The organism is Pannonibacter sp. CBAS1226 (genome assembly GCF_055685825.1).
The window spans coordinates 1-54,448 of sequence record NZ_JBVOUO010000004.1 but is presented as its reverse complement, the minus strand read 5'-3'; the positions used below and the strand labels follow the sequence as shown (position 1 = coordinate 54,448).

The 54,448-nt window shown below is 64.3% G+C and carries 59 protein-coding genes and 3 pseudogenes; 8 read left to right on the top strand and 54 right to left on the bottom strand.

Going from position 1 to position 54,448, the window contains the following annotated elements:
* Window positions 1-195 precede the first annotated feature (195 nt).
* The 3 genes from AC0CMF_RS12890 to istA form a co-directional block, all read right to left on the bottom strand.
* Window positions 196-1,407, bottom strand: coding sequence for a glutathione-independent formaldehyde dehydrogenase (locus AC0CMF_RS12890; protein WP_472481875.1), 1,212 nt, complete (start codon window positions 1,405-1,407; stop codon window positions 196-198).
* Between the two features lie 507 nt (window positions 1,408-1,914).
* Window positions 1,915-2,643, bottom strand: coding sequence for an IS21-like element helper ATPase IstB (istB, locus tag AC0CMF_RS12885; RefSeq protein WP_066110604.1), 729 nt, complete (start codon window positions 2,641-2,643; stop codon window positions 1,915-1,917).
* Entirely contained in the window at window positions 2,630-4,144 is a 1,515-nt protein-coding gene (istA, locus tag AC0CMF_RS12880) for an IS21 family transposase (protein WP_066110602.1), read from the bottom strand. The genes istB and istA overlap by 14 nt, the downstream gene beginning before the upstream one ends.
* A gap of 177 nt (window positions 4,145-4,321) precedes the next feature.
* Here istA and AC0CMF_RS12875 point away from each other — a divergent pair, with 177 nt between their 5' ends.
* Window positions 4,322-4,996, top strand: a complete 675-nt coding sequence (locus AC0CMF_RS12875) for an SDR family NAD(P)-dependent oxidoreductase (protein ID WP_472481873.1) — start codon at window positions 4,322-4,324, stop codon at window positions 4,994-4,996.
* Window positions 4,997-5,044: 48 nt separating this feature from the next.
* Here the strand turns inward: AC0CMF_RS12875 and AC0CMF_RS12870 are convergent, their stop codons facing one another.
* From AC0CMF_RS12870 to AC0CMF_RS12860, 3 genes are all read right to left on the bottom strand, one after another.
* Window positions 5,045-5,965 (bottom strand): LysR family transcriptional regulator, encoded by a 921-nt coding sequence (locus AC0CMF_RS12870; protein WP_472481872.1) that lies wholly within the window; start codon window positions 5,963-5,965, stop codon window positions 5,045-5,047.
* A gap of 167 nt (window positions 5,966-6,132) precedes the next feature.
* On the bottom strand, window positions 6,133-6,423 hold the full coding sequence (locus tag AC0CMF_RS12865; protein ID WP_472481871.1) for a metal/formaldehyde-sensitive transcriptional repressor: 291 nt from the start codon (window positions 6,421-6,423) through the stop codon (window positions 6,133-6,135).
* 263 nt (window positions 6,424-6,686) lie between these two features.
* Window positions 6,687-6,950, bottom strand: coding sequence for a DksA/TraR family C4-type zinc finger protein (locus AC0CMF_RS12860; protein ID WP_472481869.1), 264 nt, complete (start codon window positions 6,948-6,950; stop codon window positions 6,687-6,689).
* 334 nt (window positions 6,951-7,284) lie between these two features.
* Between AC0CMF_RS12860 and AC0CMF_RS12855 the strand changes: the two genes are divergently transcribed.
* Window positions 7,285-8,619 (top strand): replication-associated recombination protein A, encoded by a 1,335-nt coding sequence (locus AC0CMF_RS12855; protein ID WP_472481868.1) that lies wholly within the window; start codon window positions 7,285-7,287, stop codon window positions 8,617-8,619.
* A 4-nt stretch (window positions 8,620-8,623) separates the two neighbouring features.
* A complete protein-coding gene (locus AC0CMF_RS12850; RefSeq protein WP_472481866.1) occupies window positions 8,624-11,275 on the top strand; it encodes an excinuclease ABC subunit UvrA in 2,652 nt (883 codons plus the stop codon).
* Between the two features lie 72 nt (window positions 11,276-11,347).
* On the opposite strand, the pseudogene AC0CMF_RS12845 reads toward AC0CMF_RS12850, so the two are convergent.
* From AC0CMF_RS12845 to coxB, 5 genes and pseudogenes are all read right to left on the bottom strand, one after another.
* A pseudogene (locus AC0CMF_RS12845) lies at window positions 11,348-11,470 on the bottom strand (DUF2274 domain-containing protein); the annotation flags it as partial.
* A 12-nt stretch (window positions 11,471-11,482) separates the two neighbouring features.
* On the bottom strand, window positions 11,483-11,725 hold the full coding sequence (locus tag AC0CMF_RS12840) for a DUF2274 domain-containing protein (protein WP_472481865.1): 243 nt from the start codon (window positions 11,723-11,725) through the stop codon (window positions 11,483-11,485).
* Between the two features lie 99 nt (window positions 11,726-11,824).
* A complete protein-coding gene (locus AC0CMF_RS12835) occupies window positions 11,825-12,142 on the bottom strand; it encodes a hypothetical protein (protein ID WP_472481863.1) in 318 nt (105 codons plus the stop codon).
* Window positions 12,142-14,661 (bottom strand): cytochrome c oxidase subunit I, encoded by a 2,520-nt coding sequence (gene ctaD / locus AC0CMF_RS12830; RefSeq protein WP_472481861.1) that lies wholly within the window; start codon window positions 14,659-14,661, stop codon window positions 12,142-12,144. Before ctaD ends, AC0CMF_RS12835 begins: the two co-directional genes overlap by 1 nt.
* Window positions 14,658-15,284: a cytochrome c oxidase subunit II gene (gene coxB / locus AC0CMF_RS12825; protein ID WP_472481859.1), complete on the bottom strand. Its 627-nt coding sequence runs from the start codon at window positions 15,282-15,284 to the stop codon at window positions 14,658-14,660. The genes ctaD and coxB overlap by 4 nt, the downstream gene beginning before the upstream one ends.
* A 102-nt stretch (window positions 15,285-15,386) precedes the next feature.
* Here coxB and AC0CMF_RS12820 point away from each other — a divergent pair, with 102 nt between their 5' ends.
* Entirely contained in the window at window positions 15,387-15,887 is a 501-nt protein-coding gene (locus tag AC0CMF_RS12820) for a DUF2231 domain-containing protein (protein WP_472481857.1), read from the top strand.
* Here AC0CMF_RS12820 and AC0CMF_RS12815 read toward each other — a convergent pair.
* Both AC0CMF_RS12815 and AC0CMF_RS12810 read right to left on the bottom strand, forming a co-directional pair.
* A complete protein-coding gene (locus AC0CMF_RS12815) occupies window positions 15,865-16,362 on the bottom strand; it encodes a CopD family protein (RefSeq protein WP_472481855.1) in 498 nt (165 codons plus the stop codon). The two genes, AC0CMF_RS12820 and AC0CMF_RS12815, sit on opposite strands and share 23 nt — an antisense overlap.
* Window positions 16,362-17,078 carry a cytochrome c oxidase assembly protein gene (locus tag AC0CMF_RS12810; RefSeq protein ID WP_472481853.1) on the bottom strand — a complete coding sequence of 239 codons (717 nt, stop codon included), beginning with the start codon at window positions 17,076-17,078 and terminating at the stop codon, window positions 16,362-16,364. The genes AC0CMF_RS12815 and AC0CMF_RS12810 overlap by 1 nt, the downstream gene beginning before the upstream one ends.
* Window positions 17,079-17,233: 155 nt before the next feature.
* Here AC0CMF_RS12810 and AC0CMF_RS12805 point away from each other — a divergent pair, with 155 nt between their 5' ends.
* The 4 genes and pseudogenes from AC0CMF_RS12805 (at window position 17,234) to AC0CMF_RS12790 (ending at window position 18,222) form a co-directional block, all read left to right on the top strand.
* Entirely contained in the window at window positions 17,234-17,386 is a 153-nt protein-coding gene (locus AC0CMF_RS12805) for a hypothetical protein (RefSeq protein WP_472481851.1), read from the top strand.
* A gap of 302 nt (window positions 17,387-17,688) precedes the next feature.
* Window positions 17,689-17,811: pseudogene (locus AC0CMF_RS12800) on the top strand (class I SAM-dependent methyltransferase); the annotation flags it as partial.
* Between the two features lie 73 nt (window positions 17,812-17,884).
* Entirely contained in the window at window positions 17,885-18,067 is a 183-nt protein-coding gene (locus AC0CMF_RS12795) for a hypothetical protein (protein ID WP_472481849.1), read from the top strand.
* An 8-nt stretch (window positions 18,068-18,075) separates the two neighbouring features.
* Window positions 18,076-18,222 (top strand): hypothetical protein, encoded by a 147-nt coding sequence (locus AC0CMF_RS12790; protein ID WP_472481848.1) that lies wholly within the window; start codon window positions 18,076-18,078, stop codon window positions 18,220-18,222.
* Window positions 18,223-18,264: 42 nt separating this feature from the next.
* Here the strand turns inward: AC0CMF_RS12790 and AC0CMF_RS12785 are convergent, their stop codons facing one another.
* The 41 genes and pseudogenes from AC0CMF_RS12785 to AC0CMF_RS12585 all read right to left on the bottom strand — a co-directional run.
* Window positions 18,265-18,492, bottom strand: coding sequence for a DUF2274 domain-containing protein (locus AC0CMF_RS12785; RefSeq protein WP_472481846.1), 228 nt, complete (start codon window positions 18,490-18,492; stop codon window positions 18,265-18,267).
* A 2-nt stretch (window positions 18,493-18,494) separates the two neighbouring features.
* On the bottom strand, window positions 18,495-19,631 hold the full coding sequence (locus tag AC0CMF_RS12780; protein ID WP_472481845.1) for a TraB/TrbI/VirB10 family type IV secretion system protein: 1,137 nt from the start codon (window positions 19,629-19,631) through the stop codon (window positions 18,495-18,497).
* Window positions 19,628-20,623 carry a P-type conjugative transfer protein TrbG gene (trbG, locus tag AC0CMF_RS12775; RefSeq protein ID WP_472481844.1) on the bottom strand — a complete coding sequence of 332 codons (996 nt, stop codon included), beginning with the start codon at window positions 20,621-20,623 and terminating at the stop codon, window positions 19,628-19,630. Before trbG ends, AC0CMF_RS12780 begins: the two co-directional genes overlap by 4 nt.
* Complete coding sequence (trbF, locus tag AC0CMF_RS12770; RefSeq protein ID WP_472481842.1) at window positions 20,620-21,309, bottom strand: conjugal transfer protein TrbF; 690 nt, start codon at window positions 21,307-21,309, stop codon at window positions 20,620-20,622. Before trbF ends, trbG begins: the two co-directional genes overlap by 4 nt.
* On the bottom strand, window positions 21,306-22,679 hold the full coding sequence (trbL, locus tag AC0CMF_RS12765; RefSeq protein ID WP_472481841.1) for a P-type conjugative transfer protein TrbL: 1,374 nt from the start codon (window positions 22,677-22,679) through the stop codon (window positions 21,306-21,308). Before trbL ends, trbF begins: the two co-directional genes overlap by 4 nt.
* A 4-nt stretch (window positions 22,680-22,683) precedes the next feature.
* Window positions 22,684-22,971 (bottom strand): putative entry exclusion protein TrbK-alt, encoded by a 288-nt coding sequence (trbK-alt, locus tag AC0CMF_RS12760; RefSeq protein ID WP_472481840.1) that lies wholly within the window; start codon window positions 22,969-22,971, stop codon window positions 22,684-22,686.
* Between the two features lie 14 nt (window positions 22,972-22,985).
* The gene (gene trbJ, locus AC0CMF_RS12755; RefSeq protein WP_472481839.1) at window positions 22,986-23,765 is read right to left on the bottom strand and encodes a P-type conjugative transfer protein TrbJ; all 780 of its coding nucleotides are present in this window, start codon (window positions 23,763-23,765) and stop codon (window positions 22,986-22,988) included.
* On the bottom strand, window positions 23,762-26,245 hold the full coding sequence (trbE, locus tag AC0CMF_RS12750; protein ID WP_472481837.1) for a conjugal transfer protein TrbE: 2,484 nt from the start codon (window positions 26,243-26,245) through the stop codon (window positions 23,762-23,764). The genes trbJ and trbE overlap by 4 nt, the downstream gene beginning before the upstream one ends.
* 10 nt (window positions 26,246-26,255) lie before the next feature.
* The gene (locus AC0CMF_RS12745) at window positions 26,256-26,537 is read right to left on the bottom strand and encodes a VirB3 family type IV secretion system protein (RefSeq protein ID WP_472481835.1); all 282 of its coding nucleotides are present in this window, start codon (window positions 26,535-26,537) and stop codon (window positions 26,256-26,258) included.
* Window positions 26,537-26,869 (bottom strand): TrbC/VirB2 family type IV secretion system protein, encoded by a 333-nt coding sequence (locus tag AC0CMF_RS12740; protein ID WP_472481833.1) that lies wholly within the window; start codon window positions 26,867-26,869, stop codon window positions 26,537-26,539. The genes AC0CMF_RS12745 and AC0CMF_RS12740 overlap by 1 nt, the downstream gene beginning before the upstream one ends.
* Window positions 26,866-27,846, bottom strand: coding sequence for a P-type conjugative transfer ATPase TrbB (gene trbB / locus AC0CMF_RS12735; protein WP_472481832.1), 981 nt, complete (start codon window positions 27,844-27,846; stop codon window positions 26,866-26,868). The genes AC0CMF_RS12740 and trbB overlap by 4 nt, the downstream gene beginning before the upstream one ends.
* Before the next feature lie 146 nt (window positions 27,847-27,992).
* Entirely contained in the window at window positions 27,993-28,454 is a 462-nt protein-coding gene (locus tag AC0CMF_RS12730) for a ribbon-helix-helix domain-containing protein (RefSeq protein ID WP_472481831.1), read from the bottom strand.
* A 10-nt stretch (window positions 28,455-28,464) separates the two neighbouring features.
* Entirely contained in the window at window positions 28,465-30,450 is a 1,986-nt protein-coding gene (locus tag AC0CMF_RS12725; RefSeq protein WP_472481829.1) for a conjugal transfer protein TraG, read from the bottom strand.
* Window positions 30,451-30,682: 232 nt separating this feature from the next.
* Window positions 30,683-31,915, bottom strand: coding sequence for a DUF3363 domain-containing protein (locus AC0CMF_RS12720; RefSeq protein WP_472482037.1), 1,233 nt, complete (start codon window positions 31,913-31,915; stop codon window positions 30,683-30,685).
* Window positions 31,916-33,067: 1,152 nt separating this feature from the next.
* Window positions 33,068-33,988 carry a lytic transglycosylase domain-containing protein gene (locus tag AC0CMF_RS12715; protein WP_472481828.1) on the bottom strand — a complete coding sequence of 307 codons (921 nt, stop codon included), beginning with the start codon at window positions 33,986-33,988 and terminating at the stop codon, window positions 33,068-33,070.
* A 5-nt stretch (window positions 33,989-33,993) separates the two neighbouring features.
* Window positions 33,994-34,329 carry a DUF736 domain-containing protein gene (locus AC0CMF_RS12710; RefSeq protein ID WP_472481826.1) on the bottom strand — a complete coding sequence of 112 codons (336 nt, stop codon included), beginning with the start codon at window positions 34,327-34,329 and terminating at the stop codon, window positions 33,994-33,996.
* Window positions 34,330-34,364: 35 nt separating this feature from the next.
* Window positions 34,365-34,910, bottom strand: a complete 546-nt coding sequence (locus tag AC0CMF_RS12705; RefSeq protein WP_472481824.1) for a S26 family signal peptidase — start codon at window positions 34,908-34,910, stop codon at window positions 34,365-34,367.
* A complete protein-coding gene (locus AC0CMF_RS12700; protein WP_472481822.1) occupies window positions 34,907-35,425 on the bottom strand; it encodes a DUF2840 domain-containing protein in 519 nt (172 codons plus the stop codon). Before AC0CMF_RS12700 ends, AC0CMF_RS12705 begins: the two co-directional genes overlap by 4 nt.
* Window positions 35,422-35,676, bottom strand: a complete 255-nt coding sequence (locus tag AC0CMF_RS12695; RefSeq protein WP_472481820.1) for a hypothetical protein — start codon at window positions 35,674-35,676, stop codon at window positions 35,422-35,424. The genes AC0CMF_RS12700 and AC0CMF_RS12695 overlap by 4 nt, the downstream gene beginning before the upstream one ends.
* Window positions 35,673-36,326, bottom strand: coding sequence for a ParA family partition ATPase (parA, locus tag AC0CMF_RS12690; protein ID WP_472481818.1), 654 nt, complete (start codon window positions 36,324-36,326; stop codon window positions 35,673-35,675). Before parA ends, AC0CMF_RS12695 begins: the two co-directional genes overlap by 4 nt.
* A complete protein-coding gene (locus AC0CMF_RS12685; protein WP_472481816.1) occupies window positions 36,323-37,483 on the bottom strand; it encodes a replication initiator protein A in 1,161 nt (386 codons plus the stop codon). Before AC0CMF_RS12685 ends, parA begins: the two co-directional genes overlap by 4 nt.
* Window positions 37,484-37,501: 18 nt before the next feature.
* Window positions 37,502-37,774: a helix-turn-helix transcriptional regulator gene (locus AC0CMF_RS12680; protein ID WP_030540746.1), complete on the bottom strand. Its 273-nt coding sequence runs from the start codon at window positions 37,772-37,774 to the stop codon at window positions 37,502-37,504.
* A gap of 140 nt (window positions 37,775-37,914) precedes the next feature.
* A complete protein-coding gene (locus AC0CMF_RS12675) occupies window positions 37,915-38,241 on the bottom strand; it encodes a DUF2285 domain-containing protein (protein WP_199797745.1) in 327 nt (108 codons plus the stop codon).
* 223 nt (window positions 38,242-38,464) lie between these two features.
* Window positions 38,465-38,689, bottom strand: a complete 225-nt coding sequence (locus tag AC0CMF_RS12670; protein ID WP_183754805.1) for a transcriptional regulator domain-containing protein — start codon at window positions 38,687-38,689, stop codon at window positions 38,465-38,467.
* Window positions 38,690-38,806: 117 nt separating this feature from the next.
* Window positions 38,807-39,073, bottom strand: coding sequence for a DNA -binding domain-containing protein (locus tag AC0CMF_RS12665; protein WP_472481813.1), 267 nt, complete (start codon window positions 39,071-39,073; stop codon window positions 38,807-38,809).
* A 102-nt stretch (window positions 39,074-39,175) separates the two neighbouring features.
* Entirely contained in the window at window positions 39,176-39,433 is a 258-nt protein-coding gene (locus AC0CMF_RS12660; RefSeq protein WP_472481811.1) for a helix-turn-helix domain-containing protein, read from the bottom strand.
* 193 nt (window positions 39,434-39,626) lie between these two features.
* Window positions 39,627-39,953: a DUF736 domain-containing protein gene (locus tag AC0CMF_RS12655; protein WP_472481809.1), complete on the bottom strand. Its 327-nt coding sequence runs from the start codon at window positions 39,951-39,953 to the stop codon at window positions 39,627-39,629.
* Between the two features lie 566 nt (window positions 39,954-40,519).
* Window positions 40,520-40,960 (bottom strand): hypothetical protein, encoded by a 441-nt coding sequence (locus tag AC0CMF_RS12650; RefSeq protein ID WP_472481807.1) that lies wholly within the window; start codon window positions 40,958-40,960, stop codon window positions 40,520-40,522.
* Between the two features lie 152 nt (window positions 40,961-41,112).
* Window positions 41,113-42,039: a DUF2493 domain-containing protein gene (locus AC0CMF_RS12645; protein ID WP_472481805.1), complete on the bottom strand. Its 927-nt coding sequence runs from the start codon at window positions 42,037-42,039 to the stop codon at window positions 41,113-41,115.
* Window positions 42,040-42,344: 305 nt separating this feature from the next.
* Window positions 42,345-43,382 (bottom strand): DUF7146 domain-containing protein, encoded by a 1,038-nt coding sequence (locus AC0CMF_RS12640; protein WP_472481803.1) that lies wholly within the window; start codon window positions 43,380-43,382, stop codon window positions 42,345-42,347.
* Window positions 43,382-47,704, bottom strand: coding sequence for a strawberry notch-like NTP hydrolase domain-containing protein (locus AC0CMF_RS12635; protein ID WP_472481801.1), 4,323 nt, complete (start codon window positions 47,702-47,704; stop codon window positions 43,382-43,384). The genes AC0CMF_RS12640 and AC0CMF_RS12635 overlap by 1 nt, the downstream gene beginning before the upstream one ends.
* A 150-nt stretch (window positions 47,705-47,854) precedes the next feature.
* Window positions 47,855-48,499: an antitoxin of toxin-antitoxin stability system gene (locus AC0CMF_RS12630; RefSeq protein WP_472481799.1), complete on the bottom strand. Its 645-nt coding sequence runs from the start codon at window positions 48,497-48,499 to the stop codon at window positions 47,855-47,857.
* The gene (locus AC0CMF_RS12625) at window positions 48,492-48,908 is read right to left on the bottom strand and encodes a hypothetical protein (RefSeq protein ID WP_472481797.1); all 417 of its coding nucleotides are present in this window, start codon (window positions 48,906-48,908) and stop codon (window positions 48,492-48,494) included. Before AC0CMF_RS12625 ends, AC0CMF_RS12630 begins: the two co-directional genes overlap by 8 nt.
* Window positions 48,909-48,972: 64 nt before the next feature.
* Window positions 48,973-49,392 (bottom strand): DUF6915 family protein, encoded by a 420-nt coding sequence (locus AC0CMF_RS12620; RefSeq protein WP_472481795.1) that lies wholly within the window; start codon window positions 49,390-49,392, stop codon window positions 48,973-48,975.
* A gap of 11 nt (window positions 49,393-49,403) precedes the next feature.
* Window positions 49,404-49,883: a DUF6878 family protein gene (locus AC0CMF_RS12615; RefSeq protein ID WP_472481793.1), complete on the bottom strand. Its 480-nt coding sequence runs from the start codon at window positions 49,881-49,883 to the stop codon at window positions 49,404-49,406.
* A gap of 67 nt (window positions 49,884-49,950) precedes the next feature.
* On the bottom strand, window positions 49,951-50,499 hold the full coding sequence (locus AC0CMF_RS12610; RefSeq protein WP_472481791.1) for a hypothetical protein: 549 nt from the start codon (window positions 50,497-50,499) through the stop codon (window positions 49,951-49,953).
* A gap of 200 nt (window positions 50,500-50,699) precedes the next feature.
* Complete coding sequence (locus AC0CMF_RS12605; protein ID WP_472481789.1) at window positions 50,700-50,864, bottom strand: hypothetical protein; 165 nt, start codon at window positions 50,862-50,864, stop codon at window positions 50,700-50,702.
* A gap of 392 nt (window positions 50,865-51,256) precedes the next feature.
* Window positions 51,257-51,562 carry a hypothetical protein gene (locus AC0CMF_RS12600; protein WP_472481787.1) on the bottom strand — a complete coding sequence of 102 codons (306 nt, stop codon included), beginning with the start codon at window positions 51,560-51,562 and terminating at the stop codon, window positions 51,257-51,259.
* A gap of 97 nt (window positions 51,563-51,659) precedes the next feature.
* On the bottom strand, window positions 51,660-53,789 hold the full coding sequence (locus AC0CMF_RS12595; protein ID WP_472481785.1) for a ParB/RepB/Spo0J family partition protein: 2,130 nt from the start codon (window positions 53,787-53,789) through the stop codon (window positions 51,660-51,662).
* Between the two features lie 126 nt (window positions 53,790-53,915).
* A complete protein-coding gene (locus AC0CMF_RS12590) occupies window positions 53,916-54,311 on the bottom strand; it encodes a DUF2958 domain-containing protein (RefSeq protein ID WP_472481783.1) in 396 nt (131 codons plus the stop codon).
* Window positions 54,308-54,448 (bottom strand): annotated as a pseudogene (locus AC0CMF_RS12585) (antirestriction protein ArdC); the annotation flags it as partial. The pseudogene AC0CMF_RS12585 and the gene AC0CMF_RS12590, both read right to left, overlap by 4 nt.

The following is a 54,448-nucleotide window of genomic DNA, read 5'->3' as shown; positions in this document are numbered from 1 at the left end:
CGACGGGGCGCGACGGGACTCGGAAAACCGCAGCATTTGACCGATGCTGCGGTCCGGAACGGTTTGGCTTGTCGATCTGGCGGGGGAGCTATCGGAAAGCCGAGATTGCCATTCTTGTATCAAGCCGTCCTGTCGGCCTGCGAATCCCGAATGTCTCCCGATCATGATCGGGAGACATTCGGGTTGTTCTGAGGATCAGTGTTTCACCGAGCCATGGGGATCGATGACGTACTTGAATGCGGATCCGTCATCGAACTCCTTGTAGGCCGCCGGGGCATCCTCCAGGGTGATGAACTTGATGTTCATCATGGGGGTCAGATAGGGCATCCGATCATTCAAGATCGCACGCATGAGGGCATGGTTGTAATTTGCCGTTGGCGACTGCCCCGCCGACATCCGCGGCGACTTGATCCAGCCACTGGCCCAATCGACTTCCATGGTGCCCTTTTTGGCGAGCGGATCCTTGGAGACCGGATTGGGGCAGTAAACGCCGACGGTGCTGGTCATCCCCCCGAAGCGGACATATTTCAGGAGCGCGTTTGTGACGGCGTTCTCCACGATCTTGTCGGAATCCGGCCCAAACCCGCGACAGTCGAGCCCCACATAGTCGATCACGCGATCGACCTCGCGGTTACCCGTGATACGTTCGAGATGATCCTCGATCGGCACCCCGTCTGAAAGATTGATGGTTTCGATGCCGTGGGGCTTGAGCAGGTCGAGCCGCTCCTGAATGAAGTCAGCAACGATGATGGCGCCGGCGCCGAGGAGTCTCGCGCAGGCGGCGCCCGCACGGCCAACAGGCCCGGCCCCGAAGATCAGAACATTTTCGCCAACGATATAGGCCGGTTGCGCCGGCCAGTCGGGCGCGGCGAAGCCGTGGAATGCGGTCGGCAGTACGTCGGAAAGAAGCGTCAGATCGCGAATCTTTTCCATGGCCGCATCCTTGTCGGGGAAAGCCAGCAGATTGAAGTCCGCATAGGGAACGAAGAGATAGTCCCCTTGCCCACCGGTCCAGCCACCAAGATTGAAGCCGTATGCGCCGCAATCGATCTCAGGATTGGTATTTTCACATACATCAGAGCGCATGTGCTTGCAGTTGTAGCAGCGCCCGCAGCCCACGTTGAAGGGGACGGACACGATGTCGCCGACCTTGATATACTCGACGTCGGGACCGACCTCGATCACCTCGCCGGTCATCTCATGGCCCATCGTCATCCCCTTGGGGACTTCGAACGTACCGCGGTAGATGTGAAGGTCGCTGCCGCAGATGTTGGTGGTGACGATCTTGAGAATGGCGCCGTGCGGGGCCTTCTTGCCCTGCGGGGTAATCAGCTCCGGGAATTTGAAGGTGTTGACCTTCATTTCCATCGGCTTCTCGAAGGTTACGATCCGGTTGCCGGTAGCCATCAGATATCTCCTACGTTTCTTTCACCGCCCCTCAGCATTGATGAGAATAAAAGTTGACGCGTCACGATCTGCCGAGTCGCGCAACTTCGACACCGCACAATAACGACGTTGAGGGGCTCATCACTAACGTAGAGGGAGGATGCCCTCGCATCTTCATCGCGGCAAACTCGAAGATTCTATCCCAGGATCAGAAATTTCTATGAACACGCCGCGGGATGATGACGGCCACGACATAATATAATGATATAACATCTCTCATACGCAGCGGCATAACGCCTGTCGAAGAGAAGGGGCAGTTAAGGTTCATCGGGCGCCTTCCACGCACATTCGTCCGGCATTAGTGTCAATCGGCGTTCAATCGGGACCCCCTATCGGCGCGCAAAAGGGACCCCCTTGCTGAGATGTTGGGTGGTTGATGCTGGGCGCGGTTTTCGCGCTGCTGGCGGCGTAGGGAGGGCGTAGCCCGACCGGAGGCGTCAGCAGCGCGAAGGCGGTTTTCTGGCTGGGTCAGCTGCGGTTTTTGAAGCGCCAGCTGTCGTTGCCTGTCTCGACGATATCGCAATGGTGGGTGATGCGGTCGAGCAGCGCGGTGGTCATCTTGGGATCGCCGAACACGGTGGGCCACTCGCCGAAGGCGAGGTTGGTGGTGATGATGACCGAGGTCTGCTCGTAGAGCTTGCTGATCAGGTGGAACAAGAGCTGCCCGCCGGATCGGGCGAACGGCAGATAGCCCAGTTCATCGAGCACCACGAGATCAAGCCGGCTGAGCTGCGCGGCGATGGCGCCGGCCTTGCCGATGCGGGCTTCTTCCTCGAGCCTGGTGACGAGATCGACCGTGTTGAAGTAGCGCCCGCGGGCCCCGGCACGCACGACGCTGGCGGTGATCGCAGTGGCCAGATGGGTCTTGCCGGTCCCTGTGCCGCCGATGAGCACGATGTTGCGGCGACCGGGTAGGAACGAACCTGCGTGCAGGGAGCGCACCAGCTCTTCGTTGATCGGGGTGCCCTCGAACGCGAAGGCGTCGAGGTCCTTGATTACCGGCAGCTTGGCTGCGGTCATGCGGTAGCGGATCGAGGCGGCATGACGATGCGCGGCTTCGGCGCGCAGCAGGTCGGTCAGGATCTCGTGGGTCGTGCGCTTGCGCTGCAACCCGGTGGTGACCGCCTCGTCGAAGGCTCCTGCCATGCCCTTGAGGCCGAGTGAGCGCATCGCCTCGATCATCTCATGCCGCTGCATGGAGGCCTCGCACCGTATCGTAGCGCGCGCAGTCCGCGATCGGCGGGTGGCTGAGCTTGAGATCGGCGACCACATCCAGGGGGCGCTCGGATGGCGGGTCCCGGTATCGGGCCAGGATGTTGAGGATCACCTCGTCGCTGACGGCACCGCTATCAAGCGCCTCCCGGATCGCGGCCTCGACCGCTTCCAGGCCATCGGTCATTACCGATGCCAGCACGCGCACGAAGCGGCGGTCGGCGTCATCACCGCCGCCCAGCTTGCGCCGCAACCGCGTCAGTGCCGGTGGCAGGTCCCACCCCTGGAAGGGTGCGCCGTTCCGCAAGGCCCCAGGCTTGTGCGCCAGCACTGGCAGGTAATGCCAGGGATTATAGATCGTCCGGTCGCGGCCGAAGTGCCGGGCATGCTCGGCGATTACCTCGTCGCCTAGGCGCACGACGATGCGGTCGGCATAGGCGCGGACCTGAACGGCCCGCCGCGCCGCCTTGGCCATGACCGAGTAGCGGTTGCGGTCGAAGCTGATCAGGCACGTGCCGGTCACGGCATGGGTGGTCTCGTGGAAGCCGTCGAAGGGCGCCAGCATCGGCTGCAGGGCTGGCCGCTCGAGCTCCAGCGCCTCGGCGACGGTCAGCTCCTTCTGCTCGGGATGGGCGTGCGTTGCGGCCCAGCGCAGGCACTCAGCTTCCAGCCACCCGTTGAGCTCCTCGATGCTGGCAAAGCGCAGGCGAGGCTGGAAGAAGCGGCCTCGGATGGTCTGCACCTGGTGTTCAACCTGACCCTTCTCCCACCCCGCCGCCGGCGAGCAGGCCGTGGGCTCGACCATGTAATGATCGGCCATGACCAGAAAGCGGCGGTTGAACACCCGCTCCTTGCCGACGAACACGGTGGTGACCGCGGTCTTCATGTTATCGTAGATGCCGCGCAGGGGAACGCCGCCGAAGAAGGCAAAGCCGCGCGCATGGGCGTCGAACACCATCTCCTGCGTCTCGCGCGGATAGGCCCTGACGTAGACCGCGCGCGACGCGCACAACCGCATCTGCGCCACCTTCACCCGCATCGGCTTGCCCGCGATCTCCACATCCTCGTGGCTCCAGTCGAACTGGTAGGCCTCGCCTGGCTTGAACATGAGCGGGATGAACGCGGGCGCCCCATCACCCGCATCCTTGCGCCTCGCTTCCGTCCAGCGCCGGGCGTAGCGCCGGACCGCGTCGTAGGATCCCTCGAACCCCTCACGGCAAAGCAGGTCATGGATCCGCGTCATCCGCAGTCGATCGCGTCTGTGCCGGGCCTCGTTCTCCGTCAGCAGCACGTCGAGCCGCTCCTGGAACGGCCCAAGCCGGGGCAGGGGTTGAACCGTGCGGCGATAATCGAACGCGCCTTCCGGCGCCCGGATCGCCTTGCGAACCACCTTGCGCGACAGCCGCAGATCGCGCGCAATCGCCTTGATCGCCTTCCCGCTCGCGTGCTCCCGCCGTATCCGAACAACCGTCTCCACCACCAACATCCCGATCTCACCACCTGGAAAACCAGGCAGCCTGCTACACCATCAGAATGAGGGGTCCCTTTTAGACGCCGATCACCCCGCTAACGGGGTCCCTTTTGCACGCCGGTCCACAGGCATTAGTTGTGTTGGCGGAATGCGGTCAGTCTAGTTATCATTCCCCAACAGAAAGGAGTCCCTATGAGGCGCGCGATTGTAACAGGAGGGTCTGGACTGATCGGTCAGGAGATATGTTCCGCCTTGTTGAGTGATGGATGGGAGGTCGCTTCCTTCGATCTGAAGGAAGGGGCGGTCGGCCAGCAGATTCATTGCGACCTTTCGAGCGAAAAATCCGTAACCGAGGCTTTTCGTACCCTTGGCTGGGATCAACTGGACTTGCTCGTCAACAATGGCGGGCTTGTCTACGACACATTCATGCAGTTCGGGGACACCTCACTCGAACAGTGGAACAACACTATCGGTAGCCATCTGACAGGGGCCTTTTTGATGTCGCGAGCGGCATGGCCCCTACTCACCGACGGCGGTTCGATTGTCATGATGGCTTCCACGCGCGCGCTGATGTCGGAAGGCGTCGACTTTGCCTATGCCGCGGCAAAGGGTGGCATGGTGGCACTCGCGCAGGCGCTAGCTGTGCAACTTGGCCCGAAAATCCGGGTCAATACAATCGCACCTGGTTGGATCACGAACGACACAAATCTGCGCGCCGAGGACGAGGCGCAGCATCCGGTCGGCCGCGTTGGCCGCCCCCGGGACATTGCCGAGGCCGTGCTTTATCTGGCGTCTGCCGGCTTTGTTACAGGGCAAACGCTTGTCGTCGATGGCGGGATGACCAAGAAAATGATCTACGTGGAATAGTGGACCGCACGACCGTTCATGCCACGTTGCGACGGCATGAACGGTCGGTCAGTTCCCTTCGGGTTGAAGCCGGCGATACAGATCCAGAGCGTCCTGTATCGAAGCCATTGTTTCGGGAGAGCGGACTATCTCCAAAAGTGCGGTCGAAGGCGTCGATTTCAGCTCATTTCTGAGCGTGGCCAACCCAACAGCGGCGTCCGCGCCTTCGTCTATGATTTCAACTGCCTGAATGTCGGGAATCCGCTTGAAATAGGTTCCGAGCGATTGTGGAAGAACGGTCGCATACCGGCCAGTCGCGATATGGGCGGCAAGAACATCGACATTGTTGGTCTTGATCGTCTTGGCAGCACAGTGCCCGAGTTTGGATTGCGCGGCTTTGGGTAGTGCGCAGTCCAAGATGCACAGGGGCAGACTCGCGACATGATCCCATGAGACCTGTCGCGGCAGCGGGTCTCTGGTCACCTGGAAAACGACGATCTGCTCTCGGTAGAGAAGGTGCGTATCGAAGTCCTCCTCTGTAACGTCTTCGAGATAGACCAGCGCCATGTCCATTTCATGCGCCAGCAAGGCTTTGGTCAGCGACGAGAGCTGGGTCGCGCAAATGGATTGTTCGAGAAGAGGCATCCTTTCAGCGAGGGCCAGGCTGAGGATCGGCGCCACGACCGACGTACCCGACAGAAGGCCTAAGCGGAATTGCCCTTCAAGCCCACGTTTGAGGGCCGAAAGGTCGCGCTCCAGCCCCTCGCAGTTGCTCTCGATCTTCTTCGCCCAAGCCAGCACGGTCTCACCTTCCAAGGTGAGCCCGTCATAACGCCGACCATGCCGCACGATCTCCACGCCCAAGTCTTGCTCGAGCTGCTTGATGCCGGCGGAAAGCGTGGGCTGCGATACGTTGCAGCTCTTGGCGGCTCTGCCGAAGTGCTCCTCGCGATACAGCGCAAGCAGGTATCCAAAATTTCTCACGATCATAGACACTTCCTATGCGGTATGCTGGAACGGCGAGAAGCACCAGTTGTCAAACTCAAAATCCCTTCGCAGAAACAGTCGACCTGTTGCAGGGCTGGAAGCCCCAAGCGTCTAATGAAAGCAAGCCAAATACTTATGTAAGAAGCGCAATTCGTAACGACAGGGATACGCTATTTGAGATAGGTTCGTAAGATCTTCATCACGCCTTCAAGGTCTTCGTCGTAATCAGTGGCTTTTGGAGAGACTTTGGACTTGATCTGGGGATCAAAGGTTTCCCGAAGATGGCTCTCCATCACTTCGGCCATCAAGCCGTTGGTCGCGCCACGCATCGCCACGATCTGCTGAAGCAATGCTGCGCAGCTGGTCCCGGCTTGGATCGCACGCTCAAGCGCTTCGGCCTGCCCCCTGATACGACGAATGCGAGTGACGGCCCGACTTTTCTCTTCTGGTGTGTATGGCATCAAATCTTCCTGTTCGGCGCTGAGGCATACTATACAGGAGATATGTTCATCTACGTGTGATGTCCACGCCTTTATCAGGTGGACGCCGACTTCCCGGTGCGAGGCCTTTGGATGCGGCCAAGCCACAGGACCCGTCTTGCACCTTCGCGCGAGAATTCCAGGCGGTTTAGAGAGCCATTCGGATCGATGGTTGACAGTCACGCGACCATGACAATCCACTTCCACCCCAGCAACCTGACCGAAAGCCTATCTACACCTCCGATTCAACGCAGTTGGCTATCCTTGTTGCCGCGGCGGTTGATCGCGGAGAAAGTTGGTCGTTTATCGCGTTCGCTTTGGCAAGCAATACATGTCCTGACTGCTGGAATGGCTTGGCGACGTCTCAGCGGGATTTCCTCTCCACACACCTCACATTCGACGGTACCGTCTCCCAAGGGAAGTCGAGAACGTGCCGCTGAGAGCGCATCCCTTACAGTAGCGTCAATCTGGTCCTGAACCCCGCCTTCGGGTCCCCATCCGTTCGCCATTTCCGGTTCCTTCAAAGCGTATGAGAGGGTCAATGATTGCATGGGCGCGCGGAGCCCGAATAACCCAGCTACGAACATTTAGGAATACCCCCTCCCAGTATCAAGAGCTCTGACAGTTGCCTGCTCGACTTCTCCAGCGGAGCTCGCCGTCCGCAGCACTGTCGGGCGGCGTCTCGACGATGCGCGCAACGAAAGGATGAGATTGGAAGGTTGCGCCTTAGAATACGTATACTATATAGTAGAACCCAGTATTGTTATTGTTGGCAAGCGGCTGGTGGATTCGGTGTGGCGTGCGAACGCTGCGCCATTCGATGCAATGACCCATGAGGCGATCTTGACTGACTTGTTCACGACAAAGCCCAGACCGCCTTTGGCGGAACTCCTGCGCCCCGGATCGCTCGATGAATTCGTGGGGCAGCGGCATCTGCTGGGTCCGGGAAAACCGCTGCGCCTCGCCTTCGAGTCCGGCAGGCTGCACTCGTTCATCCTCTGGGGACCGCCGGGCGTGGGCAAGACCACCCTGGGACGTCTGGCCGCCCGCGTGACCGACAGCCGGTTCATCGCCATCTCGGCCGTGCTTGCCGGGGTGAAGGACATTCGGCAGGCCATCGACGAGGCTCAGGCGGAACTGGACAATCATGGCCGATCGACCGTGCTGTTCGTTGACGAGATTCATCGGTTCAACAAGGCGCAGCAGGATGCCTTGCTGCCCCATGTTGAGTCGGGGCTTCTGACGCTGGTGGGCGGCACGACCGAGCATCCGGGACTGGCGGTCAATTCCGCGCTCCTCTCTCGTGCGCAGGTCTATACGCTGGAGCCGCTTTCCGGCGAGGAGTTGCAGCAGCTCTACGAACGCGCTCTGCCGCATCTTGAGGGTGTTACGCTGGATGCGGATGCGCTCGACTTGCTCAAAGGCTTCGCCGATGGCGACGGCAGGCGTTTCCTCAACCTGCTCGAACAGGTGGCGAACGCGGCGTCGGGCGCGGGCAAACCCGTGGTGGATGGAGAGTTTGCCAGGGTATCGACGAGCCCATCCCTACGCCGGTTCGACAAGGGGGGCGACGAGTTTTACTGGCAGCTCTCGGCCTTCCACAAATCGCTGCGCGGCTCGGACCCCGACGCGGCCCTCTATTGGTTGGCTCGCATTCTCGACGGCAGCGGCGACGTCAGCCAGGTGACTCGCCGCATGGTGGTGATGGCCAGCGAAGATATCGGCAACGCCGACCCGCAGGCTTTGCAACTGGCCCTCAATGCCGCGCTGGCCTATGAGAGGCTGGGTTCTCCCGAGGGCGAGATACCGCTTGCCCAGGCGGCGAGCTACCTCGCTTTGGCCCCCAAGTCGAACGCCGCCTATGCCGCCTGGAATCAGGCCAAGGCGTTCGTCAAGGACAGCGGCTCAAAACCCGTTCCCCTTCATCTGCGTAACGCGCCAACCAGGCTGATGAAGCAGATGGGATATCATGAAGGCTATCGTTACGCCCATGACGAGCCCGACGGTTACGCGGCCGGCCAAACCTATTTCCCCGAAGGTGTGACGCGGCCGGGCTGGTATCAGCCAACGGATCGGGGTGTCGAGCGCAGGCTGGGAGAACGGTTCGCCTGGCTGCGTTCGCTCGATGATGCGGCAGAACATGACGCGGACGCTCTGCCAACGACAGGACAGAAATAAGGCCATGCCAAACCCTTCTTTCGGCGAATCTTCTTGCACCGCAGCAGCGAGCGGCCTCGTGGAAGTGCGCGGCGCGCGCGAGAACAATCTCAAGGACGTGGATGTCTCCATCCCGCGCAATGCTCTGGTGGTGTTCTCGGGTGTCTCGGGTTCCGGCAAGTCTTCGCTCGCCTTCGGCACCATTTTTGCAGAGGCGCAGCGGCGCTATTTCGAGTCAGTAGCCCCCTATGCACGACGCCTGATCGACCAGGCCGGCGTTCCCGACGTCGATGCGATCGAGGGATTGCCGCCGGCGGTTGCGTTGCAGCAGCAGCGCGGTGCCAGCAACGCACGTTCCTCCGTGGGCAGCGTGACTACGCTATCGAGCCTGGTACGGATGATGTATTCGCGCGCTGGTGCCTATCCGGCCGGTCAGCCGATGCTCTACGCCGAGGATTTTTCCCCCAACACGCCGCAAGGGGCTTGTCCGACCTGTCATGGCCTGGGCCATGTATACGAGGTGACCGAGGCCATCATGGTGCCCGATCCCTCCCTGACAATCCGTGAACGGGCAATCGCCTCCTGGCCGCCTGCCTGGCAGGGGCAGAACCTGCGCGATATCCTGGTCAGCATGGGCTACGATGTGGACAGGCCCTGGAAGGACTTGCCCAAGGCGGACCGGGACTGGATTCTGTTCACCGAGAACACGCCCACGGTGCCGGTTTATGCGGGCTTTACACCCGCTGAAACCCAGGCTGCGCTCAAGCGCAAGCTGGAACCGAGCTATATGGGCACCTTCACCGGCGCCCGGCGCTATGTGCTTCACACCTTCGCCAACACGCAGAGCGCCTTGATGCGCAAGCGCGTGTCCCGGTTCATGGAAGGCAAGCCGTGCCCCACCTGCCACGGCAAGCGGCTCAAGCTCGAGGCCTTGGCGGTGACCTTCGCCGGGGTGGATATCGGCACGTTCATGCAAATGCCCCTGGACCAGTTGGCGGCCCTGATTGACCCCATCGTGCAGGGCGATTTCAGCGCCCATGCGGCGGGGGCAGCTGCGGACAAGGAGGCGACCCAGCGCGACCGGGCCGAACGGGCGGCCTCCGGCAGGGCGGTTCATGCGGTATCGCCCGACGTGCGCCGTACCTCCGCGCTCTCGGAAGAAAAGCGCCTCGCGGCGCAGCGCATTGCCGGTGGCGTGATGGCGCGGCTGTATCAACTGCGCGAACTGGGCCTAGGCTATTTGACGCTGGACCGGGCCACGCCGACGCTTTCGGCAGGCGAGCTGCAACGCCTGCGGCTGGCCACGCAGTTGAGTTCCCTGCTGTTCGGCGTCGTCTATGTTCTGGACGAGCCCTCTGCGGGTCTGCACCCTGCCGACAGCCAAGCCCTCTATGATGCTCTCGATAGACTGCGCGACGCGGGCAATTCGGTGTTTGTGGTGGAGCATGACCTCGACTTGATGCGCCGCGCGCAATGGCTGGTGGATGTGGGGCCGGATGCCGGAGAGCATGGGGGGCACGTGCTCTATAGCGGTGAGCCGGACGGCCTTCGCCGGATCGCGGAATCGCGGACTGCGCGCTACCTGTTCGATGAGATTTCCGCGCCCGGTAGTCGAGGCCGCGCGCCCTCCGGCTGGCTGGAACTGCAAGGCATCCATCGCCACAATCTGCGCGGGGTGGATGCGCGCATTCCGCTGGGCGTGCTGACCGCTGTTACCGGCATCTCCGGATCGGGCAAATCCAGCCTTGTCGCCCAGGCCCTGCCGGAACTGGTGCTGCTGCATCTGGGCCACGAACCCGAGGACGATGCAGCCGAAAGCGGCACTGGCGAAGGGGTGGCGATCATCGAGACCACCGGCGGTCATCTGGCCGGCGATGTGGACGCCGTGCAGCGTCTGGTGCAGGTGGATCAGAAGCCGATCGGGCGCACGCCGCGCTCGAACCTGGCGACCTATACGGGCCTTTTCGACCATGTGCGCAAGCTGTTCGCCGCCACCCCGGAGGCGCGGCAGCGCCGCTACGACGCCGGACGGTTTTCGTTCAACGTCGCCAAGGGCCGCTGCGAAACCTGCGAGGGCGAGGGGTTCGTCAGTGTGGAGCTGCTGTTCATGCCCAGCGTCTATGCGCCGTGCCCGACCTGTCATGGCGCACGCTATAACGAGGCCACGCTCAAGGTGCGCTGGAATGGGCGCAACATCGCCGAGGTGCTGGCCATGACCGTGGACGAGGCCTGCGATTTCTTCGCAGGCGAGGATGCGGTGGCGCGGCCGCTACAATTGCTGCATGAGATCGGGCTGGGCTATTTGCGCCTGGGCCAGCCGGCCACCGAACTGTCCGGTGGCGAAGCGCAGCGCATCAAGCTGGCGACCGAGCTTCAGCGGAGCCAACGTGGCCGCAGCCTCTACGTGCTTGACGAGCCAACCACCGGGCTGCACGCCTCGGACGCAGACCGGCTTTTAGTGCAATTGCAGCGCCTGGTCGATGCCGGCAACACCGTGGTCATGATCGAGCACGAGATGCGCGCGGTTGCGCAGGCCGACTGGGTGATTGATGTAGGGCCAGGTGCTGGCGATGCTGGCGGCAAGATAGTCGTGGCTGGCTCCCCCCAGCAGGTAGCCCGAACGTCCGGTAGCCGGACGGCGCCGTTTCTTGCGCAGGAACTGGCGCGGGCCGGGTAGTTCAGCGTGCCAACCATAGGCGCTTGCCCGTCTCGTTGGCGGGGAAGCGACTGCATCCCAGGACGCTGCCACTTACTCACGTCGCTGCGGCTTCACAAAGCTCCTACCGGTCGCCATAATCCTCTGGATCATCGGCGCGATGAGCTTGGCTGGATCATGGACGGGCTGGCCGGACTCCTGGGCCAGTACCTGGGCAATATCCAGACTCTATGAAGGTGTCTCACCGCTTCTTGTTGGATTACCGGCAAGAGTGGTAGCGCCACGTTGACGCGCGCCTCCCGCCTTTGCCTTCCGGCGGCGCAAGCCGCGATCGGAGCGGAGCAACGCTTCCAACATATGCGGGATCAATGCGGCGGTTTCCACGGGCTCATAGAGACGGCTGTGCTCGGCTGCATAGAGATCGAGTTCCTCTTTAAGCGGTTCTGACAACGCGATTGTCATCCGTGCCATACCCACCTTGGGCAAACTGCGCGAACAAGGTGCTGCCGATGCCGACGATGACGACGCGCGGCCGCCCTTGCTTCTGTCCTGCTTCAGCTTCCATCTTCTTCACACGCATGGCGACAGCGCGAACACCGCCGCGAAGGAAAGCATGGTCGAGGCGACGGCGGCAAGCGCGGCGAGATAGGCCGCCCGCGCCAGGAAGGATGCGCCCTCGCGCAGCATGACGGCAAGGGCCGCGCCCGCCGCGAGATGCACGAGCAGGATCGCGACGAGCTGCGCGCGCTGGAGCGAAAGCCCGGCGAAAAGCTCGATCCCGTCCCAGCCGAAACGGCAGCCGACAGACAGCATCGCATAGAGCATCACGAAGGCCGACGCCCAGACGGTGAAGCCGGCCCCCAGCATGAGCAGCGCGCGCCCGTTCATCACCCTGCCTCCACGCTGCCTGCGAGGAAGGCGGTCAGCGCGGTTGCAGCCAGCACCACGAAGCCGCTGATGGCCGCGTAGTCGTGCCAGAGGGAGCCGATCCGCAGGTCGAGGCTGCGCCGCGCGGAGAGATAGCCGGCATGGCTGCGCCACAACCCGTATCCGGCGAAGATGACGCCGATCCCCGCGCGGATGCCGCCATAGATCAGGATCACGAAGACGGTGGCGTTATGGGCGTGCGCGGTCGGCTCCGGCACGCCCGCCGCCATCAGCCCGAAGACGAGCACGGCGGCGGCCTGCGCGGCGGCGCTGGCGGCTAGCCATCCGGCGGGCAACGCGCCACCTTGTAGCACTGCCACTGCCTTGCGCCCGGAGAACGCCGAGGCGAGCAGAACCAGCGCGCACAGGATCGCGAGCGTGGCGTCGGGGCCGGCGGTCGACGGCGGCGGCCAGCCGGGCGCCACCAGCCACAGGAACAGCGCGCCGAACAGCAGCGAGGCGAACAGCGTTGCGTCGGCGGCGATGGTGAAGACCATCGCCCACCATGAAGGCGGCCGCTCGGTTTCCCAATGTGGCGGCAGGGTCTCGCCATGGCCGACGTGCAACTCGCCCATATCCTCGCGCGCGCCCATGCCCTTCGTCCAGGCGAGCAGCGAGGCCACCGTCAGAGCCAGAAGCACCAGCGAAAGCCAATAGAACTTGAACAGCAGGCAGAGCACGAAACCGCCGGTGGCAAGCCCGCTCCACAGCGGCTTGTAGGTCTGCTTCGGCAGGACGATCACCTGGTCCGGCTTTCCCGTCGTCATGTCGACGCCGAGCGTCTCCATCCAGCCATTGCGGGTGAAGGCGAGGTAGCCCCCGCCGCCGGCAAGCTCCGCGCCGAGCCTGCCGGGATCGACCCGGTCGGCGCGATCCTCGATCAGCGGCAGCGAGGCGAAGGCGTAGGAAGGCGGCGGCGTGGGCATGGCCCATTCCGGCGTCCTCGCGTCCCACGGGTTGCGCCGGAAGGCTGTGCCGAAGCGCACCTGCACCACGAGATCGACCACGAACAGCGCGAAGCCCGCTGTCATCACGAAGCCGCCGACAGAGGAGATCAGGTTGAGCCAGTCCCAGCCTGCTTCCACGGGATAGACGTCCACCCGGCGCGGCATGCCGAGCAGCCCGGTCAGGTGCATCAGGAAGAAGGTGAGGTTGAAGCCGATGAAGATCAGCCAGAAGGCCGGCACTGACAGCCGGTGGTCGGAGACGCGGCCGGTGAAATGCGGCAGCCAGTAATAGGTGGCCGCCAGCATCGGGAAGACGAAGCCGCCGACCAGCACGTAATGCAGATGGGCGACGATGAAATGGGTGTCGTGCGCCTGCCAGTTGAACGGCACCATGGCGAGCATCACGCCGGTCAGCCCGCCGATGACGAAGATGAAGAAGAAGCCGAAGAGATAGAGCATCGGCACGGAAAGGCGCGGCCTGCCCTGCGCCAGCGTCGCGATCCAGGCGAATATCTGCACCGCCGTGGGGATCGCCACCAGCCCCGAGGCTGCCGAGAAGAAGGCGAGCGCGAGATGCGGGATTCCAACCGCGAACATGTGGTGCACCCACAGGCCGAAGGACAGGAAGGCGACGGCGACGACGGCGACGACGATGGAGCGGTAGCCGACCAGCTCGTGGCGGGCGAAGGTAGGGATCATCATCGACACCGCGCCCGCCGCCGGCAGGAAGATGATGTAGACCTCCGGGTGGCCGAACAGCCAGAACAGATGCTGCCACAGCAGGGAATCGCCGCCACGCGTCGGATCGAAGAAGGGCAGGTCGAAGGCGCGCTCCAACTCCAGGAGGATGGAACCGAGGATTAGCGGCGGAAAGCCGAGCAGCATCATGAAGGCGGTGATGAGCAGATACCACACCATGATCGGCATGCGCTCGAGCCTCATGCCCGGCGCGCGCACCTTGAGGATCGAGACGATGATCTCGATGGCGGCCGACAGAGCCGAGATTTCCACGAAGGTGATGCCCAGCAGCCAGACATCGGCGTTGATGCCGGGCGTGTAGGTGGAGGACGACAGCGGCGTGTACATGAACCAGCCGCTGTCGGGGGCGACGCCCGCCAGCATCGCTGCGATCAGGATCGAGCCGCCGAAGACGTAGCACCAGAAGCCGTAGGCCGACAGGCGCGGAAAGGCGAGGTCGCGCGTGCCAAGCAGCTTGGGCAGGAGATAGATCGCGAAGCCCTCGAACATCGGGATCGCGAACAGGAACATCATCACCGTGCCGTGCATGGTGAAGATCTGCGCGTAGACATCCGGCCCGACGAAAGCGGTGGAGGAGGTGGCGAGCTGGACGCGGATCAGCATGGCGAGCAGGCCGCCGATCGTGAAGAAGACGAAAGCGGCAAGGATGAAGCGCTTGCCGAGCACCGTGTGGTTGACGGCCGAAAGCCGGCCCCAGCCAAGCGGCGTGTCCCAGATCGCCGCCAGTTCCCTGTGCAGCCGGATCGGGTTTGGACGGGGCGGCTCGGTGCTCATTCGCTCCCCTCCCCGTTTTCCGCCAATTCGGCCAGCAACGCCTCAAAATCCTCGTCGGCATGCGCCTCGACGGTGAAACTCATCACGCCGTGGCCGTCGCCGCAGAACTCGGCGCAGACCCCGCCATAGACGCCCGGCCTGTCGGCGCGCAGCCGCACCACGTTCTCGTGGCCGGGTATGGCGTCGATCTTGCCGCCGAGGCGCGGAATCCAGAAGGAATGGATGACGTCCTCGCTGGTGACGACGAAATCGACGTCGCGGCCTGCGGGCATGTGCAGCCTGTCCGCGGTCGAAAATCCGCCGGGATAGTGGAACTCCCATGCCCATTGGCGTGCGACGACCTCGATGCGCAGCGGCGCGGGCTCGCGCGGGATCGCCAGCAGGCGTTCCCCGAGCGCGAAGGCGGCCGCGACCAGCGCCGTCAGGATCACCAGCGGCACGATCAGCCCGCCCCACAGCATCGTGCGTTCCGCGCCGAAGGCGCGCAGCGGCGCGGGCCTGAGAAGCGCGAGCGCCAGCAGGGCCGAGACGACGAGGAAGATCGCCGCGCTTGCCGCGAGCATGATCCACCACAGCGTGGCGGCTCCTCGCGCGGACTGACCTTCGGGCTGGAGGGTCGACAACGGCCCCGCGCATGCGGCAAGAAGGAAAAGACCGAAGAAAACGCACAGGCGGCGGAACCACCCCGCTGCTCCGGCGCTTGCCGGCATCGAAGGAGAAAGCTGATGAACGAAACGCGCGACCGCACCAGCCCGGTGATCAAGCAGGTGGCGGACGAGTCGGTCGCGTCCGCCGTCGCGGTCGCGGGCCATCCCCTGCATGCCATGAGCGTGCATTTCCCGATCGTGCTGGTCATCGCCACGCTGGGCTGCGACCTGATCTACTGGTGGACGGCGGACCCGTTCTTCCTGCGCGCCGGGCTGTGGACGGCCGGCTTCGCCTTCGCAGCTGGCGTCGGCGCGGGCCTCGTCGGCACGGCGGAGCTGCTTCTGGTTCCGGGCATCCGCATCCGCGTGTCGAGCTGGACCCATGCCGTCGCCGCGATGACGCTGATTGCGATCGCCGGCGCGAACTGGGGCCTGCGATTGGCGGACGAGACGGCCGTGCTGCCGCATGGGCTGCTGCTGTCGCTGCTGGCGAGCATCTTCGTCGGGCTGGCGGGCTGGTATGGCGGCAAGCTCGTCTTCGATCACGGCATCGGCCTCATGATCTCTGAAAAGGATTGAGGCGCTCGACGACGCCTCGAAGCGCGCCGGGCTCCGACATCGCTTCGGGCAACGGGTAGGGCAGGTCCGGCTTGGCGAGGACGACGACGAGGATCGCCATGACGATGGAAACGGTCGTCGCGGTTACAGCCACGAAGCGCCAGACAGGATACACGTTGCCCCTGTCGAACAGGCGGATGATGACCAGTCCTGTCACGATGTGGATGGTCGTCATCGCGCCGACGAGGACGAGCTTGAGCGAGAACCACGGCTCGAAGGTCTGGCGCATGAATATCAAGGCCGTGCCACTGGCGATTGCGATAAAGGCGGCGGGCGAAAGCACACCGACATAATGAAAGCGTACGATCGCCTGAAGCCGGTGGATCGATTGCTTGTCCGGCAAATGCGCGCGCCGAACATAGAGGCCGGGCAGGCAGATCAGCCCTGCGCTCCAGACGGCGATCATCGCCAGATGCACCATCTTCATCCACAGCATCAGCGCGCGGTCCGCGCCGTGGGCCCGAGCCGTCCGGCGAACACGAGCAACGCAGCAACCAGCCAGGGCAGAGCCGCCGGCACCCACATGATCAGCCCGGCAAGTTGCTGGTCCTCCAGCGGCGACAGGCCGAACGGGCCTGTGGTCATAAAATGCGGACGGTAGAGCGGTTGTTGCGCGAAGGTGAGCAGCGCGCCTAGCATGCCCATCTGGATCACCGTCGCCAGAAGTGCAAGCAGAGCCGCGCCGGCCTGCCGCGCGGCAAGCACGCGCCGCCATAACAGGAAGGCGGTGCCGAGCAGGCTGATCTGCATCGCCCAGTAGGGCGCGGGATCATGGATCGCCGCCGCATAGACGTCGGGAACGTGCCAGAACCACAGCACGACGGCATGAAGCGCGACGGGCCAGGTCAGAGGAAGGTCGCGCCCTGAACGGGAAGGAAAGGCGAGCGCGAGCAGCGGGGCGGCGACGGCCACCAGCAGCACATGATGGGCGACACGGGCGGAAAACAGCGCCACCGTCAGCGCGCAGAGCGGCGAGATAAACAGGATGAGGAGAACGCCGATGCCGCCCGCAAGGAAGCCTCGCCCCTGCCGCTCGCGCGCCACATGCAGGCCTCCAAGCAGCAGGCACAGGGCGACGGCGTAAACATCCAGGTTCCAGGCCCAGACCAGCGAGGCCGGGGTCGGGGCCGGGCCGCAATAGGCTTCGTCCATGCATTCCCTCCGCCTTTCCGCGCGCCGCGCGCGAAAAGGCACGGTAAACTGATTTTGCCACATTTGGCACAAGAGCATCGGACGCTCAAGTTGAATCGCTTTGGAATCCGTTTGATCGTCGCTCGTGATTCACTTTGCTGAGGAGGTGATTTGCGATGCTGAAAGCCTATTCTCTCGATCTTCGCGAGCGCGTTGCGTGTTTTGTGGATGCTGACCAGATCTGGCAAGCCATCGGCGACATCTGCAACTTATACTCGCCAACAGAATGCCAGAACTACTTCAAAGCCGCAGGGTATGCATCAACTTGAAAGTCCGACGCTCTAGCGCAGATCGACCGCGATCCTAACCTGCTCGACACCATCCATTCAGACTATCCTTCTTGGTTCGATGTTGTCGAAAGCGTCGTGCTCGCAGGCGGGAAGACGCCGATCGGACGGTAGCCGTCCGGATGGGGCTCCTTGTCGAGCGCCGGCACGGCCGTCTATCGCGGAAAATCCGAAATGCGCTACGTCACATAAGTTCGTCGCAAGAGGTGTCGCAGGTGGCGAGATTTTCGTGACAGGTTGAATTACTTTCCAACACGAGAGCGGCGTTGCGCACTGAGTTGAACATGGCACAGAATATCTATTCTGATCCCTTTTTCTTCGCGGGCTACAGCCAGTTGCCCCGTCAGGTGCAAGGGCTTGACGGTGCCCACGAATGGCCAGCAATACGGGCGATGCTACCCGAGCTGTAGACCTCCGGAAACTGTTCAAGCGGTCTGATTTCTGATTTCGTTCCGGCATTGAATCGGCGGGGATGTCGGGATGCAGGGTCAGCGTGGGTTTTGGAACGTTGAGGATCGGCTGAAGGAGCTCTCGGCGGAAGGCGATCCGCTTGAGAAGCTCTCGGCGACGGTGGATTTCGAGATGTTCCGGCTGTTGCTGGAGAATGAATCCACCGCAGCGGCACCTCAAAGGGCGTCCGCCCCGGCTTTGACGTGGTGCTGAAGTTCAGGATGCTGGTGCTTCAGGCGCTGCACGGCCTTTCCTTGCAGCAGACCGACTATCTGGTTCGGGACCGGCTGAGCTGGATGCGGTTCTGCGTTCTCGGCCCCTCGATGCCGTTCGCGATGCCAACACGCTTTTACGTGCCGAGACGATGATCGCAAAACGCTACGTCGAGTGATGAAACTCGCGTCGACTTGTCACGATCTTCCTGGCTCCCGCTTCGCCTTTGCGAAACCGCGATCCGTGGCGATGAAGCGCTCCAGCATGGGCACGATCAGCCTGACGGGATCGGCGGCGGGCTGGCCGCTCTCGCGGGCCAGCACTTCAGCATAGGCGACCAGATCGCGGTGAAGCGGCGCGGGCAGCTCCACCGTCACTTTGATGGGCTTGTCGTCGGGGAGCGGGCCGAGTTTCAGCTTGGTCATGTTCAACCTCCTGTCGGCTCGAACACAAGGTCGCGGGTCACGATGACCCTGACCGGGAAACCGGGCCGGATGGTGAGCGTGGGTGCAACCTGCAACTGGCGCTGGACGATCTGCTGGCCGGCCTGATTGATGGTGTCCTGCGCCCCGTCGCGGATGGCGCGGATCAGCCGGTCCTCGTCGCTGGTCGCCAGCTCTGTGCCGGCTGCAAGCAAGGTCGAGAGGCCGGCGGCCTTCATCAGATCCCACCAATGGTAATCAACGCGATCTTCCAGCCCGGCATAGCCACTGGCGTCCGCGCCCGGCAAACGCTCCAGCACGATGGAACGGCCGCCCGGCAGGATCAGGCGGTTCCACACCAGCAACACACGGCGCTGGCCGAAGGTCACGCCATCATCGTATTGGCCGATGATGCGCGTGCCCTGCGGGATAAGCAGGAGGGAGCCGGTCGGGCTGTCATAGACGTTCTCTGTCACCTGTGCAGTGATCTGGCCGGGAAGGTCGGAACGGATGCCGGTGATGAGCGCCGCCGGGATCACGGCCCCGGCCTGAAGGATGTAGGGCGAAGCGGGCGGCGTGACGCGATCAGGGGCAACGGTCTGCCGGTCCACTTGCGCATTGAGAAACGCCGTGTGCCGATCCTGCGAGGTGGGCTGTCCTCCAAGATCGAGACCGGCAAGGCCGGACATCGTCATGCCAGGCGTTGCCCCGACGCGCGAACCTGTCTGGAAGAACACATTGCTCACTCGCGCGGCTTCTTCCTCGGCGCGGCGGCGTTCTTCCTCGGGATCGACGGCAGGCGTCGCCATGACGGGCGGCACGACTGGCTGCCCCCGGTTCTGCGCGTCGAGGATCGGGCGGCCGAGATCGCCCGGCAATGCCGGCCCCAAGACCGGGCCGGTGTAGTCACGCGGCAGGCCGGAGAGACCGTCCGCCGTGGGACGGTTCTCCGTCGAATAGAGTTCGTCGCCGCCCGGTCCTGCATCGCGGGTCTGGAGCGCGTAGATCAGCGCCCCGCCGATGCCGAGCAAGGCGACAGCGCCGACCCCCGCCAGCATCTTGCGGGACAGGCGGGTGACACGGGGCGGTTCGGCGCGCAACCGCATGGGCGCGGCGGTATCGGTGATGGTGTTGTCTGTCATGACGGCGAATCTCCGCTCGCGCTGGCGGGCTGCGCGGCGGCGGCCTGCGTCGGGTTGATGCGGATGATCCTGACGACCTGTTGGCGGTCGCCGCCGCCAAGGCGCAGCTCGGCCGCTCCGAACAGGCGGTCCACGATCAGGATGTTCTGGTGGACGCGGCTGTTGACGATCTGCGGTTCGCCATCGGAGCCGAGCACGAAGATCGGCGGCATCTCGCCCTGCACGATCCCGGCCGGGAACACGACATATACGCGGCGGCCATCGTCGAAGACGGAGAAAGGCCGCCATGGCGGACTGTCGCCGGTCAGGCCGTAGCGATAGTTCCGCGCGGCCTCGGCCGGGATAACGGGCGCAGCCGGAACGGTCTGGCGCTGGCCGGGCGGCGGAGCGGGATACGCCCAGGCGACGGCGGGCATGTAGAGCGCGTCGCGAGCGCGCAGCTCGATCATGTAAATGCGGCGGTCGGTGGTGATGACAAGATTGGTCGAGATGTCCGGCCGCGTTGGCTTCACCAGCACATGCACGCGCCGGCTCGCTCCTGAACCGCTTTCCGTGTCGCCGATGATCCAGCGCGCGGTGTCGCCCGCCGCAATCGGCCCCGCTCCGGTCAGGCTCTCGCCCGGCTCCAGCGCGATGGTGGTGATCTGCCCGACCGCCGCATAGACCTGATAGAGCGCGCCTTCCGACCACGGATATATCTGGATGGCGTTGTGGTAGCCTTCTCGGCGCGGCTCGACGCGGGCTGCGGCGTTGGCGTTCTCGACGCGGCCGGTCGGGGTTCCGGCTGCCTCGCCGCCTCGCGCGACGGTCCAGGCAGGCGGGACATGCAGCGGCCGGGGCGTGTCGTCGGTCGTGGTCGCCTGCACCACGGGCAGCGGCGGCACCTCGGCGTCATAGCTCCATTGCTGCGTGCGGTTGGTGGCGCAGCCGGCCAGCATGGTGGCCGAAAGCAACACGGCCGCAATCGCGGGGGCGTGGGTGATCGTCCTCATTGGTTCATCTCCCGCGACCAGGAAATTGCGTTGACGTAGATGCCAAGCGGATTGGCGCGCAGGCGTTCGGCGTTACGCGGCGGCTGGATCACGATGGTCAGGATCGCGGTCCAGCGTTCGGTCGTAGAGAGCTGGCCGTTCTCGTAGTGGCTTTCGGTCCAGGCAACGCGGAAGCTGGTCGGGGATGCCCGGATGACGCTCGACACCTCGACGGCAACCTGGCTCTGGCCGACGCGGGTGAACGGATCGTTGGCCCGCGCATAGTCGTTCAAGGCTGCCGCGCCCCTGTCCGTGGTGAACTCATAGGCGCGAAGCCAGTTCTGGCGGACAATGATGGCGTCGGCCGGGATCGCGCGGACCTGCTCGATGAAGCGGCCAAGATGCCATGCGATCTGTGGATCGGTCGGCCGGTAATCGGCGACGGCCGGCGCTACGGTCTGCGCTTGGCCGAGATTATCGACCTGCACCACCCAAGGCACCACGGTCCCGCGCGCCGACTGCCAGACAAGGGCGGCGGCGAAGCCAGCCGACAGTATCAGCGAGCCGAACGCCATGTAGCGCCAGTTTCTCGCCTGCACGCGGGCCGAGCCGATGCGCTCGTCCCACGCCTGCGCGGCCTTCTGGTAGGGCGTCTCGGGTTCCGGCGATTTGCCATAGTGGGTTGCGGGTCGTTTGAAGATGCTCATGAGCGGTCACTTTCGGAAAGGTTGATGGAAGAACCGCCGCCATGGCTGTCGCCGGAGCGAACCGCATGGGCGGCCATGGTGGTGCCGTGGTTCATGGCCTGCCGGCGCTGCATCCGCTGCGCCCAGGCCGGAGGACTGCCGGCCGGGCCGGAAGGCGCGGCGGCAGGGTCGGCGCTCGCGCCGCCGACCGTGCCCATGGAGGACGTGCCACCCGTCGCGCCGAAACCTGCGCGTGCGCCTTCGGTAAAGCTGGATTTGACGGACTCGCTGGCACTCGCGGAGGCGCGTTTGAGGGGCGAGATGGCGGCGGAGCCTGCCGCACGGGCGACACCGCCGAGGCCGGAAGCGACGCTTGCGGCCCCGGTATGGCCGAGCGAGCCGACGCTATAGGCTGCGGTCGCCGCTCCCGCGGCCGCCGCGCCTCCGCGGACGGCCGCGGCTCCGCCGGAAAGCGCGGTAGCGCCACCCCGAGCGCCGAGCATGGCCGTGCCGCCTGCCGCCGCCCCGCCCGCAAGCACCATGCCGCCGGCAGCGAGGCCCGTGCCAACGGCCGCGCCCGCGCCGAGCTGCGGGCCGCCCGAGACGATCCCGTTGGCGATGCCGGGGCCGAAGATGCCGAGGCCGAGCAGCGACAGCGCGGCCAGCACGATGGCCATGGCCTCGTCGATGGTCGGGGTCTGACCGCCGAAACCGGCCGTGAACTGGCTGAACAGGGTCGAGCCGATGCCGATGATGACGGCGAGCACCAAGACCTTGATGCCGGAGGACACTACGTTGCCAAGCACCTTCTCGGCCATGAAGGCGGTCTTGCCGAACAGGCCGAAGGGGATCAGCACGAAGCCGGCGAGCGTGGTCAGCTTGAACTCGATCAGCGTCACGAAAAGCTGGATCGCGAGGATGAAGAAGGCCATCACCACCAGCGCCCAGGCGAATAGCAGGCACGCGATCTGGATGAAGTTCTCGAAGAAGGCGATCCAGCCCATCAGGTCGGAAATGGAGTCGAGAAGCGGACGGCCGGCGTCGAGGCCGGTCTGTGCGACGCGGCCGGGCCGCATCAGGTCGGCAGCCGAAAAGCCGGTGCCCGAGGCCATGAGGCCGAGGCCGGCGAAGCTCTCGAAGACAATCCGCGCGAGGTTGTTCCAGTTGGAAATGATGTAGGCGAAGACGCCCACGAACAGGGTCTTCTTCACCAGCCGGGCGATGATGTCGTCATCCGCCCCCCAGGCCCAAAAGAGCGCGGCGAGCGTCACGTCGATAACGATCAGCGTCGTGGCGATGAACGCCACCTCGCCGCCGAGCAGGCCGAAACCGCTGTCGATGTATGAGGTGAAGACCCCGAGAAAATTGTCGATGACACCCGTGTTGCCCATGTGCCTATCGCCCTTCGCTGGATTGCGGCGTGACGGGCGCAGGCGTGCGGCCGAGGAAACGGTCGCGGGTCTCGGCCCAGACGCGCAGGCATTCGGCATCGCTCGCGGCGGCTTCGCCGAGTTGCTGGCAACGGCGCTGGCCTTCGCGCAGCGGGTCGGCCGGCGGCTGGAGGGCCGGCGTGGGACGGGGCGCGGAAGGTTCGTCCTTCCGCGCCATGTCGATTGCGGTCGCCGTGACGGCGATGGCGATGAACACCACGGCACCGAGCCGCGCCAGCATCTTGCCGTCCATGGCGAGCCTCCCGGTCAGTTGTTGCCGTTGTTGAACATCTGCGCGTTGCCCGGCTGATAGCCGGTGCCGGGCGTCAGGAACCGCTCGCGCTGGATGCGGCCCTGTTCGGCGGCGGTCGCGCGCTCGGCCTCGGTCAGCGCGTCGGCCCGGCCGTTCGCCGAGATGACCGCGATCAGGTCGGAAAGCTGCTGCGACTGGAGCGCGAGAAGCTGGTTGCCGGCCTGCGTGGCTTGCAGCGCGCCGGTCGCGCCTTGGCTCTGGCCGACAAGGGCGGCCATCTCGGCACGGTTGCCGTCGATATTGCCGACCGCTCCCGCCTGAACGCGCATGGCGTCCTGCAAGCCGCCGACCGTGTTCTCCCAGCGCGAGCGCGCATCGGCGACGAGCTGCTGTTCGGTGGCCGAAAGCGAGACGTTGCCGTATTGCTGCTGGAACGCCTGGTCGATCTGCCCGACCTCGAAGGCAATGTTCTGCGCCTGGCCGAGAAGCTGTTGCGTGCGCTGGACGTTCTGCTGAAGCTGCTGGAGCGAGCTATAGGGTAAGCTCGCCAGATTGCGGGCCTGATTGATGAGCATCTGCGCCTCGTTCTGGAGGCTCTGAATCTGGTTGTTGATCTGCTCCAGCGTGCGCGCGGCCGTGAGCACGTTCTGCGCATAGTTGCTCGGGTCATAGACGATGCGGCCGAAACCAAAGAGCTGGGCGTGGGCCGGGCTTGCCAGCATGGGCGACAGCGCGACGGGCACGGCGAGCGCCAGCGCGAGGGCCGAGGCCCCGACGATCTTGGAATAGGTCATGGAAGAATCTCCTTTGTTGGGTGGGTATTCGGCGCGGCGGATTCCGGCCGGTCTGCGAGATTGGTGAGGTTGGGGATCAGGTCGGCGGCCCAATCGACACCGCGCTCGCGCAGCCAGGCGACAAGGAAGCCATCGCTTCCATGCTCGGCATGGATGCGCTCGATGTCGGTCTGATCGGATTTGGCGGACGCGGCGCAGAGTGCGAGGCCGACTTCGGACAGGCCCAGCTCGAACAGCCGGTTGCCGCGCCGCGACTGGCAGTAGTAATCCCGCTTAGGCATGGCCCTTGCGAGGATTTCTATCTGGCGGTCATTGAGGCCGAAGCGGTGATAGATCGCCGTGATCTGCGGTTCGATTGCGCGCTCGTTCGGCAGCAAGAGCCGCGTCGGGCAGCTCTCGATAATCGCGGGCGCAATGTTGCTGCCGTCGATGTCGGACAGGCTTTGCGTGGCGAAGACGACGCTGGCGTTCTTCTTGCGCAGCGTTTTCAACCATTCGCGGAGCTGGCCGGCGAACCCCTCGTCGTCCAGCGCAAGCCAGCCCTCGTCGATAATGAGCAGCGTCGGGCGGCCGTCGAGCCGGTCGCCGATGCGATGGAACAGATAGGCGAGCACGGCCGGAGCCGCGCCGGTCCCGACCAGCCCTTCGATCTCGAACGCCTGCACATCCGAATTGCCCAGGTGCTCGCTCTCGGCGTCGAGCAATCGGCCATAGGGACCGCCGACGCAGAACGGGCGCAATGCCTGCTTCAAGTCGTTCGACTGGAGCAGCACGCTCAAGCCGGTGACGGTGCGTTCCTCGACCGGCGCGGACGCCAGCGATGTCAGCGCCGTCCAGATGTGTTCCTTCACCTCCGGCGTGATGGCGACGCCTTCGCGCATGAGGATGGCGGCGATCCAGTCGCCGGCCCAGGCGCGTTCATAGGTGTCATGGATGCGGGCGAGCGGCTGGAGCGAGACGGAAGCATCCGAACCTTCGGTCAGTCCGCCGCCGAGGTCGTGCCAGTCGCCGGCCATGGCGAGCGCGGCGGCGCGGATGCTGCCGCCGAAATCGAACGCGAAGACCTGGGCATCGGCGTAGCGGCGGAACTGGAGCGCCATGAGCGCCAGCAGCACGGACTTGCCTGCGCCGGTCGGGCCGACGACGAGGGTGTGCCCCACGTCGCCGACATGCAAAGAAAACCGGAACGGGGTTGAGCCTTCGGTCCTGGCGTAGAGCAATGGAGCGTCGCCGAAATGCTCGTCCCGTTCCGGCCCCGCCCACACCGCCGAGAGCGGGATCATGTGGGCAAGATTCAAAGTGCTGATGGGCGGCTGACGGACATTCGCGTAGGCGTGTCCGGGCAGGCTGCCGAGCCATGCGTCAACCGCGTTGACGCTCTCGGCCATGACGGTGAAGTCGCGGCCCTGAACGATCTTCTCCACCAGGCGCAGCTTCTCGTCGGCAAGGCGCGGGTCGGCATCCCAAACGGTGACGGTCGCCGTGACGTAGGCCATGCCCGCCATGTCCGCGCCGAGTTCCTGCAACGCCATGTCGGCGTCGAGCGCCTTGTTGGCGGCGTCGGTGTCCACAAGCGCGGACGCCTCGTTGGTCATCACCTCTTTCAGAATCGCGGCGACGCTCTTGCGCTTGGCGAACCACTGGCGGCGGATGCGGGTCAGCAGCCGGGTCGCATCGGTCTTGTCGAGCAGGATGGCGCGGGTGCTCCAGCGATACGGGAACGGCAGGCGGTTCATCTCGTCCAGCAGGCCGGGCGTGGTCGCGGTGGGGAATCCCACGATGGTCAGGACGCGCAGATGCGCGCCGCCAAGGCGCGGCTCCAGTCCGCCGGTCAACGGCTGGTCGGCCAGCAGCGCGTCGAGGTGCATCGGCACCTCGGGCACGCGCACGCGATGCCGGTTGGTCGAGATGGTCGAATGAAGGTAGGTCAACGTCTCGCCGTCATCGAGCCAGCGGCATTCCGGCATGAAGCCGTCGAGCAGCCCCAGCACGCGGTCGGTGCGGTCGATGAAGCCGCGCAGCAGCTCCCACGGGTCCACGCCGGATTGCTCGCGGCCCTCATAGAGCCACGCCTCAGTGCGGGCGGCTTCCTCGGCCGGCGGCAGCCAGAGGAAGGTCAGGAAGTAGCCCGACACGAAATGCGTGCCGGCTTCCTCGAAACCGGCTTTCCGCTCGGCATCGACCAACGCGGACGCGGCGTCGGGAAAGGTGCTGTCGGGATAGGTCGCGGCCTCCCTGCGCTGCGCCTCGACGAAGATGCTCCAGCCGGAGCCGAGACGGCGAACGGCGTTGTTGATGCGGCCGGCGACGGCAACCAGCTCGGCGGCGACGGCGGAGTCCAGATCGGGACCGCGAAACTTCGCGGTGCGCTGGAACGAGCCGTCCTTGTTGAGCACGACTCCCGTGCCGACCAGGGCCGCCCAGGGCAGATAGTCGGCGAGACGGGTGGCGGTGCGGCGGTATTCGGCAAGGTTCATCATGGCCGCGCCCTCACAACGCCAGATGACCGGGGATGCGCAGATGCCTGCGCCCGACCTCGACAAAGAGCGGATCGCGCTTCGCCGCCCATACGGCCGCGAAGTGGCCGATGGCCCAGATGGCGAGGCCGACCAGCCAAAGGCGCAGGCCGAGGCCCACGGCCCCGGCCAGCGTGCCGTTCATGATGGCGATGGCGCGCGGAGCGCCGCCGAGCAGGATATGCTCGGTCAGCGCCCGGTGGACCGGGATCGAAAATCCTGGCACCGCGTCGAGCTGTTCGAGGACGGCCGCCATCAGACGAGCGCCCCGCCGCCGAACGAGAAGAACGACAGGAAGAAGCTCGACGCCGCGAAGGCTATCGACAGGCCGAACACGATCTGGATCAGCCTGCGAAAACCCCCGCTGGTGTCGCCGAACGCGAGGGTCAGGCCGGTCACGATAATGATGATGACGGCGATGATTTTCGCCACCGGCCCTTCGATGGACTGAAGGATTTGCTGGAGCGGCTGCTCCCATGGCATCGACGAACCGGACGCATGGGCGGCCGGGGCGAGCATGAGGCTGATGACAAGGGTGGATGCGGCGGTGGCCATGCGGCGATAGCCGCGCGAAAGGGTGCGGATCATGAAGGTTCTCCTGTGTTCGTGGTTGCGGGGGTGATGCGGTAGTCGCCGTCCGACCCCAGCCCTTCGACGCGGGCGAGTTCGGCCAGCCGGCGCGCGGAACCGCGCCCGGCGAGGACGGCCACGATGTCGATGGTCTCGGCGATCAGCGCGCGGGGGACGGTGACGACAGCCTCTTGAATGAGCTGTTCGAGCCGACGCAGCGCGCCGATGCCGGTGCCGGCATGGATGGTGCCGATCCCGCCCGGATGGCCGGTGCCCCATGCTTTGAGCAGGTCGAGGGCTTCCGATCCGCGCACCTCGCCGATGGGGATGCGGTCAGGACGCAGGCGCAGCGAGGAACGGACCAGATCGGAAAGGGTGGCGACGCCATCCTTCGTCCGCATGGCGACAAGGTTGGGCGCGGCGCATTGCAGCTCGCGCGTGTCCTCGATGATGACGACGCGATCCGAAGTCTTCGCCACCTCGGCGAGCAACGCGTTGGTCAGCGTGGTTTTGCCGGTGGACGTGCCGCCCGAGACCAAGATATTGGCGCGAGAGGCGACCGCCGAGCGCAGCATCGCCGCGTGATCGGCGGTCATGATGTCGGCGGCCACATAGTCGTCGAGCGTGAACACCGCGACGGCGGGCTTGCGAATGGCGAAGGTCGGGGCGGCGACAACGGGCGGCAACAGGCCCTCGAACCGCTCGCCCGACTCCGGCAGCTCGGCCGATACGCGGGGGCTTCGGGCGTGAACCTCCACGCCAACATGATGCGCCACCAGCCGCACGATGCGTTCGCCGTCGGCGGCGGACAGGCGCTCGCCCGTATCGGCAAGCCCCTCGGACAGACGGTCGATCCACAACCGCCCGTCCGGGTTCAACATCACCTCGACCACGGCCGGATCTTCCAGAAACCGCGCAATGGAAGGCCCGAGCGCGGTCCGCAGCATGCGCGCACCGCGTTGGATCGCTTCCGGTCTGTGATGGTTGGCGGTCATGTCGGCCCCGGCTTCTGGCGGGGACGTGACAGGCGATCCCCGGATCGGGGTCGATTAAGAGAGGCCGAAATTGGGCCTGTTCAACAAGTATTTACGGCCGTGCTGGCATCGGCGGCTATCGGCGGTAAATAGGATGGATTGAAAACCTAAGCTGGATCGCCATCCGTGCCGGACTGATCTTGCGGCGGACTGTCGTGAAGCGAATCCATGTCGCGCGATAGCTCTTTCAGGAACCTGTCTCCGGTCGCCAGCCTGCGGCCGAGGTTCTGCATGAAACCTTCGAAACGCTCATTCCCCTTGATCCGTGCGGACTGCTTGGCGCTGTCTGGCAACGGCGGGGTCATCGTCAGCCAGAAGTGGACGAACAAGGAAATGGTCTCGCCAAGCACGGCGAGATCTTCGTCCAGCGTGCCGATCTGTCGGCCGATCTTGTCCAGGCGGCGCGACATCGCCGCTTCCAGCCGGTCCGACGTGTCGCCCGACAGGAAGGATGCGACGGCCGCCTCGATGATGGCGGACTTCGACACCCCCCGGCGCAGCGACAGCGCCTCGACCTGTTTGAGCAGTTCCGGGTCGAAATAGACATTCATGCGGGTGCGGGCTGTCATTGGCTCCCCCTCAAAGCTCGATGCCGTCATCGGGATTCATCGACGCCTGCCGGGCGATCATCCGCATCCGCGAGCGTAGCGCGCGCGCCTTGGCGGCATTCACGTCCGGCTCGTCGTCCAGAATGTCGAACTCCTGGGCGGGCGGTGTCGGCGGCGGGACGATTTCCTCATGCTCGGGCAATTCCGGTTCGCGGCGGATGCCGGCATTGTCGGGGTCGCCCTCCGCGCCGCTGGCAACACTCGTCACTGGCCTGTCCGCCGCTACGATGACGCGGCTCGTCCAGTCGTCGGTGGCCGGCCTCGTTGCCGGAGCGGATGGCAGCTCTGGCGGCGGCAGGATGCGCTCCTGAAATCGCCCGTCCTCGAAATAGCGGGCCTTCTTCGCCCGGATCGGCGGAGTGCCGGCGACCATGACAATTTCATCGGTGGGCGGTAGCTGCATGATCTCGCCCGGCGTCATCAACGGCCGCGCGGTCTCCTGCCGCGAGACCATCAAATGCCCTAGCCACGGGGCCAATCTGTGCCCGGCATAGTTGGTGGAATCGCGCAACTCGGTCGCGGTGCCGAGCGCATCGCTCACCCTCTTGGCCGTGCGTTCGTCGTTCGTGGCGAAGGCGACGCGGACATGGCAGTTGTCGAGGATCGCGTTGTTCTGCCCATAGGCGCGCTCGATCTGGTTGAGGCTTTGCGCGATCAGAAAGGATTTGAGGCCGTAGCCCGCCATGAAGGCCAAGGCGCTCTCGAAGAAGTCGAGACGGCCGAGTGCGGGAAACTCGTCGAGCATCAACAACAGGCGATGGCGCTTGCCGGACGTGCTCAATTCCTCGGTCAACCGCCTGCCGATCTGGTTCAAGATGAGCCGGATGAGCGGCTTGGTGCGGTTGATGTCGGACGGCGGCACGACGAGGTAGAGCGTGACCGGCTGGCGGCTCCCGACAAGATCGGCAATCCGCCAGTCGCAGCGCGCCGTGACGCGCGCCACCACGGGATCGCGGTATAGGCCGAGAAAAGACATGGCGGTGCTCAACACGCCCGACCGTTCGTTCTCGGACTTGTTCAACAACTCGCGCGCCGACGAGGCGATGACGGGATGAACGCCAGCCTCGCCGAGATGCGGCGTGTCCATCATGGCGCGCAAGGTGGCTTCCACAGGGCGGCGCGGATCGGACAGGAAGTTGGCGACGCCGGCCAGCGTCTTGTCCGGCTCGGCATAGAGGACATGCAGGATCGCGCCGACAAGCAAGCTGTGGGAAGTCTTTTCCCAATGGTTGCGCTTGTCCAGGCTGCCTTCGGGATCGACCAGAATATCCGCGATGTTCTGCACGTCGCGGACTTCCCATTCGCCCTGCCGCACCTCCAGCAGCGGATTGTAGGCCGACGATCTGGTGTTGGTCGGATCGAACAGTAGGACGCGGCCGTGCTTCGCCCGGAAGCCGGCTGTCAGCGTCCAGTTCTCGCCCTTGATGTCATGGACGATGCAGCTTCCCGGCCATGTCAGCAGCGTCGGCACGACGAGGCCGACGCCTTTGCCGCTGCGGGTCGGGGCGAAACATAAGACATGCTCGGGACCGTCATGGCGCAGGTAGTCGCGTTTGTGCCTGCCGAGCACCACGCCATCGGGGCCGAGCAGCCCGGCGGCGCGGATTTCCGTGTCCTCGGCCCATCGCGCCGAACCGTAAGTCGCGACGTTGCGGGCTTCCCGCGCGCGGATGATCGACATGAGGATGGCGGCGGCGATGGCGATGAAACCGCCGGACGCCGCGATGATCGCGCCCTCGACGAAGATCGCGGGCGCATAGGCGTCGAACGAGAACCACCACCAGAAGAAGGCCGGTGGATAATAGACCGGCCAGCCCGCCAGTTCGAACCACGGATTGCCAAGCTGGGGCTGGAAGCCGAGGCGGAAGGCGACCCATTGCGTCGCGGCCCATGTCATCACCATGACAATGGCGAAGACGACGGCAATCTGCCCCCAGAGTATTCGACCTCCGCGCATACAGGCTCCAATCGGCAAGAGAGGTGGAGCCGATCAGAAAATGGCCAAATTCGCAGGGATCAACAATAAAGATGCAGCCGTAGGGCGACCGGATACTGTCGGCGGTAAATCGGACGGGTCGCGCCGGCACTATTCCGGCACTCTCGTGAAATCAGTGATCGCGACTCGATCTGAACGTAAAAGCGATTTGCCTCTGGAATTACATTGAAGGGCGTCATGAGCGCGGAATTCCTCATAGTCCCATTCCTCGCTGCCGCCCCAGCTGCCACGATACCGATCCGCCCTGCACCATGCCCGCGACCTCGCGGCCGAGCTGCCGGTCGATAACAGGCCGCCATGGGACAAGGGTGAACTCGTGGCTCTGTTCGACCACGGCGAACTTGCCACTCGATAGATGCACCGCTCCGGTGAACTTGCCGCTGATCTTCTCGCCATCCGCCGCCGCCCGGAACGGAAGCGCCTTGCTCTCGGCCAGCTCCGTGCCGACGCGGGCAACTTCGCGCTCGCGCAGGGTGGCGAGAAGGCTGCGCCGGTAGAAAATGCGGCCGTCCCGTGCTCGGGTAGCGTCGCCCTGTTCGATATGATGTTCGCGGCGCTTGTCCATCGCCTCACGCACCTGCTGACCGAAACCGGCCGGAGCGAGATCCGATGCGTCAGGCGTCACCAGCCTCCGGTCGAGCCAGGTCGCGCCGTCAGAACCGATCTGGCTTTCCAGATTGAAGGTCGAGATGACGCGGATACTGGCCTGCCGGTTGCGGCCGGCGTCGTAGGTGGCGGCACGACTCTCGAAATCCTCGGGGATGCGCCATTGGTCAGCGTCGATCCGCTCGACTATGCCGGCGCGGCGCAACGCCTCTAGCCGCCGGACATGAGCATCGACGAACCCCTCATAGTCGCCACCCGGAACGCGGCCGTCAAACTTGGCCTGTTCCAGATGGCGGCTCGGCCGATAGGTGCCGTCCTCGGCGATGGCCGCTATCGCGCGGTCGGACGGACGGCTTGCGGTGTCGGCCTGGCCGATCTCGATAACGCTGCCGATCCGGGCATCCTCGACGCGGGCCGGGTCGATGCCCGGAACATGGTGTGTCCGGCCGTCGATGCCGTCCACCACGACGGTCAGGTTCTCGCCCATCTCGTCGGTGAGATATTTGTCCACGACCCGGCCGACGATGGGCGTTTCGGGCGCGGCATCATGAAGCTGGAAGGTCATCGGATCGCGCTCCAGCCCATCGGCCTTCAGCGCCTTGTGCATGTTGCGGATGATGTCGCCGCGCTCGCCCAACTCGCGCAAGGTCGGTTCCATCCGCTCGCTCAACTCCCAAACGCCCGGCGCGTGCTGCGTGGCGAGGCTCATCTGCTCCAGCTTGGCGAGACGTCGCAGGCGAAGCGTCCGGTTGAACTGCCGCCGCGCGTCGGTCGGCTCATGGCGCAGGTCGATGAAGCGTTCATCGGCTTCCTCGGCCATGGCGCGGTCAATGCGGGTGAAGCGGTCCTGGTCCACCTCGGCGGACAGCTTGCGGGTCTGCTCGATCTCGGTGACGGGACCAAGCTCAAGCGTGGTCAACTCACTCGCTCGCTCGCGGATGCCGTTGGCGAGATAGTCGCCGTTGATGACCAGATTCTCACCCAGGTCATCCTTGCCCCGGACTATGACATGAACATGGGGGTGGCCGGTGTTGTGGTGATTGACAGCCACCCAATCGAGCTTGGTGCCAAGGTCGGCCTCGATCCGGCTCATGAGATCGCGGGTGTGCGCCGTCAGGTCGGTCAGGTCAGCGCCGTCTTCCGGCGAGACGATGAATCGGAACTGGTGGCGATCGTCCTTGCCGCGCTCGACGAATGCATCGCCGTCGGCGCGATCGTGGGTGGCGGAATAGAGTCGGCCGCGTTCGCCGTCGCGTGATGTTCCGTCGCGCTGGATGTAACGCAGATGGGCGGCGGCCTTGCCGTTCTTGCCCGTCTGCTGGACGTAGCGGGCCTTGACGACGACGCGGCGCATGCCCGGCGTGCTGTGCTTCCAGCCGCCCGACAAGGTGCGGGCACGCACGAACGACGCGCCGCGTCCACGCTTGAGGCCCGGCCCGCTGCTCGTTCGCGATGCCTTGCTGCCCTTGGTCGCGGCTGATGATCTGGAAGGCGGCGCTGACGATGCGGATGACCGGGGCGGGCTGTTGCTGTGCTGGCGAGCCAGCTTCTTCGCCTGCGTTAGAAAACTCTTCGCCTTGCCGAGCTTGGGGTTGTCGGAACGAATGCGGCCGGGCTTCGGACGGAAGCGGTCCTCGTCATCGGCGCTCATGGCCGTGCTGTGCCCTGAAATGTCGAAAACGCCGGAAATCGGCTAAAATGCGCCTGTAGTGCCGGTCAAAACCCCGCAAGGCCAAGGCTTTGCGTGAATCTCCGGCACCATGGGGCGAAAACCATGGTGCCAGTCCCGGCTCCCCCAACCAGTGTGCAGACAACAACAAATTCAGAAATCGGGCCAACGTAGTGCCGGTTTCCTTTATCTTGCCCTCCGCCTTTACTGCCCATTCCGCCCTTCCTGCCGGGAATCCAGCCAGGCGAAACCCTGCATGACTGGACACCGGAACGTATCGCGCCGAGCGCGGGAACACGCCTGTCATGGCGCTCCCCCGTCGTCGGCGCGGGCCACAAAAATGCTGCCGGTCGGCTCCGTATCGGCGGCATCGCGCACCGGAACGGTCGCGCGGATGTCACCGGATTGCGCTTCGGATGACGGCGCGGCGGTAGTCCGCATGTCGGTCGAGCGCGTGACGAACAGCGGAGCCGCGCGCCAGTCGGGCGGCGGCGGCGGTGCTGGCGCGGGTATTTCACCCCCGGCCGAACTGCCCAGAACCGGCGCAAGCGCAGCGACATAGGCGCGCGTCTCGGCGGGCAAGGCACGGCCTGTCGTGCGATGTTCGTCGTAGCGGCCAGGACCGGCATTGTAGGCCGCGAGCATCGCGGCGAGGTTGCCGTAGCGGTCCCACATTTCGCGCAGATAAGCTGCACCCGCCATGATGTTGTCGCGTGGGTCGTAAGGATCGCGGCCGAGGCCATGGCTGACGCGCAGGCCCGCCCAAGTGTCGGGCATGACCTGCATCAATCCCATCGCTCCGGCCGATGAGATTGCGCGCACGTCGCCCGCGCTCTCGGCGCGCAGCACTGCGCGAATCCAGTGTTCGGGAATACCGAAACGTTGCGAGGCTTCGGTGATGAAGCCGGCATAGGGATCGGAGGGATTCGCGCGCGCGACGGGTGCGGCCTGCGCCGATACGGCGACCGGACAGGCTCCGACCGCGAGCACGCCAGCCAGCAGCAGACCGGCATATCGCACGATCTTCCTGTCTCCGTTCGACCTCCAGCCTGCCAGCGTGCTCGCTGCGGTTAAGGGCAAGGCGCGAGCGCCGGCGAGAGGCCGCCCCTGACCTTCGCTGTGCGCGCCAGCCGTCCGGTGGCCGAGCGGGACGACAGGATGAGACGGCCTTGCCGCGAACAACGGGATGAGGGTTTTGAACGCGGGGATGACGCGATAGCACATGGCTTTCAGTCCCGCCCGCCGCGCGGCTTCGGGCGGTTCCAGTGCAGTAACCACGCCGTCTTGTCGTTGCTGTTCTGGAAGAGGTTGGCGCGGATCGGTTGCGGCAAGGCGGGATCGTCGATCACCAGCGAAATGTAATCGCCGGCTTTTTCGCCGACCTCCTTCCAGCCCGCGCCGACCTCGGGGCCATCTTCGGCCCCGTGAAGGACGCGATAGGCGGGCGCGTTCTCCGCGTCCGATGGTTCGGCGGGAACAATGGTCAGTTCGCGGTAAAGTGTGAGCGTATGAACACGGCCCACGAAGTTTTCGTTTTCGGCGGTGAATTGACCGATCTGTGGCATGACAAGTCTCCAATGGTTGCAGGTTTCAGGGGGGATCAATGCGTCGGTGCTCGCCATTCGTAGCGGCCGTCGCCTTCCTCATCGGTCCAGAGCGGCAGCGCCCGGCCGATGACGGAACTTGCGGGGATGGGTCCGAAGTAACGGCCATCGAGGCTGTCACGGACCTCCCAATTCATGAGGAAGATTTCGCCGTCGCCGATGAGGCGGCAGCCCTGCCAGACCGGCAGATCGCGGCCGATCCGGTCACGGTCCAGCACTTCGCCCATCTCCACGCCATCGACGGTGATCGTGCGTCCGCTGCGGCAAACTCGCTGCCCAGGAAGGCCAAGGACGCGCTTCAGAAGCGGCACGCCACGCCCGACATAACCGCGCTCGACCATGAAGGCGGCGAGCGGTTCGGGCGGCATGATTGCGACCAGCTCGGGCACTTCGATCCGCTCGGCGGGTTCGACGGTGTAGAAGCCGATGGGCGCGCTGGCCGTGGCGTTCCAGATCAGTTTCGTGGGCGTCGGGATGAACGCGGCGACGGCAACGCCCATCGCTGCGCAATACGTCACCATGATGTAGCCGAACCGCGTCATGGCTCGATCCTCCGGCGATGGAGCCAGGCGGCGTGTCGTTCCGGCGTGTAGTCGCGCGGCTCCAGACCGGCGGTCAGGCGGTTGTGGACGTGCCGCCAGTGATCTGGCGCGGCGTCGGCCGGATCGAGGCCGAGCGCTTCCACCGCGTCGATGGCGGCCAGCGCGCGCTGCACCTTCACCCAGCTATCCAGGCGCAACAGGATGTCGCCGCCGGGACGAACGAAGGGCAGCGTTTGGAATGGCTCGCCGCGGCCAATGGCGCGCACGATATCGATGCGTGAAATCACCGTGCCGTGCTCGCCCGCCGCCCAGCGGACGAAGGCGAAGACGCTTTCCGGCGCGAAGCCGACAAGGCTACGGCGACGGTCGATGATCTGTTCGTAGCTCTTGCGGCCGAACCGTATCCGGCGCTCGACTTTGCGCTTGTCGAAAGTCAGTTCGACCAATGTGGTGAAGGGCGCAGGCCCGTCCGGCAACGGACGGCCGTGCAAGCGGCGGGCCGCGTTGCCGGTCATTTCGGATCTCCTTCGGAGGCGGAAAACTCGCGGGCGAGCAGGTCGCGCAGCATGTCGGTGACGGTGATGCCGCGCCGGAAGGCGGCGACCTTGATGCGGCCGCGCAGCTCGGGCGTGATGTCGATCGTCAGGCGGGCGGTGAACGCTTCGCCAGCGGCGTTGCCGGTCGGCGGTGTGTCGGCAGCCTTGATCCAGCTATCGGGATTGCCCGGACGGGAGGCGAAGCCGGGTTTGCGGGTGCGCCCGTTCATGGTGCGATCCTCCCGACGCGCAGCCGGTCGATCTCGGCGGCAAGCGCGGTAATCTCGTGCGTGGCCCGACTGTAGGCGTCGATCTCGGATGCGAGCCGGCCGGACTGCGCGGCATCGGCGAAGACGACGCGCTGGCCGATGGTGGCTGTGAGCAAGGGCGGATCGTGATCGGCAAGCGTCTCGGCCGTCTCGCGGGCGATGACGGTGCGGGCGCCGCAACGGTTGAGCACGAAACGGGCGGCGAGGTCTGGCCGGTAGATGCGCGCTTCCCGGAGAAGCGCCAGCATTTCGGCTGAGGCCCAACCATCGAAGGGGGATGGCTGCACCGGGATCAACACCAGGTCGGCGGCAAGCAGAGCCGAGCGCATCAGAGCGGCGACGCGCGGCGGCCCGTCGATGACGACGTGATCGGCGTCGCGGGCCAGCTCCGGCGCTTCGCGGTGCAAGGTGTCGCGGGCCAGGCCGATAGTGCTGAACAGCCTTGGCAGCCCCTCATGGCTGCGTGTCTGCGACCAGTCGAGCGCGGAGCCTTGCGGATCGGCGTCGATCAGGATGACGCGCCGTCCTTCAGCCGCCCAGGCTCCGGCGAGATGCAAGGCCAGCGTGGTCTTGCCGACGCCGCCCTTCTGGTTGAGGAGCGCGACGATCATGGCTTGCCTCCCGGTTCATCATCGAAGGGGAGTTGAACGGCGATCGGGGAGCCGGAAGTATCTGTCGAGGCTGGCCGGAAAGATGCTCTGCGGCGATTGTGCGACGAGCGATTATCGGCGTTGCTCGAAGATGTGCGCTCCGTTTTATCCACATCGCGCGCGCGCTCTTCAATGTTAGATTCTTGGTTAGATTCTAAGTTAAAGGAGCGATTTCTTTTTTCTTTTTCATCGGTTACGGCCTGTTTGAGTTCCCGATGGCACGTGCGCCCGGTTCCCGATGGCACAATGGTCGGGGTTCCTGATGGCACGACGCCATCCACGGCTTTTCCACAGGGTTTCCACGGCTCGAACGCGAGCAGGGTGCGGCCACTAACCTCGATCTCAAGGCAAAGCCAATATCCCGGAAGCGGCTGACGACGGATGATGTCGCGCAACTCGAAAGCAAAGCGCTTGAAGGGCGAGAGGCTTCCCGACTTCAGGTAGAGGTGGCGCAGGTCGAAACGCCAGCCTCGCCGCTGCTTGCCACCATGCTTTCGTACCAGACGATAGAGCCAGCGCTCGAGGCCGCCCGTCAGGTTGAAATAGGTCCGATCGATGGTGAGAACGAGCGCGTCGTCGAGGACTGCGCTGTAGAACCAGTCCGGCACGATCAGTTCAATGCCTGCCGACCTGCCGCGATGGTCGGTGCATTCGCGCCATTCGTTGATCCAAGAGAAACGGTGGCGGCGGCCCTCGACCGCCTGCCGAATCGAGGTCGACACCGTTGTCGATTGGAGCCGATCAAGCCCGGCTTTCAGACGCTGATAGTCGCGCGCGCCGACACCGCGCCAGATGAAAGTGAGTATTTCGTAGGGCGTGGCGGCCATCAGACGCGATGTTGGCAATCCTGCGTCGCGGGCCTCGACGATCTGGCTGGCCGCCCAGATCAGGATGTCGGCGTCCCAGATGGTGGCCATGCCATGGTCGGGTACGGCTTCGACACGGATCGCGACGCCGCCGGCGACAAAATCGATCGGGGCTGTCCGGTGAGATTTTGAGAGCGAGAAGAAGGGATAGGCCATGAGATCCTGCGCATCGCGAGGCGAGAAATCGCCCGGAAGCGCCCTGAACAGATCGAGCTGCCCACGTTCCGAAGTTGAGCTTTTGCGCATCGGCATGAGGGAGCCGCCTCGCGGCTATCGCGCACGACGGGCAACGGGTGCGGTTGCCTGCCGCTTTGCCGGCTGCACCGCGCCACGCGGATCGGATGTGGACCTGACCGAGCCGCTATCGGCCCAGGCCGTCAGGTCATCGACGGCATAGACGACGCGCCCGCCGAGTTTCCGGTAGGCGGGACCGGTGCCATAGGTGCGGTGCTTTTCTAGTGTGCGGGACGACAGGCTCAGGAATTCGGCGGCTTCCTTGGTGCGCAGGTAGCGTGGCGGAAGGGCGGCGAGATCGGGTCGCATGGATGGGGCCTCCGTGGGTGCGTTGAGGCCGCTGGCGAGCAACGGCTGACGCAGGCCACGATGGCGAAGGCGGGACGGCGAGTTGCAGTGGGAAGTAAGGGGGGCCTAAAACTCCACACCGGCTGCGAGGCTGGCGCGAATTATGATCGGCGACGATGCCGAAGAAGGCCGCGATAGCCACCGGCAATCATGGCCTCGGCCCCTTCCAGGAGGCTCATCACGGCATGTCGCTCCGAAGCCGCTTGCCATTCATCGCGGGTGAGTTTGCCGGTGTGGAAGATTACTTCGGCGATTTCCTTATGGGTGGCGCCGGTCTGCCGCCCATCGAATGCCTGCAACATGCGCCGCGCACGCGCACGTTGCTGACCCGTCAACCGCGTGTCTGGCGGGACGGATCGGTGGTGAAGCGAAGCAAGCAGACGGACAATCGCCTTGACGCGATCGAATCCTTCCAGTCCGAGCGGCACGATGGCGACGAGCCCTATATCGACCGGGGCGTCATTCGGCAGAACGAGATGGAGATGATCGCCGCCGCCGAGCGGATGCAGGATGTGATGCGCTTCAGGCCCGACTCTCTCGTGCGCGTCGGTCAGAGCAGTTGCCGCGATTGTGCCATGTGGCAGGATCGGGGGCGCCGGCGCGAGTATGACAGCGCCTGCGTCGTCTTCGGGAAGCCAGAAAACCGGAGTTTCAGTAGCGTTGAGGCTCGGTGGGACGGCGAAATCGCAGCCCCCAGCGGAGGCTCGCTCGTTTAATCAAAGCCGGGGTGTGAGTTGCGGCATTTTGCAGAGCATCGAAGTCGCGCTGATAATCCTGGTTGCGCCTCAACCACTCCCAGCCGACATCGGATGCGTTCAGATGGTCGGTGTAGTCATAATTCGACGGTGTTCGCCACCGGGATGTGTCGGGAGACATCCTGCCCTCCAGCCTTTTAGCGGTTCTGGTGTGTCGAGGCGAAGACGATTGCCGGCTCGGGCAAAAGGTGGAAGCCGCATTGCTTGCAATGGGTATTGCGGCCAGCGCATCACCAGATCAGTGGCTTTGTCCTTCACGAACAAGCTGGCGATAGCCATGGGTGGTCATCCAGCGGGCGCGGGCCAGGTGCCGGTCATGGACATGACGGGCACGTTCGGGGTCGCACTCGGGATCAAGGCCGAAGAGGACACTTACGGCTTCACGCCAGTCAGCACCGTCAGCTGCCGCATCCAACAGACGCAAGTAGAGCTTCATATGCGCTCGATCGTAGTCGGTGAGCGCAACGCTTTCCGGCGGCTCATCCAGAAAGTTGGAATCGGTCACGATGCCCCCTTTGGGATATCTCTATCCGAATAGAAGGAATTTATTAACCACGATGCGACCGAAATCCCAAGCCTGTTTTCAGGCGAGACCGGGACGTGAGTGCTAGAGTGGGGGTGGGGACCGTCGGTGTTTCTCATCGACCAGCAGCACTCCGATACCCTGGTCGGGGTTCAGGAAGATGATGCCGCTGCTCTCGAACGCCCTGCGAACCTGATCGCGCGTCGTCTCATACACGTCGAGTCTGCTTTCAGACTCAAGGCGTTTGAGCGCGGTCAGCGATATTCGGGCCTTGTCAGCGAGCGTCTCCTGAGTCCAACCAAGCAGCGCGCGTGCGGCCCGCGATTGTCGGGAGGTGATCATGCATGATCACCTCCCATTCGGACCAGCTCTCGCGCCAGAACTACGACTATAATAGTCGCTCTTCGTGGGTCTGGCCAGACAATTTGACAGGTTTGCGGGTGGGATAGATTGAACTGCTGCCGACTGATTCGGTTGCCCTCAAGCGCTTTGCCCCGCCCGGATCGTCCGGGCGGGGCATCTTCGCGCGACGGGCTTACTCGCCATTGCGGCGATTGGGCCGGGACCAGATCAAAGCGTAGCTCTCGCCGTCTTCGTCGTCGAAGAGGTTGGCGTAGATAGGTGCGGTGAAGCTCGGATCGTCGAGCTTGAGGCCCAGATAGTCGCGGCCCTCGTTGGAGCGCTTGGACCAGGCGGCGCCGATCTCGGCGCGGCCGACCAGGACCCGATGGCTGGGGGCGTTCTCGCCGGTGGCGCGCAGGTCGGGAACGATGCGCACGCCCTTGGACTGGACGCTGAGGGTGACGATTTCGCCGGTGAATTCGTTCGAGCCGGTCTTCTTGAAGGTGCCGATGGTTGCCATTTTAAGTCTCCGTTTTCCGTTTCCGAGCCCGCACCATTGCGGCCTCGATGGCGATCGACCGGCCGGAGACGAACGCTGGCGCACCCCAAAGGGGCTGGACAGCACAGGAGAAACTTTCTTGTTCCGCGCGGAATGGCGGCTCTGCCGGCAGGGGAAGAAAGTTGTGACGACGCTGTTGCGCTAAAGCGGTCGAAGCGCATCGCGCTGTTCTTCGGCCAGATCAGGCCATTGAAGAGGCCGTTTGGAGCGGTCGAGACACGGGGGCTGAACGGAGACGGTGGCAACCTTGGGACTCCATCAGGATGACCAGACCGGCCGTACCGGCTCTTTCGTCACCGCGCGTCTCAGGCCATGCGCATTTCTCTTTCCGGCCTATTCCAACCGGCGTCGCCCCATCGGTTTCTGGTCAGTCCACGAACGCAGGCGCTGACCGTCCTACGCTCCTATGGGGCGCGGCTGTGTCTCACGCTGATCCGATGCTTGCCCTCTTTCTACCGCCATATTCCTGACGAAGATGGAAGATGATCCTTATCCGCTTCTGGTCGCCATCAACGGATCACTGTGGTTCAAGTGCGTACAAAGCCGCCGTCCGCTGGGCCGGTCGCGGCCATGCCCGCAACGCGCAGGAAGGCTGTCACGCCCACCGCAACCGCTCCGATGACCGAGAAGATGAGTTGCCATGTCTCTGAGGGCATCATGTGCTTGACGATACCGAGGGTGGCGTAGAACCCCGCCATCCCTGCCGGAGCGACAAAGGCCAGAGCGATCAGCAGTCGCGCCCAGATCGGGCGGACCAGCATGAGCAGGCCCGTACCGACTGCCAGTGTCAGACCGGCGGAGAGAAAACCAATGAGGATGCCGCCGAGCCAGCCAGCCCCCGTGCCATAGGCCCAGGTTCCTGCGTTTATGCCGATAAAGAACGGAAGAGCAAAGACGGCAAGGTTGAACAGCAGCCAGCACATGGCGCTGATGGCTGCGATGGAAACAAGGATTCCGAGGACGATCATGGTGGTGTCTCCGTGCAAAATGTTGGACGGTTGCGCCTTCCACCACCACCACGGCGCACCGCGACCCTTAGCATGAACATGTCTGTCTGTGCGACATGGAATGATCGGCGTGCGCTATCGTCATGCTCATGATGAAGCTGGGAAGGCAGCGCTCACGCGCTGCCTGTCCCGAAGCGATAGACCGGGATGCCCATCTTGCGGGCCTTGTCGGCCAGGTTGTCCTGAATGCCCGTGCCAGGGAAGATGATGACCCCGATCGGCATGATGCCGAGCATCTGGTCGTTGCGTTTGAACGGTGCTGCCTTGGCATGTTTTGCCCAGTCGGGTTTGAAGGCGACCTGTGCGACCTTGCGGTTATTGGCCCATGTGGCGGCAATGCGTTCCGCGCCCTTGGGCGATCCGCCGTGCATCAGCACCATGTCCGGGTGCTTGGCGTGGACCTGATCGAGCTTGGCCCAGATCGTCCGGTGATCGGTGGTGTCACCGCCCGAGAAGGCGATCTTCGGACCTGCGGGCAGCAGCACCTCGTTGTCGGCCCGGCGTTTTGCGGCGATGAAGTCGCGGCTGTCGATCATGGCCGCGGTCATCTTGCGATGGTTGACCCGTGAGCCGGAGCGTTGCGACCAGGGCGTTCCGGTGGTGCGCAGATAGATGTCGGCGGCGCTATCGCGGAAGGTTTCCATGCTGTCGCGGCGCTCGATCAGGCTTTGGCCCGCGCCGATCAGGGTTTCGAGTTGGACGGATTTGACCTCGCTGCCATCCTGTTCACGCTGAAGACGCTTCTGTGCCTGCTCGTTATCGTCGAGTTTCGTCTCGATCCGTTCGACAGCGCGGTGGAAGCTGTTGACGGTGGACCAGAGGATCTCGTCGAGGTCGAAATCTAGGCTGGTGTCGGCCATGGTGGAAATCAGGGCGTCGAAGATGTCGGAGACTGCGCCCTGGATGACGTGATCTTCGGGTGTGATGCGGGGATCGGCCTCGTCTTCGGAGGGACGGTAGCCGTAGAGTTCGAGTTCTTCGATGGCGTGGCCGGTCGGGGACGTGCTGTGATCGGCCTCTAAATCTTCGTGCGCGTACATGGGATGCTTCCGTCAGTTGGACCGCGACCGTCGCGGCCTTCATGGCGACGAAAGCCCACGGGCGCTCGGGTCTGGCAGCGCGAGCCTCTGGCGAGGGCCTTGATGGCAAAGCCCGGCTGATTTGTTTCGCGCTGTAAAGGCGGCTCCGCCGCCGACGGAAATCAGTCGGGCGCCGCCATTGCCTGACCGGAGCGTTTGTGGGCCGCTCGCCCTCTCGGAAGGCCAAGACGCGGTCCTCTGCTGATGACAGATGCAGCCTATGCGCATAACAGGATCGGAACGCCCCGATCACGGACCCGTACCGGCTATGCTATCGAGGCCATGAAGCGGCTGACGTCTTCGGGAGCGATTTGCACCCGGATCTCTGCCTGAATGGCATCCAGCCCGCGAGTTGCGAGGTCTTCGTTGAAGTCCCCCATCATGGGCGAGAGCGTGATGGTCTCGATCCCGACCTCGTGCGCCCGGTCCACCAGGCTATCGCGGGCGCTGTCACCTGCCGGATCGTTATCGCGGACGATATAGAGCCTGCGCAGTTGTGGCGGGAACAGGATGGCAGCGAGGTGTCCGGCAGAGAGTGCGGAAACCATCGGCATTGGGGGCAGAGCCTGACGCAGCGACAGGATGGTTTCGATGCCTTCCCCCGCTGCTATGACATCCTGCGCATCACCGAAACGAACCGCATGCCCGAGCAGGTCGCCCATCGCTTTCCTCGGCGGGTCGAGTGGTGCCTTGCCGGAACCGTCCGGGGCAAGCCAGGTGCGGTGTGCGCCGGTAATCCTGCCATCGAGGCCGGTGACCGCGGCGATCATGGCGGGCCATGTCTCGGTCGGGCCATCGTCCTCGGGCCGCCAGTAGCAGTTGGGATGGAAGCGCAGATTTGCGGTTTGGCGTAAATCCGTAATGCCGCGTCCGTGTAAATACGCCTCTGCGGTACTGCCGATGAGCGGTTGCGTCATGCGCCAGAGGCGACGTGCCGCTTCGGACGATCCCGATGGTGCTGGCGTTCGAGACTGGCGGGATGGCGGATCAGGGTCAGGATGGGGCAGGCTGAGGAAGCGCCGGGCTTCTTCGGCAACGTCTGCGAAGTCGATCAGGCCGAGCGAGTCCCGGATCACGTCGAGCAGATCGCCATGTTCACCCGTGGCCGAGTCCTGCCATTTACCGGCAATGCCTTTCACGCTGTCGTGCAACCGGACGAACATGGAGCGCCCAGCCGTGTTTCGGACATCGCCAATCTGCCAGTAATTGCCCTGTTTGCGACCATTCGACAGATAGTGGCGGCACACCGCCTCGGCCTGTCGGCCGAGACGCTGCGCCAGTTCGGAAGCGTTGAGACGCGCCATTATGCGGCCTCCCGCTCACCGATGCGTTCAACCGGGAAGCGGTCAAGCAGTTTGCCGATGATCTCCGGCCCCGTTGCATCGACGGGCACGAAGAAGCGCAGTTTCCACGAGATGATCTCACTGAAGAGGCCATAGGCCCGCAGCCGGTCGCGCATCGCGTCGGTAAAGCCGGTCAGTTCGATCCGGTTGGCGCCCATCACGCGGACGCGGCGCAGTTGCAGCCCCTCGGCGAGATCAAGGATCGTGCGACCTTCGATCAGCGCGGCATAGGCGGCATCCGGTGACAGGTTGCTGGTAACGCCACCGGTCGAGGCATTGGCGGCCCAGGCCGGCGATACCCGGCGACCGATGATGCGTTCGCCCTCGTCGGTTTGGAGACGATAGACGCGGGAGGATTCCTGCGGCAGACGTTTCCAGATCGGCAGCAAGAGCCCCGTCACCATATGCAGGATGCTGTCGGTGAACTCCGGCACCTCGGCCAGTTCCGCCTTCCAGGCCGTCGTGAAGGCGGTTCGGTCGACCTCGACCCAATGAGTCTCGCCCATCATGCGGGTGGGGATATTCATTGCCTCCATGGGCCGGATCAGCCGCACGCGGCGCTCAATCTCACCATCATCCAGCATGACGCTGGTGGTCGGGATCTGCACAGATGCACGAGCCGACCGCTCGTTTATGAGCAGTTTCGCACGCGGATCATCCAGTTCCGCCAGCGCTGCATCGAGCGTGACCGGCTGGTTGCGCTTGCGCTCGGTGAGCGTCAGGAGCCGGGTTTCCGCCCCTGTGCCGGGATGGGTGTGGATGATCTGCCGGTCAGTGACGATGAAGCTTTCTGCCTTCAGCGTTTCCAGCCCCATATCATAGGTGCCAGAAGCTATCGCCCCGTCGATCCGGGCTTGCAGAAGCTGCTCGAAGGCGGAGAACAGGATGCCCTGCAATTCGATGGTCAGCGCCAGCAGGCGGTTGAGGAAGGTGGTGATCGGCGGTAGTTCGTCCTTGATACCGGTCGAATCCATCAGCTTCAGGCCGGTGGCGGATTCAAACCGCTCCAGCGAGCATCCCTCGACCTTGCCACGCACGATCAGCAGATAGAGTTGGCGCAGCGCATCGCGGGCATAGGCGGATTCCAGATTGTCCTCGGGACGGAACAGGCCTTGACCGCCGGTCTGGCGCTGGCCGCGTGTGATCGCCCCGAGCGTGTCGAGGCGGCGGGCGATGGTCGACAGAAAGCGCTTCTCGGCTTTGACATCCGTGGCAATCGGCCGGAACAGAGGCGGCTGCGCCTGATTGGTCCGGTTGGTGCGGCCCAGCCCCTGAATGGCGGCATCGGCCTTCCAGCCCGGTTCCAGCAGATAATGGACTCGCAGCCGCTGGTTTCGTGCCGAGAGTTCTGCGTGATAGCTGCGCCCGGTGCCTCCGGCGTCCGAGAAGACCAGAATACGCTTGTGGTCATCCATGAAGGTCGAGGTTTCCGCAAGGTTCGCGGACGGTGCGCGGTTCTCAACCGCAAGGCGTGCCGCTGCACCTTCGCCCTTGCGCACGATGCGGCGCGAACGTCCCGTGACCTCGGCCACCATATCCGTGCCGAAGCGCTGCACGATCTGGTCGAGCGCCCCGGGGACAGGCGGAAGCGAACCAAGATGTTCGAGCATCTCGTCCCGCCGGGCTACCGCTTCGCGACTTTCAACGGGCTGACCATCGCGGAAAACCGGCCTGGAGGAGAGATTGCCCTCGCCATCGGTGAAGGGCTCGTAGAGCTGCACCGGGAAGGAATGCTGCAAATACGAGCCTACGTACTCCCTCGGCGTGACGTCGACGGAAATGTCGTTCCATTCCTCGGTCGGGATTTCAGCCAGCCGCCGTTCCATCAGTGCCTCACCGGTCGAAACAATTTGGATGACGGCGGCATGACCCGCCACCAGATCGGACTCGATGGAGCGGATTAGCGTCGGGGTCTTCATGGACGTCAGCAGATGGCCGAAGAAGCGCTGCTTGGTGCTCTCGAAGGCGGAACGCGCGGCGGATTTGGCCTGCCGGTTTAGAGTGCCCTCACTGCCGGTGATATTGGCCGCTTCCATCGCCGCGTCCAGGTTTCCATGGATCACGGCAAACGCGCCCGCGTAAGCATCGTAGATGCGGCGTTGTTCGTCGGTCAGCTGGTGCTCGACCAGTTCATACTCGACGCCATCATAGGAGAGAGACCGCGCGGTATAGAGGCCAAGAGAGCGGAGATCTCGGGCCAGCACCTCCATCGCCGCTACGCCGCCGGCCTCGATCGCCTCGACGAATTCAGCGCGGGTCTGAAACGGGAAATCCTCGCTGCCCCAGAGGCCGAGCCGTTGAGCATAGGCGAGATTGTGAACGGTGGTGGCGCCGGTCGCCGACACATAGACCACGCGGGCATCCGGCAGGGTGTGCTGAAGGCGCAGGCCCGCGCGTCCCTGCTGCGAGGCGGCGACATCGCCGCGTTCTCCCTTGCCGCCACCGGCATTCTGCATGGCATGGCTCTCGTCGAATATGATGACTCCATCGAAATCGGAACCCAACCAATCGACGATCTGACGCACGCGCGAAACCTTCTCGCCCCGGTCATCGGAGCGCAGCGTGGCATAGGTGGTAAACAGGATGCCTTCCGTCAGCGTGATCGGCTTGCCCTGCGGGAAGCGCGACAGCGGTGTGACTAGCAGTCGCTCCATGCCGAGCGCCGACCAGTCGCGCTGAGCGTCCTCGATCAGCTTGTCGGATTTCGAAATCCAAACCGCCTTGCGCCGTCCGCGCAGCCAATTGTCGAGGATGATCCCGGCCGATTGGCGACCCTTGCCAGCGCCGGTCCCGTCGCCCAGCATGAAGCCCCGGCGAAAGCGGACAGCGCCGGCTGCATCCTCGGGTGCGGCGCTCACATTGTCGAAATGCGCATCCACCATCCAGGCGCCAGCGAGATGATCAGCATGGGCTTCCCCTGCATAGATCAGGGTCTCCAACTGCGCATCCGACAGGCGGGTGCGGATGTCGGCGGGAAGCATGGGCCGGTAAGAAGGCTTGGGCGGTGCGACCGAGGCCATGGCGGCCGATTGCACCAGCTTGGTCGGATGCGGCTCGGCGCAGGGGATGCGCAGCGATTGCAGCGCATATTCCTCATAAATGGCGTCCGACAGCCGCGCGCCTTCCGGCGGCGCCCAGTCCACGGTCTCATAGGCGAGTTCCAGGCCATCGGGATCGTTGGCGGGAGTAGCAACAGGGCGGGAGGATGCGGCACGGGCGAGATAGCCGCGCACCGTCTTCGGACCCTCGGCGGGCAATGCGATAGCGGCTTTCGGCAAGGAAACCGAGAGGCGTGTCGGAACCTGGCTCTCGATCCAGCCGATCAGCGTGGCGACGTCGGGCGCAATCCCAGGCGAGACCGGGAAGATGGCAGGGTCGTCGGCGGCCACCTTGTCGACCACCGTCAATCGTGTGTCGATGCTGGTGCCGTGCTTGGCATAGACCGCCCCGTCGATAGCAGCGGTGAACACCACGCGGCCACGCGCCTGCAAGCGGACGAAGGCATCGCGCCAGGCCGGGGCCTCGGGATTGAAATTTTCGCCGGTGATCGTGACCAGCCGCCCGCCGGGGGCCAGCCGGGCGAGCGCGGAAGCGACATGACGGTATGCGGCATCTGCCACGCGCCCGGTGACGTTCGCCATGACCGAGAATGGCGGGTTCATCATCACGACGGACGGCACGGCATCCGTGGCCAGATGATCGTCGATCTGGGCGGCATCGAACCGGGTGACGGGAAGGGCCGGAAAGAGGGAAGAGAGAAGATCGGCGCGGATTTCGGCCAGTTCGTTGAGGATCAGCGAACCGCCGAGGGTCTGGGCGAGGATGGCCAGCAGACCAGTGCCCGTCGAGGGTTCGAGCACTATATCGTCCGGGGTGATCGATGCAGCGGTCAGCGCAGCGAGGCCGAGCGGTAAAGGCGTGCTGAATTGCTGGAAGCTCTGGCTTTCTTCGGAACGGCGGGTTTGCGTCGGCAGCAGGCCGGCGATCTTCGCCAGCGGACCGAGCCGGGAAAGCGGAGACGCGGCTTTACGGAAAAGCGCCTTTCCGTATTTTCGCAGGAACAGAACCGTGGCGACCTCGCAGGCTTCATAGGCCAGTTTCCAGTCCCAGGCGCCGCTGGCGTCGGACGCACCGAAGGCGGTTTCCATCGCGCCGCGCAGGATAGCGGCATCGACGCGCTGGCCGCGTTCGAGATAGGGAAGGATGAGATTGGCGGCGGCCAGGATGGAAGGCGCAGCCGCCAGCGGCGCGACCGGCTCGGCCGCGGGAGACGAAATGTTCATTACGGAAAACCTCAGGAGAGCGGGAACGGGAAAGCCCGGAGGGCGCTCTCTCTCGACCACCCGGACTCAACCTGTCCCGGCACCTCTCTGCCTCTTGAGATGATGACAGTGGAAAAGCGCCCTGCCGTGACGGCGGGGCGCTTATCAGGATCAGCCGAAGCGGCGTCCCGTCTCGGTGAAGGTGTAGTCGTTGGCGATGATGGTCTCATCAACTGCTTCGTCTGAGGACAGATAGTCATATTCGCGCTCAAGCTGGCGATAGAGCCAGCGGGCGAGGTCACGCAGCGCCTCAATGACGGTTTCCTCGGCGTCGTCCGTCATGTCCTGCCAGGCCGGGCTATCGCGCTCGACGGAGATCGCCATGCAATACTCATGATAGTAATGACCGCGATGGGTGGCTTCGGCGCGAAGCTGATAGAAGTTTCGGCGCTGGATCGTGTGAAAGGCATCGGCGATGCGGTGCAGTTCGGTGTCCTGCGGGGCATATTCCCTGATACGGCGCGGCGCGGCCTTTCGATAGGAATACCGCGTTTCAAAGCAAGCCCCGTCGCCCTGCGACCAGAATCCCCGAAACCAGATGCGGGGCTCCTGCCGTGTGCTGCCGCCCATGAGCCGGACGGGCCGTGTCTTGAGGCCTAGGCCCAAGATTTCCGCGATGCGCTGGAAATCTTCATAGACGGCATCGTACCATCCGTAGTCGAATCCGCCCTCGCGATACCAGGCGCGAGCCTTGTCCTTGGCCGCATCGGACAGCTCGTCGAGCCTGTAGACCGTGGTTTCGATGATCTCAGGCATGAGGGTCACCTCCCTCCATCACGATGGACAGCCAGCCATCGGTATAGATCCAGTCCACAGTCTCGCCGGTGGCGAGATCGAGGACATGGGCGCCGCCGCCGAACCCATCGACGCGGGGTTTGGAACAGGTGTTGGCGTATTGCATGCCCCATAATCCGGTCAGGCCGAACTCGGCCGCGCAGCGTTTGACGAACTGGATGACATGCTCGGGATCGCCCGTGCCGTCATCGCGCATCCAGAGATGCGAGCCCCCATGCTCGGGCTGGATCGAGAGCAGAAATCCGTCCGAAGGCGGATCTTCGGCGGCGTTATCATCCGAGAGCGCATTATAGAGGTCGAGCGCGCGGGCGGCGTTTTCGGGGGTGCCCACTTCAAGCAGGCAGGAGAAATGGGTGAAATAGTCGGCCATGTCAGGCTCCTGAAACGAAAGCGCCCGGCGCGAGGCCGGGCGGAATTGTGAGGAAAGGTGGCGGTCAGCGTGCCGATGGATCGGGAACCGGACGCGGCGAGCCGCCGGTGTTCGGTTCGGTCTCCGCGGTCGCGGCGAAGGGATCGACCAGCTTGTGTATCGGCTGGGCGCGGCCCATCCATGGCTGGGGACGGATCGCGCGCACCCAATCGGCGAAGCTCGGTATGAAGCCGAAATCCTCCAGCACATGCTGTTCGCCGATCAACCTCACGGGCACGACGCGGCCGGTCGAGATGGTGATGGTGGCGCCGAACGTCCGCTCCAGTTCGAATATGCCCTGGGCATGGTGGCGGAGCGCCCTATGCCGGAAATCCGCGATGATCTCCTTGGACTCGTCGAACCATTGGTGCAGCGACAGATAGTCTTCCGCCGCGCCACCCCATTTGCGCGCCGAGGACAGCCCGTGATGATAACAATGTCCCATCATCGCCTCCCTCAAAAGCTGTGCATGTAGTTTTCGGAGGCGGTGTAACGCTCGTTGTAGTCAAGCGTGATCTCCCGCTTTGCGACGTCGAATATGACCTCACCATAGGCGCCGTCATTATTCTCCCAGCCGCCATGCCTTCGTTCGAGGACGTCATAGGCGAGATTCTCGACAGCCGTGGCGATGGTGACGGTCGAGCGCTCCGGCTCCGACTGGCCCCAGACGGCTCGTGCAAATTCGATCATGGCCCCCGGCATGGCGATGTTATCGTCGCTGCCCTGGACCTCGACGTCCTCGATCTGGCCGGAATCGCCATACCCATCGAAGGTGACGATGATGGTGGTAACGCCGGTGAAGACCAGAGCATCCAATAATGTCGCCTTGTTGATGCTGAGCAGATCGGCCTCGATCCGGGATTGAAGGGCGGCTTGCGCCTCCCAGTCGGAGAGCGGCGAGCGCGTTTCGGATGCGGTTTTGCTATTGTCGGCCATATCAGGCTCCTGAAATGAAAAACCCGGCGGGTGGCCGGGCGAAGTGGATGGCAAGGTTGGCGTGAGGTCAGGCCGCCTCAGGCGTGCGGAGCAGTTCGGTAGCGGTCTCGCGCCAGAACGGATCGACCAGCCGGGCTTCAAGCGTGGCGGCGCGGTAGCGAAACTCACGGGCCTCGTCAGGATCGGGCATTCGGAAGGCCATGCCGCGCAACCGGCTGGCCTCGGAGACGATCCTGCGTGCCTCGGTGTCCGATTCAACGGGCTGCTGCCAGAGAATGACGCCGGCACGGGTTTCGCCGGCGAGGACCAGGCGATGCTCGCAATCCTCGATGACCATGATCCGTGGGCGGAAGTGCGGGAAGCTGTCGGGGCCGGTGCAGATATTGCTCTGGGACAGGCGCAGGCAGGCAAAGCGCATGGCCTCTTCGGGAGATTGGCATTCCCCAAGCGGAATGGTGCGGTCGAACCGGTCGGCCTTGTCATTACCGTCATCGCTGGCGATGCCGAGGCACGAGATGCGCAGCGGCAGCTTCCGGGCGCGAAATAGCGCGGGCATCACCTCGGTTGCGAGAATCTGGCCGATGGGTCGGAAGGTATCGGATCGGAAATGGGTCATCGGGATCACTCCATGACGGGCGCCGGCGAGCCTCTCTCTCCGGTAACCAACCCGTCACGGCCGAAAGGACCGCACTCTTCCTCTCTGGCCGGGGCGTGTCCCCGGTTCCGCTGCCGGCGATGGGTGGTCAGCGCAGAGCCGGACGCCCGGTCGCGGGACGGCCGCGATCCGGGCGGTGTGGGATGAGGCGCTCTTGCGCCTCAGGCCCATGGGTCCAGTTCCAGCTTTACCATGTCGTCGTCGCCGTCGAACTCGGCGGCGGGGCAAGCACCGTGGGTTCCGTCCCCGGCCTGGAACACGACGATCTCGACCATCAGCGTGTCGACGAGGCTGGCGGCGAAGGCGGTGGCATCTGCGTAGGACATCGGGATTGGCTCCTGTCTCTGGAGGCGGGGGAGCACCCCCCGCGCGACAGGCGCCCGAAGTGTCTGACTGGATCTGCAATCACTCTCGTGCGTTCGGGCATGTGTCCCGAATCCGCGAGAGCGGCACGCGCGCGTAAGCCGACCCCTTGCGGGTTGACTGCAAAGAGACGGATCAGACCAAGGTTTGCGAATGGAAGCGGGGGTGGTGTTTTGCCTCTGACAGGATGCCGAAGACCCGTCGCAGATGTTTCTCCGCGCCAGCCTTGCCCTCATGCGGCATCAGGGTCGTGTTCCAGGCCGGGGATGGAACCCGTAGCCCAGACCGGATCATCGGAATCATGATGAAGCTGGTATCGGGACCATTGAGGCCGGCACCGGGTCCGTGACGACCTTCAATCCCAAAGTCCGTCAGCGATCTCGCGCGCGATCATGGCTTGCGCCTTCATCATCACGTCATCGCCGCAGGTGTCGATGTGATCGTAGAACCGGGCATCATCGCCCTGCGCGGTCCAATCCGCGTAGCGGCAATATTGGCGCATATCGAGACGAAAGGCGCGCATGTCGTCGGCCCAATGGGGCTTTGGCTCCACTACGACGGTAATGCCATCGCGGTTTTCCTCCCAGGGCAGCGAGCGTTCCGAAGGGGGGTTGGCGCTGTCCTCGCGGAAGATCTGGTCAATGTCGATATTTGCGGGCATCGGATATCTCCAAAGAAAAAGCCCGGTCACGAGGACCGGGCGAAGTGTGGAAACGGAACGGAGGAGACGGGGCAGCGGACGCCGCCCCGCCTGAGGATCATTCGGCAGCGACCATCGACTGCGCCTCCTCCTCCTCGTTGGCTTCTTCATCCTCGCCATCGTCGACAAGGAACTCGGGCAGATCGTCCGCCTCCGTATCGACCTCGGCATCCACCTCGATACTGGCATCACGGTCCACCATGCGCAGCGGCTCCGGCAGCCAGCCGGTTTCGGCCAGCAGGCGCTCGGCTTCTTTCGCCATGTCGCCTTTCTTCAGATGATCGATGAGTTGCGCCGCCCGGTCGCCGGCGCCTTCGCGCACCGCCTCGATGATCCGCGGTTTGGTCACGCGGCCGAGATAGTTCCCGACCGTGGGCCGCCAGCCCACCGCCACCATGTCGAGTCCGGTCGCCCGAGCGAGCCGGTCAGCCTGCGACAGGCGCACGTCGAGACCATGCTGGCTGACGCCCATGCCGCTATAGGGGTTGGGTTTCTCGTGCAGGGCGTTGACGCCGAAGCTGACGCAATGGGCGAGCAACTCCATCCGGGTGTCGTCGTCCTGATCGGCCAGCCAGTCCCAGAGCGCGGCATCGTCGGCCGGGATGTGATCGCCCCAGCGTTCATGCCGATCCTGGATGGACTTCGCAGAGGCGCTTTCGCCCAGATCTTCGGCTTGTGCCGGAAAGTGAACCTCCCGGACATGGGCCTCGAGGCACCCTTTGGTCGAATGCGGCAGGAAACAATCCGTGACCAGCCGGTGCAGCAACGTCGTCATCGCTACATGCGGGTTGGTGGCCACGGCATCCCGGAGCGCCAGGGTGCGATGCGCGGTCAACTCGCTGACAAGGCGATCGGGCAGCGGCCGGATGGACTCGACCTCTTCGTCCTCGTCGGTCTCCGGCGCCGCACCGCCCACGGTGATCACGGCGCGCTGGACACCGCCGGGTTCATCGCCTTCGGAGGATGCGACCTCAGCATTATCGCCCTCGTGACCTTCCACCACCTCGTCTTCGGGGCGAACATAACCCCGCTCAGCGGCGAGCTGGCCGTCGTGGCGGATGCTGACGAAAACACCGGCACGGGCCATTTGGTGCGTATCATAGCGCATCGGCCGGGATTCCAGGGCGTCAAGCGCTTCCTCGATCTCGCCAAGCCGCGCATCCACCTGGTCGGGCAGTTCGTCGGCCTCGGCATATTCCGCCTCCAGCGCGTCGAACTCGACGCGGAGCTCCTCCCGCTCCGCCCGCTCCTCATTGGTCAGGTCGATGGTGGTGCCGGCCAGACGGCGCAGGCCGCTGGTGTGGCCATAGGGGAAGTCCACCGCGATCTCGATCCATTTCCAGCCCTCAGAGGCGATGGTCTCCGCCTCGGCTCTCAGCTTCTCGCCTACAAGCCGGTCGAGCAGCACCGGGTCCTGGAGCCAGCCGCCATCGTCCTGCTGGAAGAGATCGCGCAACACGCAGCCACCGGCGTCCTCGTATGCGCCAACCCCGACGAAGAGCGCCCGCTTGTCCGCGGCGCGCACGGTGGTTTCGGTCAGAAGGCGGCGAATATAATAAGGTTCCTTTTGCCAGCCGTCCCGGATCGCTTCCCAAACCTGTTCCTGGCGGGTGTGATCCCCCGAGACGCTGAAGGCCATGAGCTGTTCCAGCGTCATGCCGTCCTCGGCATAGACATCAAGCAGCGAAGAAGAGACCGAAGCGAGGCGGAGACGCTGCTTCACCACCTTGGCATCGACGAAGAAGGCGGCAGCGATTTCCTCCTCGGTCATGCCCTTCTCGCGCAGGGTCTGGAAGGCGCGGAACTGGTCGAGCGGATGCAGCGGCGCGCGCTCGATATTCTCGGCCAGCGACACCTCGTCGATCAGGATGCCGTCGCCAGCCTCGGAGACGACGCACGGCACCGGCGCGGTCTTGTTGAGGCGCTTCTGCTTCACCAGAAGGTCCAGCGCCCGATAGCGCCGACCGCCGGCGGGCACCTCGAAGAGTCCGGTCTCCTTGCCCTCCGCATCCAGCTCTGGCCGGACATGCAGCGACTGGATCAGCCCGCGTCGGGCGATGGACTCGGCCAGTTCCTCGACCGAGACGCCGGCTTTCACCCGCCGGACGTTGGACTGGCTGAGCACCAGCTTGTTGAAGGGGATGTCGCGCGAGGACGACAGGGTGATTTTCTGAACGGCAATGGCCATGTCAGTTTCTCCATGACGGACGCCGGGGAGCCTCTCTCTCCGGCAACCAGCCCGTCACGAAGCGAAGCGCCGCCCTCTTCCTCTGAAGAGAGCGACGCCGAACCCGCACAGCCTGAAACCCGGAATTCAGGAACCACGGTTTTCCGTGTCGGAGGATTTCCGGTTCAAGGATTGAGCCGCGCGGTAGAGCACGCGCTCGGCATCACGGATGCTGCCGGTCTGCCGCGCGGTCTCGGCCCAGACCGAGATCGGGAAATCTCCGGTGAAAAGCAGATCCCGTTCGATGCCCATGCCAAAGGGCAACTGGAGGGATAGCAGCTCCTCGAAGCGCCATGAGCCCAGTTCGGGACAGCCGATATCGGCCAGGCCGAACATGGTGTCGCCATCCTCGTCGAGTTCGGTCGCAAGCCAGACTCCTGCACCGAACGGGTTGAAGAACTTCACGATCGGGATGTGATCGGCGTCCGGTTGGCGGCCATTGGCGAGAAGCTGCGCGCGCTGTTCATCTGTCAGGAGGATCATGCTGCGGCCCTCCGGTCGGTTGCCGCCGTATCGGCTTCTCCGGCATCGCCCTCCGGCAGATGCGCGAGAATCCAGTCGGCCGCCTTGCTCGCCTGCGAGGCGGCACGCACGATGGCGCGGTTATCGTCCCGCAGCAC

Excerpts from the sequence above, each read along its gene's own strand:
- AC0CMF_RS12890 (WP_472481875.1), bottom strand. The coding sequence starts at position 1,407 with ATGGCTACCGGCAACCGGATCGTAACCTTCGAGAAGCCGATGGAAATG.
- istB (WP_066110604.1), bottom strand. The coding sequence starts at position 2,643 with ATGCAGCGGCATGAGATGATCGAGGCGATGCGCTCACTCGGCCTCAAG.
- istA (WP_066110602.1), bottom strand. The coding sequence starts at position 4,144 with ATGTTGGTGGTGGAGACGGTTGTTCGGATACGGCGGGAGCACGCGAGC.
- AC0CMF_RS12875 (WP_472481873.1), top strand. The coding sequence starts at position 4,322 with ATGAGGCGCGCGATTGTAACAGGAGGGTCTGGACTGATCGGTCAGGAG.
- AC0CMF_RS12870 (WP_472481872.1), bottom strand. The coding sequence starts at position 5,965 with ATGATCGTGAGAAATTTTGGATACCTGCTTGCGCTGTATCGCGAGGAG.
- AC0CMF_RS12865 (WP_472481871.1), bottom strand. The coding sequence starts at position 6,423 with ATGCCATACACACCAGAAGAGAAAAGTCGGGCCGTCACTCGCATTCGT.
- AC0CMF_RS12860 (WP_472481869.1), bottom strand. The coding sequence starts at position 6,950 with ATGGCGAACGGATGGGGACCCGAAGGCGGGGTTCAGGACCAGATTGAC.
- AC0CMF_RS12850 (WP_472481866.1), top strand. The coding sequence starts at position 8,624 with ATGCCAAACCCTTCTTTCGGCGAATCTTCTTGCACCGCAGCAGCGAGC.
- AC0CMF_RS12840 (WP_472481865.1), bottom strand. The coding sequence starts at position 11,725 with ATGGCACGGATGACAATCGCGTTGTCAGAACCGCTTAAAGAGGAACTC.
- AC0CMF_RS12835 (WP_472481863.1), bottom strand. The coding sequence starts at position 12,142 with ATGAACGGGCGCGCGCTGCTCATGCTGGGGGCCGGCTTCACCGTCTGG.
- ctaD (WP_472481861.1), bottom strand. The coding sequence starts at position 14,661 with ATGAGCACCGAGCCGCCCCGTCCAAACCCGATCCGGCTGCACAGGGAA.
- AC0CMF_RS12820 (WP_472481857.1), top strand. The coding sequence starts at position 15,387 with ATGAACGAAACGCGCGACCGCACCAGCCCGGTGATCAAGCAGGTGGCG.
- AC0CMF_RS12815 (WP_472481855.1), bottom strand. The coding sequence starts at position 16,362 with ATGCTGTGGATGAAGATGGTGCATCTGGCGATGATCGCCGTCTGGAGC.
- AC0CMF_RS12810 (WP_472481853.1), bottom strand. The coding sequence starts at position 17,078 with ATGGACGAAGCCTATTGCGGCCCGGCCCCGACCCCGGCCTCGCTGGTC.
- AC0CMF_RS12805 (WP_472481851.1), top strand. The coding sequence starts at position 17,234 with ATGCTGAAAGCCTATTCTCTCGATCTTCGCGAGCGCGTTGCGTGTTTT.
- AC0CMF_RS12795 (WP_472481849.1), top strand. The coding sequence starts at position 17,885 with ATGCAGGGTCAGCGTGGGTTTTGGAACGTTGAGGATCGGCTGAAGGAG.
- AC0CMF_RS12790 (WP_472481848.1), top strand. The coding sequence starts at position 18,076 with ATGCTGGTGCTTCAGGCGCTGCACGGCCTTTCCTTGCAGCAGACCGAC.
- AC0CMF_RS12785 (WP_472481846.1), bottom strand. The coding sequence starts at position 18,492 with ATGACCAAGCTGAAACTCGGCCCGCTCCCCGACGACAAGCCCATCAAA.
- AC0CMF_RS12780 (WP_472481845.1), bottom strand. The coding sequence starts at position 19,631 with ATGACAGACAACACCATCACCGATACCGCCGCGCCCATGCGGTTGCGC.
- trbG (WP_472481844.1), bottom strand. The coding sequence starts at position 20,623 with ATGAGGACGATCACCCACGCCCCCGCGATTGCGGCCGTGTTGCTTTCG.
- trbF (WP_472481842.1), bottom strand. The coding sequence starts at position 21,309 with ATGAGCATCTTCAAACGACCCGCAACCCACTATGGCAAATCGCCGGAA.
- trbL (WP_472481841.1), bottom strand. The coding sequence starts at position 22,679 with ATGGGCAACACGGGTGTCATCGACAATTTTCTCGGGGTCTTCACCTCA.
- trbK-alt (WP_472481840.1), bottom strand. The coding sequence starts at position 22,971 with ATGGACGGCAAGATGCTGGCGCGGCTCGGTGCCGTGGTGTTCATCGCC.
- trbJ (WP_472481839.1), bottom strand. The coding sequence starts at position 23,765 with ATGACCTATTCCAAGATCGTCGGGGCCTCGGCCCTCGCGCTGGCGCTC.
- trbE (WP_472481837.1), bottom strand. The coding sequence starts at position 26,245 with ATGATGAACCTTGCCGAATACCGCCGCACCGCCACCCGTCTCGCCGAC.
- AC0CMF_RS12745 (WP_472481835.1), bottom strand. The coding sequence starts at position 26,537 with ATGGCGGCCGTCCTCGAACAGCTCGACGCGGTGCCAGGATTTTCGATC.
- AC0CMF_RS12740 (WP_472481833.1), bottom strand. The coding sequence starts at position 26,869 with ATGATCCGCACCCTTTCGCGCGGCTATCGCCGCATGGCCACCGCCGCA.
- trbB (WP_472481832.1), bottom strand. The coding sequence starts at position 27,846 with ATGACCGCCAACCATCACAGACCGGAAGCGATCCAACGCGGTGCGCGC.
- AC0CMF_RS12730 (WP_472481831.1), bottom strand. The coding sequence starts at position 28,454 with ATGACAGCCCGCACCCGCATGAATGTCTATTTCGACCCGGAACTGCTC.
- AC0CMF_RS12725 (WP_472481829.1), bottom strand. The coding sequence starts at position 30,450 with ATGCGCGGAGGTCGAATACTCTGGGGGCAGATTGCCGTCGTCTTCGCC.
- AC0CMF_RS12720 (WP_472482037.1), bottom strand. The coding sequence starts at position 31,915 with ATGGCCGAGGAAGCCGATGAACGCTTCATCGACCTGCGCCATGAGCCG.
- AC0CMF_RS12715 (WP_472481828.1), bottom strand. The coding sequence starts at position 33,988 with ATGTGCTATCGCGTCATCCCCGCGTTCAAAACCCTCATCCCGTTGTTC.
- AC0CMF_RS12710 (WP_472481826.1), bottom strand. The coding sequence starts at position 34,329 with ATGCCACAGATCGGTCAATTCACCGCCGAAAACGAAAACTTCGTGGGC.
- AC0CMF_RS12705 (WP_472481824.1), bottom strand. The coding sequence starts at position 34,910 with ATGACGCGGTTCGGCTACATCATGGTGACGTATTGCGCAGCGATGGGC.
- AC0CMF_RS12700 (WP_472481822.1), bottom strand. The coding sequence starts at position 35,425 with ATGACCGGCAACGCGGCCCGCCGCTTGCACGGCCGTCCGTTGCCGGAC.
- AC0CMF_RS12695 (WP_472481820.1), bottom strand. The coding sequence starts at position 35,676 with ATGAACGGGCGCACCCGCAAACCCGGCTTCGCCTCCCGTCCGGGCAAT.
- parA (WP_472481818.1), bottom strand. The coding sequence starts at position 36,326 with ATGATCGTCGCGCTCCTCAACCAGAAGGGCGGCGTCGGCAAGACCACG.
- AC0CMF_RS12685 (WP_472481816.1), bottom strand. The coding sequence starts at position 37,483 with ATGCCGATGCGCAAAAGCTCAACTTCGGAACGTGGGCAGCTCGATCTG.
- AC0CMF_RS12680 (WP_030540746.1), bottom strand. The coding sequence starts at position 37,774 with ATGCGACCCGATCTCGCCGCCCTTCCGCCACGCTACCTGCGCACCAAG.
- AC0CMF_RS12670 (WP_183754805.1), bottom strand. The coding sequence starts at position 38,689 with ATGTCTCCCGACACATCCCGGTGGCGAACACCGTCGAATTATGACTAC.
- AC0CMF_RS12660 (WP_472481811.1), bottom strand. The coding sequence starts at position 39,433 with ATGATCACCTCCCGACAATCGCGGGCCGCACGCGCGCTGCTTGGTTGG.
- AC0CMF_RS12655 (WP_472481809.1), bottom strand. The coding sequence starts at position 39,953 with ATGGCAACCATCGGCACCTTCAAGAAGACCGGCTCGAACGAATTCACC.
- AC0CMF_RS12650 (WP_472481807.1), bottom strand. The coding sequence starts at position 40,960 with ATGATCGTCCTCGGAATCCTTGTTTCCATCGCAGCCATCAGCGCCATG.
- AC0CMF_RS12645 (WP_472481805.1), bottom strand. The coding sequence starts at position 42,039 with ATGTACGCGCACGAAGATTTAGAGGCCGATCACAGCACGTCCCCGACC.
- AC0CMF_RS12640 (WP_472481803.1), bottom strand. The coding sequence starts at position 43,382 with ATGGCGCGTCTCAACGCTTCCGAACTGGCGCAGCGTCTCGGCCGACAG.
- AC0CMF_RS12635 (WP_472481801.1), bottom strand. The coding sequence starts at position 47,704 with ATGAACATTTCGTCTCCCGCGGCCGAGCCGGTCGCGCCGCTGGCGGCT.
- AC0CMF_RS12630 (WP_472481799.1), bottom strand. The coding sequence starts at position 48,499 with ATGCCTGAGATCATCGAAACCACGGTCTACAGGCTCGACGAGCTGTCC.
- AC0CMF_RS12625 (WP_472481797.1), bottom strand. The coding sequence starts at position 48,908 with ATGGCCGACTATTTCACCCATTTCTCCTGCCTGCTTGAAGTGGGCACC.
- AC0CMF_RS12620 (WP_472481795.1), bottom strand. The coding sequence starts at position 49,392 with ATGGGACATTGTTATCATCACGGGCTGTCCTCGGCGCGCAAATGGGGT.
- AC0CMF_RS12615 (WP_472481793.1), bottom strand. The coding sequence starts at position 49,883 with ATGGCCGACAATAGCAAAACCGCATCCGAAACGCGCTCGCCGCTCTCC.
- AC0CMF_RS12610 (WP_472481791.1), bottom strand. The coding sequence starts at position 50,499 with ATGACCCATTTCCGATCCGATACCTTCCGACCCATCGGCCAGATTCTC.
- AC0CMF_RS12605 (WP_472481789.1), bottom strand. The coding sequence starts at position 50,864 with ATGTCCTACGCAGATGCCACCGCCTTCGCCGCCAGCCTCGTCGACACG.
- AC0CMF_RS12600 (WP_472481787.1), bottom strand. The coding sequence starts at position 51,562 with ATGCCCGCAAATATCGACATTGACCAGATCTTCCGCGAGGACAGCGCC.
- AC0CMF_RS12595 (WP_472481785.1), bottom strand. The coding sequence starts at position 53,789 with ATGGCCATTGCCGTTCAGAAAATCACCCTGTCGTCCTCGCGCGACATC.
- AC0CMF_RS12590 (WP_472481783.1), bottom strand. The coding sequence starts at position 54,311 with ATGATCCTCCTGACAGATGAACAGCGCGCGCAGCTTCTCGCCAATGGC.